The 53,966-nt window shown below is 59.1% G+C and carries 64 protein-coding genes and 1 tRNA gene (2 of these 65 running past the window's edge); 24 read left to right on the top strand and 41 right to left on the bottom strand.

Annotated features, from left to right (window positions below; all coding sequences use genetic code 11):
- Both PYR65_RS06465 and PYR65_RS06460 read right to left on the bottom strand, forming a co-directional pair.
- On the bottom strand, window positions 1–76 hold the 5' portion of the coding sequence (locus PYR65_RS06465) for a helix-turn-helix domain-containing protein (protein WP_276120366.1). 365 nt of this gene lie to the left of the window's left edge; the window shows 76 of its 441 coding nt (coding positions 1–76); it begins with the start codon at window positions 74–76; its stop codon lies off the left edge, out of view.
- Window positions 54–305, bottom strand: a complete 252-nt coding sequence (locus PYR65_RS06460) for a hypothetical protein (protein ID WP_276120365.1) — start codon at window positions 303–305, stop codon at window positions 54–56. The genes PYR65_RS06465 and PYR65_RS06460 overlap by 23 nt, the downstream gene beginning before the upstream one ends.
- 105 nt (window positions 306–410) lie before the next feature.
- On the opposite strand from PYR65_RS06460, the gene PYR65_RS06455 reads away from it, so the two are divergent.
- The 3 genes from PYR65_RS06455 to PYR65_RS06445 all read left to right on the top strand — a co-directional run bounded on the left by PYR65_RS06455 (window position 411) and on the right by PYR65_RS06445 (window position 2,904).
- The gene (locus tag PYR65_RS06455; RefSeq protein ID WP_276120364.1) at window positions 411–1,439 is read left to right on the top strand and encodes a calcium-binding protein; all 1,029 of its coding nucleotides are present in this window, start codon (window positions 411–413) and stop codon (window positions 1,437–1,439) included.
- 660 nt (window positions 1,440–2,099) lie between these two features.
- Window positions 2,100–2,273, top strand: coding sequence for a hypothetical protein (locus PYR65_RS06450; RefSeq protein WP_276120363.1), 174 nt, complete (start codon window positions 2,100–2,102; stop codon window positions 2,271–2,273).
- A 259-nt stretch (window positions 2,274–2,532) separates the two neighbouring features.
- Window positions 2,533–2,904: a DUF6232 family protein gene (locus tag PYR65_RS06445; protein ID WP_276120362.1), complete on the top strand. Its 372-nt coding sequence runs from the start codon at window positions 2,533–2,535 to the stop codon at window positions 2,902–2,904.
- A 39-nt stretch (window positions 2,905–2,943) separates the two neighbouring features.
- Here the strand turns inward: PYR65_RS06445 and PYR65_RS06440 are convergent, their stop codons facing one another.
- The 12 genes from PYR65_RS06440 to PYR65_RS06385 all read right to left on the bottom strand — a co-directional run bounded on the left by PYR65_RS06440 (window position 2,944) and on the right by PYR65_RS06385 (window position 8,577).
- Window positions 2,944–3,774, bottom strand: coding sequence for a hypothetical protein (locus PYR65_RS06440; protein ID WP_276120361.1), 831 nt, complete (start codon window positions 3,772–3,774; stop codon window positions 2,944–2,946).
- On the bottom strand, window positions 3,771–4,202 hold the full coding sequence (locus PYR65_RS06435) for a hypothetical protein (protein ID WP_276120360.1): 432 nt from the start codon (window positions 4,200–4,202) through the stop codon (window positions 3,771–3,773). Before PYR65_RS06435 ends, PYR65_RS06440 begins: the two co-directional genes overlap by 4 nt.
- Window positions 4,199–4,654, bottom strand: coding sequence for a hypothetical protein (locus PYR65_RS06430; RefSeq protein ID WP_276120359.1), 456 nt, complete (start codon window positions 4,652–4,654; stop codon window positions 4,199–4,201). Before PYR65_RS06430 ends, PYR65_RS06435 begins: the two co-directional genes overlap by 4 nt.
- Before the next feature lie 64 nt (window positions 4,655–4,718).
- On the bottom strand, window positions 4,719–5,756 hold the full coding sequence (locus PYR65_RS06425) for a hypothetical protein (protein ID WP_276120358.1): 1,038 nt from the start codon (window positions 5,754–5,756) through the stop codon (window positions 4,719–4,721).
- Entirely contained in the window at window positions 5,753–6,271 is a 519-nt protein-coding gene (locus tag PYR65_RS06420; RefSeq protein ID WP_276120357.1) for a hypothetical protein, read from the bottom strand. The genes PYR65_RS06425 and PYR65_RS06420 overlap by 4 nt, the downstream gene beginning before the upstream one ends.
- On the bottom strand, window positions 6,268–6,453 hold the full coding sequence (locus PYR65_RS06415; protein ID WP_276120356.1) for a hypothetical protein: 186 nt from the start codon (window positions 6,451–6,453) through the stop codon (window positions 6,268–6,270). The genes PYR65_RS06420 and PYR65_RS06415 overlap by 4 nt, the downstream gene beginning before the upstream one ends.
- Entirely contained in the window at window positions 6,450–6,914 is a 465-nt protein-coding gene (locus PYR65_RS06410; RefSeq protein ID WP_276120355.1) for a hypothetical protein, read from the bottom strand. Before PYR65_RS06410 ends, PYR65_RS06415 begins: the two co-directional genes overlap by 4 nt.
- Window positions 6,911–7,297, bottom strand: a complete 387-nt coding sequence (locus PYR65_RS06405) for a hypothetical protein (protein ID WP_276120354.1) — start codon at window positions 7,295–7,297, stop codon at window positions 6,911–6,913. Before PYR65_RS06405 ends, PYR65_RS06410 begins: the two co-directional genes overlap by 4 nt.
- Window positions 7,294–7,452 (bottom strand): hypothetical protein, encoded by a 159-nt coding sequence (locus PYR65_RS06400; RefSeq protein WP_276120353.1) that lies wholly within the window; start codon window positions 7,450–7,452, stop codon window positions 7,294–7,296. Before PYR65_RS06400 ends, PYR65_RS06405 begins: the two co-directional genes overlap by 4 nt.
- The gene (locus PYR65_RS06395; protein ID WP_276120352.1) at window positions 7,449–8,195 is read right to left on the bottom strand and encodes a hypothetical protein; all 747 of its coding nucleotides are present in this window, start codon (window positions 8,193–8,195) and stop codon (window positions 7,449–7,451) included. The genes PYR65_RS06400 and PYR65_RS06395 overlap by 4 nt, the downstream gene beginning before the upstream one ends.
- Entirely contained in the window at window positions 8,192–8,380 is a 189-nt protein-coding gene (locus PYR65_RS06390) for a hypothetical protein (protein ID WP_276120351.1), read from the bottom strand. The genes PYR65_RS06395 and PYR65_RS06390 overlap by 4 nt, the downstream gene beginning before the upstream one ends.
- Window positions 8,377–8,577 carry a hypothetical protein gene (locus tag PYR65_RS06385; RefSeq protein WP_276120350.1) on the bottom strand — a complete coding sequence of 67 codons (201 nt, stop codon included), beginning with the start codon at window positions 8,575–8,577 and terminating at the stop codon, window positions 8,377–8,379. Before PYR65_RS06385 ends, PYR65_RS06390 begins: the two co-directional genes overlap by 4 nt.
- 152 nt (window positions 8,578–8,729) lie before the next feature.
- Here PYR65_RS06385 and PYR65_RS06380 point away from each other — a divergent pair, with 152 nt between their 5' ends.
- The 8 genes from PYR65_RS06380 to PYR65_RS06345 all read left to right on the top strand — a co-directional run bounded on the left by PYR65_RS06380 (window position 8,730) and on the right by PYR65_RS06345 (window position 13,748).
- Entirely contained in the window at window positions 8,730–9,380 is a 651-nt protein-coding gene (locus tag PYR65_RS06380; protein ID WP_276120349.1) for a helix-turn-helix domain-containing protein, read from the top strand.
- Window positions 9,381–9,459: 79 nt separating this feature from the next.
- On the top strand, window positions 9,460–9,912 hold the full coding sequence (locus tag PYR65_RS06375) for a hypothetical protein (protein ID WP_276120348.1): 453 nt from the start codon (window positions 9,460–9,462) through the stop codon (window positions 9,910–9,912).
- Window positions 9,909–10,700, top strand: coding sequence for an antA/AntB antirepressor family protein (locus PYR65_RS06370; RefSeq protein ID WP_276120347.1), 792 nt, complete (start codon window positions 9,909–9,911; stop codon window positions 10,698–10,700). Before PYR65_RS06375 ends, PYR65_RS06370 begins: the two co-directional genes overlap by 4 nt.
- 46 nt (window positions 10,701–10,746) lie before the next feature.
- On the top strand, window positions 10,747–11,016 hold the full coding sequence (locus PYR65_RS06365; RefSeq protein ID WP_276120346.1) for a hypothetical protein: 270 nt from the start codon (window positions 10,747–10,749) through the stop codon (window positions 11,014–11,016).
- Window positions 11,013–11,699, top strand: coding sequence for a hypothetical protein (locus tag PYR65_RS06360; protein WP_276120345.1), 687 nt, complete (start codon window positions 11,013–11,015; stop codon window positions 11,697–11,699). Before PYR65_RS06365 ends, PYR65_RS06360 begins: the two co-directional genes overlap by 4 nt.
- On the top strand, window positions 11,696–12,019 hold the full coding sequence (locus tag PYR65_RS06355) for a hypothetical protein (RefSeq protein ID WP_276120344.1): 324 nt from the start codon (window positions 11,696–11,698) through the stop codon (window positions 12,017–12,019). The genes PYR65_RS06360 and PYR65_RS06355 overlap by 4 nt, the downstream gene beginning before the upstream one ends.
- Window positions 12,019–12,150: a hypothetical protein gene (locus PYR65_RS06350; RefSeq protein WP_276120343.1), complete on the top strand. Its 132-nt coding sequence runs from the start codon at window positions 12,019–12,021 to the stop codon at window positions 12,148–12,150. Before PYR65_RS06355 ends, PYR65_RS06350 begins: the two co-directional genes overlap by 1 nt.
- Window positions 12,147–13,748 carry a recombinase family protein gene (locus PYR65_RS06345; RefSeq protein WP_276120984.1) on the top strand — a complete coding sequence of 534 codons (1,602 nt, stop codon included), beginning with the start codon at window positions 12,147–12,149 and terminating at the stop codon, window positions 13,746–13,748. The genes PYR65_RS06350 and PYR65_RS06345 overlap by 4 nt, the downstream gene beginning before the upstream one ends.
- Here PYR65_RS06345 and PYR65_RS06340 read toward each other — a convergent pair.
- The 3 genes from PYR65_RS06340 to PYR65_RS06330 all read right to left on the bottom strand — a co-directional run bounded on the left by PYR65_RS06340 (window position 13,705) and on the right by PYR65_RS06330 (window position 16,015).
- A tRNA-Met gene (locus PYR65_RS06340) sits at window positions 13,705–13,781 on the bottom strand. The genes PYR65_RS06345 and PYR65_RS06340 overlap by 44 nt on opposite strands.
- Before the next feature lie 170 nt (window positions 13,782–13,951).
- Window positions 13,952–15,175, bottom strand: a complete 1,224-nt coding sequence (mnmA, locus tag PYR65_RS06335) for a tRNA 2-thiouridine(34) synthase MnmA (protein WP_276120342.1) — start codon at window positions 15,173–15,175, stop codon at window positions 13,952–13,954.
- Between the two features lie 153 nt (window positions 15,176–15,328).
- Window positions 15,329–16,015: a helix-turn-helix transcriptional regulator gene (locus PYR65_RS06330; RefSeq protein ID WP_407951312.1), complete on the bottom strand. Its 687-nt coding sequence runs from the start codon at window positions 16,013–16,015 to the stop codon at window positions 15,329–15,331.
- 554 nt (window positions 16,016–16,569) lie between these two features.
- On the opposite strand from PYR65_RS06330, the gene sciP reads away from it, so the two are divergent.
- A complete protein-coding gene (gene sciP, locus PYR65_RS06325; protein WP_004430042.1) occupies window positions 16,570–16,845 on the top strand; it encodes a CtrA inhibitor SciP in 276 nt (91 codons plus the stop codon).
- A gap of 36 nt (window positions 16,846–16,881) precedes the next feature.
- Here the strand turns inward: sciP and PYR65_RS06320 are convergent, their stop codons facing one another.
- A complete protein-coding gene (locus PYR65_RS06320) occupies window positions 16,882–17,331 on the bottom strand; it encodes a paraquat-inducible protein A (protein WP_276120340.1) in 450 nt (149 codons plus the stop codon).
- Between the two features lie 168 nt (window positions 17,332–17,499).
- On the opposite strand from PYR65_RS06320, the gene PYR65_RS06315 reads away from it, so the two are divergent.
- Window positions 17,500–17,781 (top strand): GNAT family N-acetyltransferase, encoded by a 282-nt coding sequence (locus PYR65_RS06315; protein ID WP_276120339.1) that lies wholly within the window; start codon window positions 17,500–17,502, stop codon window positions 17,779–17,781.
- Window positions 17,782–17,884: 103 nt separating this feature from the next.
- Here PYR65_RS06315 and PYR65_RS06310 read toward each other — a convergent pair whose 3' ends face one another.
- On the bottom strand, window positions 17,885–18,235 hold the full coding sequence (locus PYR65_RS06310) for a hypothetical protein (RefSeq protein WP_037099811.1): 351 nt from the start codon (window positions 18,233–18,235) through the stop codon (window positions 17,885–17,887).
- A 441-nt stretch (window positions 18,236–18,676) separates the two neighbouring features.
- On the opposite strand from PYR65_RS06310, the gene ctrA reads away from it, so the two are divergent.
- A complete protein-coding gene (gene ctrA, locus PYR65_RS06305; RefSeq protein ID WP_060639445.1) occupies window positions 18,677–19,375 on the top strand; it encodes a response regulator transcription factor CtrA in 699 nt (232 codons plus the stop codon).
- 226 nt (window positions 19,376–19,601) lie between these two features.
- On the opposite strand, the gene PYR65_RS06300 is transcribed toward ctrA, so the two are convergent.
- Window positions 19,602–19,964 (bottom strand): response regulator, encoded by a 363-nt coding sequence (locus PYR65_RS06300; protein ID WP_060639444.1) that lies wholly within the window; start codon window positions 19,962–19,964, stop codon window positions 19,602–19,604.
- Window positions 19,965–20,076: 112 nt separating this feature from the next.
- A complete protein-coding gene (gene chpT / locus PYR65_RS06295) occupies window positions 20,077–20,724 on the bottom strand; it encodes a histidine phosphotransferase ChpT (RefSeq protein WP_060639443.1) in 648 nt (215 codons plus the stop codon).
- Between the two features lie 320 nt (window positions 20,725–21,044).
- Between chpT and PYR65_RS06290 the strand changes: the two genes are divergently transcribed.
- Window positions 21,045–21,581, top strand: coding sequence for a DUF1134 domain-containing protein (locus PYR65_RS06290; protein ID WP_407951311.1), 537 nt, complete (start codon window positions 21,045–21,047; stop codon window positions 21,579–21,581).
- 173 nt (window positions 21,582–21,754) lie between these two features.
- Window positions 21,755–22,960: a prolipoprotein diacylglyceryl transferase gene (locus tag PYR65_RS06285; RefSeq protein WP_276120337.1), complete on the top strand. Its 1,206-nt coding sequence runs from the start codon at window positions 21,755–21,757 to the stop codon at window positions 22,958–22,960.
- A 3-nt stretch (window positions 22,961–22,963) separates the two neighbouring features.
- Here PYR65_RS06285 and PYR65_RS06280 read toward each other — a convergent pair whose 3' ends face one another.
- Both PYR65_RS06280 and PYR65_RS06275 read right to left on the bottom strand, forming a co-directional pair.
- Window positions 22,964–23,785: a TrmH family RNA methyltransferase gene (locus PYR65_RS06280; protein ID WP_276120336.1), complete on the bottom strand. Its 822-nt coding sequence runs from the start codon at window positions 23,783–23,785 to the stop codon at window positions 22,964–22,966.
- 12 nt (window positions 23,786–23,797) lie between these two features.
- Window positions 23,798–24,181 carry a hypothetical protein gene (locus PYR65_RS06275; protein WP_060639439.1) on the bottom strand — a complete coding sequence of 128 codons (384 nt, stop codon included), beginning with the start codon at window positions 24,179–24,181 and terminating at the stop codon, window positions 23,798–23,800.
- A 30-nt stretch (window positions 24,182–24,211) separates the two neighbouring features.
- Here PYR65_RS06275 and PYR65_RS06270 point away from each other — a divergent pair, with 30 nt between their 5' ends.
- Entirely contained in the window at window positions 24,212–25,234 is a 1,023-nt protein-coding gene (locus PYR65_RS06270; protein ID WP_276120335.1) for an RluA family pseudouridine synthase, read from the top strand.
- Between the two features lie 260 nt (window positions 25,235–25,494).
- On the top strand, window positions 25,495–25,752 hold the full coding sequence (locus PYR65_RS06265; protein WP_060639437.1) for a DUF2171 domain-containing protein: 258 nt from the start codon (window positions 25,495–25,497) through the stop codon (window positions 25,750–25,752).
- A gap of 63 nt (window positions 25,753–25,815) precedes the next feature.
- Here the strand turns inward: PYR65_RS06265 and PYR65_RS06260 are convergent, their stop codons facing one another.
- Complete coding sequence (locus PYR65_RS06260; protein WP_276120334.1) at window positions 25,816–26,172, bottom strand: hypothetical protein; 357 nt, start codon at window positions 26,170–26,172, stop codon at window positions 25,816–25,818.
- Between the two features lie 387 nt (window positions 26,173–26,559).
- On the opposite strand from PYR65_RS06260, the gene rpoH reads away from it, so the two are divergent.
- Window positions 26,560–27,465 (top strand): RNA polymerase sigma factor RpoH, encoded by a 906-nt coding sequence (rpoH, locus tag PYR65_RS06255; protein WP_060639435.1) that lies wholly within the window; start codon window positions 26,560–26,562, stop codon window positions 27,463–27,465.
- Between the two features lie 88 nt (window positions 27,466–27,553).
- On the opposite strand, the gene PYR65_RS06250 is transcribed toward rpoH, so the two are convergent.
- Complete coding sequence (locus PYR65_RS06250) at window positions 27,554–29,872, bottom strand: hypothetical protein (RefSeq protein ID WP_276120333.1); 2,319 nt, start codon at window positions 29,870–29,872, stop codon at window positions 27,554–27,556.
- Between the two features lie 62 nt (window positions 29,873–29,934).
- Window positions 29,935–31,233: an adenylosuccinate synthase gene (locus tag PYR65_RS06245; protein ID WP_060639433.1), complete on the bottom strand. Its 1,299-nt coding sequence runs from the start codon at window positions 31,231–31,233 to the stop codon at window positions 29,935–29,937.
- 401 nt (window positions 31,234–31,634) lie between these two features.
- Between PYR65_RS06245 and PYR65_RS06240 the strand changes: the two genes are divergently transcribed.
- Entirely contained in the window at window positions 31,635–32,567 is a 933-nt protein-coding gene (locus PYR65_RS06240) for a DMT family transporter (protein ID WP_276120983.1), read from the top strand.
- On the opposite strand, the gene PYR65_RS06235 is transcribed toward PYR65_RS06240, so the two are convergent.
- From PYR65_RS06235 to ybgF, 10 genes are all read right to left on the bottom strand, one after another.
- Complete coding sequence (locus PYR65_RS06235; protein WP_276120332.1) at window positions 32,564–32,905, bottom strand: GNAT family N-acetyltransferase; 342 nt, start codon at window positions 32,903–32,905, stop codon at window positions 32,564–32,566. The two genes, PYR65_RS06240 and PYR65_RS06235, sit on opposite strands and share 4 nt — an antisense overlap.
- Window positions 32,850–33,092, bottom strand: a complete 243-nt coding sequence (locus PYR65_RS06230) for a hypothetical protein (RefSeq protein ID WP_276120331.1) — start codon at window positions 33,090–33,092, stop codon at window positions 32,850–32,852. Before PYR65_RS06230 ends, PYR65_RS06235 begins: the two co-directional genes overlap by 56 nt.
- A gap of 89 nt (window positions 33,093–33,181) precedes the next feature.
- Window positions 33,182–34,777, bottom strand: a complete 1,596-nt coding sequence (serA, locus tag PYR65_RS06225; protein WP_060639430.1) for a phosphoglycerate dehydrogenase — start codon at window positions 34,775–34,777, stop codon at window positions 33,182–33,184.
- A 75-nt stretch (window positions 34,778–34,852) separates the two neighbouring features.
- Window positions 34,853–36,031, bottom strand: coding sequence for a phosphoserine transaminase (locus PYR65_RS06220; protein WP_276120330.1), 1,179 nt, complete (start codon window positions 36,029–36,031; stop codon window positions 34,853–34,855).
- 152 nt (window positions 36,032–36,183) lie between these two features.
- Window positions 36,184–36,990 (bottom strand): outer membrane protein, encoded by an 807-nt coding sequence (locus PYR65_RS06215; RefSeq protein ID WP_276120329.1) that lies wholly within the window; start codon window positions 36,988–36,990, stop codon window positions 36,184–36,186.
- A gap of 181 nt (window positions 36,991–37,171) precedes the next feature.
- Window positions 37,172–37,993: an outer membrane protein gene (locus tag PYR65_RS06210; protein ID WP_276120328.1), complete on the bottom strand. Its 822-nt coding sequence runs from the start codon at window positions 37,991–37,993 to the stop codon at window positions 37,172–37,174.
- 231 nt (window positions 37,994–38,224) lie between these two features.
- Window positions 38,225–39,577 carry a phosphoglucosamine mutase gene (gene glmM / locus PYR65_RS06205; protein WP_060639427.1) on the bottom strand — a complete coding sequence of 451 codons (1,353 nt, stop codon included), beginning with the start codon at window positions 39,575–39,577 and terminating at the stop codon, window positions 38,225–38,227.
- 359 nt (window positions 39,578–39,936) lie between these two features.
- The gene (gene ftsH / locus PYR65_RS06200; RefSeq protein ID WP_060639426.1) at window positions 39,937–41,877 is read right to left on the bottom strand and encodes an ATP-dependent zinc metalloprotease FtsH; all 1,941 of its coding nucleotides are present in this window, start codon (window positions 41,875–41,877) and stop codon (window positions 39,937–39,939) included.
- 138 nt (window positions 41,878–42,015) lie between these two features.
- Window positions 42,016–43,296, bottom strand: a complete 1,281-nt coding sequence (tilS, locus tag PYR65_RS06195; RefSeq protein WP_276120982.1) for a tRNA lysidine(34) synthetase TilS — start codon at window positions 43,294–43,296, stop codon at window positions 42,016–42,018.
- 73 nt (window positions 43,297–43,369) lie between these two features.
- A complete protein-coding gene (gene ybgF, locus PYR65_RS06190; protein ID WP_276120327.1) occupies window positions 43,370–44,365 on the bottom strand; it encodes a tol-pal system protein YbgF in 996 nt (331 codons plus the stop codon).
- A 262-nt stretch (window positions 44,366–44,627) separates the two neighbouring features.
- Between ybgF and PYR65_RS06185 the strand changes: the two genes are divergently transcribed.
- Entirely contained in the window at window positions 44,628–45,473 is an 846-nt protein-coding gene (locus PYR65_RS06185) for an alpha/beta fold hydrolase (RefSeq protein WP_276120326.1), read from the top strand.
- Window positions 45,474–45,537: 64 nt separating this feature from the next.
- On the opposite strand, the gene pal is transcribed toward PYR65_RS06185, so the two are convergent.
- From pal to tolQ, 5 genes are all read right to left on the bottom strand, one after another.
- The gene (pal, locus tag PYR65_RS06180) at window positions 45,538–46,065 is read right to left on the bottom strand and encodes a peptidoglycan-associated lipoprotein Pal (RefSeq protein WP_060639423.1); all 528 of its coding nucleotides are present in this window, start codon (window positions 46,063–46,065) and stop codon (window positions 45,538–45,540) included.
- 191 nt (window positions 46,066–46,256) lie between these two features.
- Entirely contained in the window at window positions 46,257–47,561 is a 1,305-nt protein-coding gene (tolB, locus tag PYR65_RS06175; RefSeq protein WP_060639422.1) for a Tol-Pal system beta propeller repeat protein TolB, read from the bottom strand.
- A 38-nt stretch (window positions 47,562–47,599) separates the two neighbouring features.
- Window positions 47,600–48,667: a hypothetical protein gene (locus PYR65_RS06170; protein WP_276120325.1), complete on the bottom strand. Its 1,068-nt coding sequence runs from the start codon at window positions 48,665–48,667 to the stop codon at window positions 47,600–47,602.
- A gap of 10 nt (window positions 48,668–48,677) precedes the next feature.
- Entirely contained in the window at window positions 48,678–49,139 is a 462-nt protein-coding gene (gene tolR, locus PYR65_RS06165) for a protein TolR (RefSeq protein WP_060639420.1), read from the bottom strand.
- Window positions 49,140–49,186: 47 nt separating this feature from the next.
- The gene (gene tolQ / locus PYR65_RS06160; protein ID WP_060639419.1) at window positions 49,187–49,906 is read right to left on the bottom strand and encodes a protein TolQ; all 720 of its coding nucleotides are present in this window, start codon (window positions 49,904–49,906) and stop codon (window positions 49,187–49,189) included.
- Between the two features lie 322 nt (window positions 49,907–50,228).
- On the opposite strand from tolQ, the gene PYR65_RS06155 reads away from it, so the two are divergent.
- The 3 genes in view from PYR65_RS06155 to ligD are tightly spaced (at most 42 nt apart) and all read left to right on the top strand, a layout consistent with a single transcriptional unit that may run on beyond the window.
- On the top strand, window positions 50,229–50,501 hold the full coding sequence (locus PYR65_RS06155; protein WP_060639586.1) for a hypothetical protein: 273 nt from the start codon (window positions 50,229–50,231) through the stop codon (window positions 50,499–50,501).
- Window positions 50,502–50,543: 42 nt separating this feature from the next.
- Window positions 50,544–51,416, top strand: coding sequence for a non-homologous end joining protein Ku (gene ku, locus PYR65_RS06150; RefSeq protein WP_276120324.1), 873 nt, complete (start codon window positions 50,544–50,546; stop codon window positions 51,414–51,416).
- Between the two features lie 9 nt (window positions 51,417–51,425).
- Window positions 51,426–53,966 carry the 5' portion of a DNA ligase D gene (ligD, locus tag PYR65_RS06145; protein WP_276120323.1) on the top strand. 72 nt of this gene lie beyond the right edge of the window, so only the first 2,541 of its 2,613 coding nucleotides appear in the window; its start codon is at window positions 51,426–51,428; its stop codon lies off the right edge, out of view.

Genomic DNA, 53,966 nt, shown 5'->3' with positions numbered 1-53,966 from the left:
TATCCTTAGCGCCAAGTGCGCAGAGCTTTTCCGCCTGTTTGGCGTACTCGGGCTTATATGCGGTCGGCCGTGCCATGCTCTTTGCCTTCTGATTGGGCCAGGTGCCACCGGATTTCGCCCTGATCGTCGGGTCGCTCGGTCCAGCCTTCCACCAAGGCCAACTGCTCATCGTCTTCGTCCACCGAGAAGCGGCCGAAGGTGCAGCCTTGAGCCTTGCCTTGTTCCGCCTGCGCTGCGAACCAGTCGCGATGCAATGACGGATCCTGCCTGATGAAGGCGATGTAGCTGGGCTCGCGCTCAGTCATTTGCACTCCAAAATTGGAAGCAGTTTATCGCCTTGCCTTTGGCGCGCGGCTGAGCGAAATTCTGGTGCTGGACTTTTTGGATGACTGGCATCTGGGAGAAACAACGTGACCGTTCAAATTAAAGCTTACGACCCCGACAATAACGGCATCGGGATTTACTTTGGTCAGTACCTCAATCAAAAATTTGCTGCCTTCGACAACGTGTCGGGCGCTCTCTCGACGGACGCAGCCGCTACCGGTTACGCTTTCGTCGGTGCAGATGGCGGCGGCGTCGTCTTCAACTCCGCTACTGGGTGGAAAGTCGATCCCACCACTGGCCATGTGGTTGGTGAACTGAACAGCATTTCATTTGGCCAGCAGATCACGATCGCCTCAGACGGCTCGTTCATCCAAACAACTGAGATGCAAATGAGCGGGCTTCAAATCTCGGCGGCCGAACTGCAGCAGGTTTTTGATCAGGCCTCGGACGGAGAGTTCGACTACTTGTACGACTCGATACGTGATGAGCAGTTCTTCGTTGAGGGCTCTTCAAGCAAAGACAGTCTTGTCGGAGGCTCAGGCGAAAGCACCATCTACGGCGGCGCCGGTGATGACCGCATCTACGGTAGAGGCACAAACGGAGCGACCGACCGTTTGTTCGGTGGCGACGGCAACGACAAGGTTGTAGGGGGCGATGGTAATGGCGTCATTTATGGAGAAAACGGTGACGACAAGATATACGGAGAAGGCGGCGAGGACATTTTGAAAGGCGGGTCCGGTAAGGACTACGTTTATGGCGGTACCGGCTCGGATAAGTTATATGGCGATAGCGGAGACGACGCGCTTATGGGTGGCCGTCAAGAGGATCGTCTGTATGGCGGCACCGGCAACGATACTTTGCATGGTGGTTCAAGCGCCGACACATTCATTTTTCAAAAGAACGCTGGCCGAGACACTATTTTTGACTTTAAACCAGGCAAGGCAGGCAAGGACCTTATCATATTCCAAGGCACTGACTTGCATTCGTTCGCCGATGTCATTGACCACGCAAAAGATACTCCGCGCGGCGTTGTCATCACTTATGAAGAGGGCAACCTACTATTGGCCGACGTTCGGTTGAAGTACCTCGACAGCCACGATTTTTTCTTTCTTTAAATCGACAAGCAGCCTGCTAGGCCTGACCCTCAAGCAAATCCGGGCAGTTAGCCCGGACCCGCGCAGTTCGTTGAGGCGTTCGCCTCTAATGGTCGCCGAGGACCGTCGCAACGATCGCGCAATAGATGTCATGCTCTCGGCTCAGGAAGGAATGGCTGGGCATCCCCCCGGCCTACTCGGGCAACAACTGCCCGCCTTCCCGATCTGTGCCCTAGTCGGACCCGAAGGCCAGGCGCTCACAAGGACTTTTCGCCACGCTTAACCGACTGTCAGGGTATCGACGGTTTCTCCGTCACGGCATTCTCACTGGTTTCGGAAAATATCCGTGAACCCATGGCGAGATGCGCGCCTGATATGACCCGCCGGGGTGCGCTTCCATGGAGAGGCGTGGCGGGTTCAGTTCTCTATCCTCCGCGATTTTGATCCCGCGAGGTACAAGGAACCTTTGTGTAAAGTCCAAGTTAGCCGGTCGAAGGATTTCACAAATGCGGAACGCCAAAGTCATAGTAGCCATCATTGTCGCCCTGGTCGCCGTCCTTGCGCTCGTGCTGCTTCTGCCTGGTCACGGGGATACGACACCTGGACAGCCGTCGCCTCACGCAATCGATCAATCTCAGTAAAAATTGGGCTCAAGCCGAGGGGCCGCTGAAGGATACCACCATGGATGAAAGTGAGACACCAACCGGACTGGCGCCATCGGCTGATGCACCTGCACAGAAGCGACGCAAGGTTTTTGCCGGCAACGGTCTTGTGATGGTTATCGCCAGCATCGCTGTTGGCGCATTCTTTATCTATGCGTTCATCGCCATGTATGGCGTACTGTCCTCTCAGTAACCAATCATTGGACTTTGGAGCGGACTGTGGGGATCGAACCGACCTTGGCAGCTTGGAAGGCTGTTGCCTCACCCTGAAGAAGCCCGCGAACGCAAAAGACAGGCTTGAAGCCTGCCTCCGTAGTTTTTGCTGTATCCGTCAGCATCCAGCGTGCCATTTTTTGGTATGTCACAAGCCTCACTGCCGTCCCGGTTTTTCGAGCTTGTGAATCGTAAAGATTCCTGCGAGCAATGATCGAAGTACTGGCTGAGGGGCAAGCATGAGCGACGGAACATTTTTTAATCAGAACGATGTTAAAATTGATAAAAATCTGGCGAGATTTGGGACAACATCGTACCCGATTGCTAATATCGGAAGTGTCAGCGTAAAAAAACTTGGTGCAGGAGGGCAAGCTCCAATCGGCGGCCTTATCGCTCTATTCGGAATTTATCTGGCTCTCCTCCAGCACAAAACAGCGCTTGGGGTTGGCATGATCGTCGTGGGTGTCGTCATGTACTATTTAGCTAAGCCGAAGTACGCAATCCTTCTTCGGACTTCCAGTGGCGATCAGCAGGCCTTCGAGAGCAAAAACGAATCCTTGGTGTCAGAGATCAAAAATGCGTTAGAAACCGCGATCGTCACTCGCGGTTAACTGCTGGCGCTGACGCTTCGTCGCTCGTGGAGCCCGGCTCTACATCCGCGAATCAGCGGGCTTTTCATCGGTCGGCATCCACGCATGCAAACCGGATGTTATCGATTTGCCTGTGTGTTGTGCCTCTTCGTGTGCCACCTGTAAACCAGCCGTATCATGCAAGAGAATTGCGCTCTGGACCAATCCGGCGCTAATTTGTTGCAAGGATTTCTCAATCCATCGATATATCGTTCGTTTAACCCACTGCTTTTTTGTCTTCGATCGGCGGTTTCGCTGCTCCAGGTAGCGGCTCCAGTCCCATCCACGGGCCTTAACCTCCGAATATGCCAGCAGCGCGAGGCGCATTTCCTGATCCCAGACGAAGCGCGGCACCCAGGCCAGTGCCTCTTCCATCCTGCCGATGCGATCCTTGCTGCATTTCGCCCGGCGTTCGGTGACGGCGTCGATCGCGCTGTTGCGGTGGCGGATGTGCATGCCGTCGTTCTCGTGGGCATCGACGAACTCCAGCAGGGTATTTTCGGCTTCGCTGGTCAGTCCCTCTGGCATGGAGCTGCCATACATGCGGGGCCCAACCCTCCCCGGCATCGCCATGTCGGTGTCCATCGCCTCTATCAGCCGCTCGAGGATGGCCGCTTGCTGATCGGTCATAGACATCCCAGCGTCGGCCTCGCGGATCAGATGGCCCCCCATGTCGCCATAGAAGTCCCGGCCGTCTGATTTGAAATGGCGCTCCTGCCCCATGCGGGTCTTGCGCCGGTCAATCTGGTATCCAGCAAACACCTTCAGGCCGCCGGCGGTCTTGCGCTCGCCCAGGATTACCACCTTGCGTCCGCTGACATCGATGTACTCGTTTCCAAGCGAAATCTTCATGCTGCATCATCCTCCGGTATCAATGCGTGTGCGATCAGGCTGCTGATCTTTTCTGCCGTCTTTCCCATGCGCCCATATTCGCCTCTGGCGAGGCGCTGAGCGCGATTTCTGATCTGGGCTAGATCGATGCGTCCGAAGTCGGTCAAAACGTCTCTGGGGCGCTTGTCGTCAGCGTGGGCTCCAATAAAAGACCAGACCGCCCAGATCATGACGTCGTCAAAACACTTCGGGTTGCTCTCTTGGATGCAGCGCACCGTCAGCGCCGCCCGATCGGAGTCGATCCGAAGCAGCCGCGCGATGGTCCGGCCGCCGTAAACCACATTGGCCGGGCGGTCTGGTCCATTGCGGCCTTCTCGATAAGGTCGGACGCGGATGCCATAGCTTTCGAGAAAGCGATAGACATTCACGCCGTTCGGGGATCTGGTCAAATCTCACCCCGCGCGGCTTTTTCAGCCAAATAGACCGTTGGGTCGATGTGCTTGACCTCCGAGGCCGCACCGAACGTCCCGAGTTGATGGACGCGATATGAGCGTTCAGCGGCAGGGTCAAACTTGCCCATGGCGCCGGAGCGAATCCAGCCAACGGCCTTGCCGGCATTTACCTTCAGACGATGTTCTTCCTGTGCAGGCGTTAGCTTCCGTTGCTGGCGCTCCTGGCGGCGGGCCTTCTTGGACTTCTTCTTCTCGGGCTTCCCCCACAACACCTTCTTGTTGGGCTTGACCCGCTCGGGCGGCCGGTTGCTGCCGACGTTGTCGATCCGATCAAGCGCCTTCCAAGCGGCGGCGTTGGTATCGAATGGCCCTTCGACCATATTGCCGTGCTGGTCGGTGATCTCGAAATGAAAGTCGTCCTTCCGAGTGATGTTCAAAATGCGGGTCATGGGCGAACCTCCCTCTTGCGACGCCAGAAGCGCAGTTTCAGTTTCAGGATATCGAGCCAGATCATCACGCTGCCTTTCCGACCGCTGGGCGGCTCTTCTTCGTCTTCCGGAACCAGTGGATTGCTAGCGCCCGCCACAGCGGCCACTTGTGCGTGACAGAAAGCTGCTTGGCCTCGTCGAGATCGACCGCCCAAGTGCCCTGTATGGCCGCAGCAAGCGCGTCCGGCGTGATGCTGTCCCGATACTCATCATGCGTGAGCAACAGCTCCACGGCCTTGATCTGGGGTTTGAGGATGGGTGCGAAGCCGCCCTTCGCCAGAACCGTCAGGATGATCCGAGCCGATTCATTACCGCGCTTGTTCAGCAATTCGCTGATGGCGTTGATTGATACCGTTTCGCCAGGCTTCGCCTTTCCACCTGGTCCGGGATGACGAAGAATGCTGACGCCAGCCTGCTTGCAGACGATGTCGATCGTGATGGCGTCGAGATCGTGCGCCACCAAGCCGGACTGGTGGAGCTGCAGAGCCGTGACGCCGAGCCGTTCGGTGTTCTGTCCGACAAAGGCTGCGGCCTGGGACGAGGTCGCGGATGCGTCAACGATCATCACCGGGATGAAGTCGATCTCGGGATGGCTGGCTGCGGCGATAGCCGTGTGCTGCCCGTCCAAGACCTTCAGAACCGTTTGCCCTTCGTGCTCAGCATAGGCGCAGATGGGCGGTTTGAACTTGTTCCAATCGAAAGCCTCTATGATTTTTCGGATCTGGGAAAGCCCGCGCGCGCCGATGTTGCGCTGATAGCTTGGATCGACCATCAACGATTCCGGCCGGACGACCTCGCAGATCGGCTGTCCATTCTCCGGCGTCGCGATGTCGAGCCCTGTCAGGCTCACCGGCTGGATTGGGCGCAGCGCGAAATTCTCATCGACCTTCAGTATCCGGTTGGCGATGTTCATAGCCTCGCGCAACAGCTCACGATCTGTGTCGGGAAATTCCCGAGCGCAGGTTTTGGCCACGGCCTCGATCATATCCGCCGCCGTGCATTTCTTGCCAGTCTGCTTCGCGGCGTCGTCGAGCAGGAATTTCGCTATCTCGATGGCGTTCATGCGACTTCCTTCCACGCGAGAAAGGACAGGGCGAGCTTGTCGCCACGAGCGGCCTTGCGGCTGGCGGCGTCTTCCAGCCGGGCGTCTGGTGGCAGCATGACGAACAAGGGCAAGAAGCGCTCAAGCACCGTGAATGCCTTTGCATCGTCGATCGTCAATTTGCCGTGCACTTCGCGGAAGGCGGCAAGACTACGAGAAATGTCGGCGTCTGCGATACGGGCCTGCCGTCCGCATGCGATGATTTGCTCGTCGGACGCATCCCAGCCATACCCCGCCTGCCACAGCTTTTCAGCGATCAAGCCGCCGCACACTTGCTCAGCAATGATGTTCAGACCTTGGATTGCGGAATGCTTCCTCGCAGCCGGGCTGAGATCATCATAAACCGATTCAGACAGGGCGAGCAGGAATGCGTCGTCGAAGTCGTTCGGGTCGCGGCCTTTCGCAATCTCGGCAGCTACCGCCGCCTCAATTTTCTTTTCATACTCGGCCATGTTCAAGTTGATGACGTTGCTCACGATGGAAACCCTCCGTTTCCCTCTTCGGCTTCGTCGCGTTCCAAGTCGGCAAGCGCTTCGTCAAGCTCCATGATGGTAGTGCCGGGCAAGTCAACAACGATCTTCGCTAGGACTTCCGAGCTGCTCATGCCACGGCAAGACCGGATGAAATTCTTCAGTTCCTCGTTGCGTTCGGGGGTCATGCTGATGTTCCTTCGGTGAGATTGTGACCTTCGAGGATGGCGCAGCTCTCCAAGGCGATATCCAAGGAGGCATTCGCGTTCGTGAGAAGGTCGATGATGTTTATGCGCAAGGCGGCGCGGTCTGGAACTGACATCCAGATGACCGGCTGCCCGACGGCTTCGTTGATGCTCGTTATTTCGCTCTTGACCTGAAGAGCTGCGACGACAAGCCGGCCGTCGGCAATTACCACGCCGCGAAAGTGCATGGCGTAGGTGTTGCCGACGCCGCACCGGTGCCAATGGCCCAGCCAAGTGGCGTAGCGCATGACCATCTCGTCGATCGTTGTGGCCCTACGGACCCCGGAAACCGCAACGAGGGTCATGCTGCGCAGGTATACCAGCGCCGTTTTCAGATCGGCCGCTGCATTCCGGACGCTGGCAATATCGTAGAGCGGCGGCGGTTCAAACGTGACAACGTTCATGCCTCCCTCCCATGATTGGCGAAGAAATCGGGCAGCACCCAATCAGTCCGGCCGCACTCATGCATCCCCTTGATGAACTCTGGGTCTGTCGGCTCGCTGGATCCGCGCGGTACTTTGGTATTGATCTGTCGTTCGACCTCGACCCGCATATCTTCCGGCCAAAGATCAACGACAGACCGTCCCTCCTCAGCGAAGATCACGAATTCCCAGGGTTCTGGCCCATCGGAGATTGCGCGCATCCACCATTCGTCACGGGCTCTTGTCGCCTTGCTGCGATGATGGTGTTTCTTCCGCTCGACAATGTTCCAGCCAAACAGCCGAAACGAGCAAAAGTCATAATAGAGGTAGGCTTGCGCCTCGGTCATTTTCGGAAGGGACATCATGCCACGCTCCTTTTGATTTGGACCAACTCGCCGGCTTTGGGAGTTGGCGGCCAGATAGGCTCAGCTGCAATTTTGCGGATGATGGCCGGCATGATGTCGATCACGTTTGCCGGATACTTCTCCCGGTCGGCTTTGAAAAAATCGAGTTGCGTCATGCTGCACTCCTCGCTTCAGAAAGGATGCCTTCAAGGTCGTAGGGGCTGAGGTTCCCACCAAGCAGGATCGGTAAGCATGAATCGAGCAGTTCTTGAGGAACGCCTTTGCTTAGGAGAAACGTTCTTCCTTCGGCTGCTGATGAAGGGATTGGAAACGGTGTGAACATCGTCTCTCGCGTATACGTACCCTCTGTAGAGTCGCGTTCTTCATCATAAGCAGAATCTTCATCTCTGCTCTCTGCTCTCTGCTTCTCTGCTCTCTGTATAGGGGAACTCTTCGGGTAAGCCTTAGGGGAAGCCTTCGGGAAAGCCTCATGCACCGCACTTTTGAACGCCTTACCCATCCCCTCAGCGTATGCGATAGACCTTTGAATAATCAGGCTTTTCAACTCGCATTCAGGCAACATTCCGGCCGACTTGGCCCATGCCTTTACGACGTTCGGGGACTCAGGTTTGTTGTATTTCAGGAAGTTCGGGAGCGCCAAAAGGTTGGCCTTCGGATCGTAATCTGCCATGCCTTTGTCGATGACATCCTGTAAGGCTTCACGGAAGGCTTCCCGATAGCCTTCGTCACCTCTGGACAGTTCAGCGGCAAGCCCGTCAGGTGTGGCTCGGATGGCACCGAGAGATGTCATCATCGGGTGCGTGAGCAGCATGAACCAAGCGAGTTGGCCATGCAGGGTGAGCGACATGAACCGGGCATCGTTCCAGACGTGCACGTCGATTTTGCGGTAGTGGCTCATGATATCGCCCTCCGCAGGAGCTTCATGTCACCGGCCAGGTTGATGGCCTCGCAGGCCAGACGGGGTTTCAGACCGAAGCGAGTATTCAACTCGACAGCGATCGGATGCGGCGGATTGGATTGATCGGCGAGCCAGCGAGCGGCCTCGACGACGGTGGGATCGTGGGGGAGTTGGCGGGGCGTCATGACGACACCGCTTGTTTGCGAGAGAGATAACTCTGCCGAGCCTGCATCCAGGATGCCGTGGTTACCTGTCCTTCACTGATCATCTCGACTTTCGCAACGATCGAAAGCGGCGGCTGCGAAGCCCCCGTTTCGTAGCGCTGCCAAGTCCTCGAAGGATTTTTCCCCCCAATGCCAAGCATCATGGCGATGCCTGCCATCGAGAGTTTTCGGAGCTGTCGCCAGCGATATGGGGATAAGGTTTGATTTGTCATGGCGCAGTTAATATAGCATTAAGCGCTATGCTGCCGTCAAGCCAAATATAGCATTCGAGGTTATATCCTTATTAACTCGCCTAAGTCATAAATGCTGCATGACAAAAATTAAGCCCGCCCCCACGAACCGCATCGCCGAAGTGCGCAAGCGCCAAGGCCTCACTCAATCGCAGCTCGCCGACAAAGTCGGCGTGCATTGGATCACGATAAGCAAGTTAGAGCGTGGACAAATTACGTTCACCGAAGAGTGGCGCTATCGACTTGGCGCGGCAATGGACGTGGACGCCGACATCTTCCTTCCCACGAACCGGCGCCTCACTACGATAGAAGTGCAGGGCGAAATCATGCCTGGCGGGATCGTCGAAATGTACGGGACCGAGGAGGACCAACACACTTTCACACTATGGAACGGTGCTTTTCACGCTCTCAACAAGCTCTGGCTCTATGTCAACACTGACGCCCTTTATCCACTTTACCACGACGAGGATTTGCTCTGCTTTGCCCGGAATGACAGCATTGATGGCCTGAAGCTTGTCAATCGCTTTTGCATGGTTTTTGGAACCGATGAAAATGGTGCGGACCGCCAAGTATTCGGTTATCCGCATTTGACCGCGAAGGCCGACCACTACACCATTCTCGTCCCAAACGGCCCGCCTGTGACAAATTTAAAGGCCGAAATTTTCTTCCCCTTAGTGTCTGTTTTCTTTCACATTCCGTCGATCGATGACGAGGATGAAGAGCGCGACTAAGCATTTAATGCTATTTTACAGTTGACGATCACATAGCGTTTGATGCTATGTTAACTCCATCTTAACCGATGGAGCGAACATGAACGCGCAAGCGAAGTTTTTGGACACAGCCCAAATTAACGGCAAGCCGGTCTCTTTCTTTTCACCGCCGCATGACGAGCCGGATTTCTTGTGGGTGGACGTCGAGGAATTGGCAAAGGCCTTCCTTCCGTGCACCGCCGCACGCAAGATGATCAAGCTGTCCCACAAGTTTGAAACAGAGAACCGGCTCGCCCGGCATGGCACACGCATATCGACGATCACATGCCATGCGATGGCGCAGGGCATGTGCGGTGCTATCGATCAAGCCCTGCACGGATACGTGAAATCGGGTGACGAATGGGGCGGTGGGCCGTCCGAAACCGCCTACTGCATTGCAGCAGGGCAGATGATGGCAAACCACTCGCCAATGCCGATCTCCGAGCTGGGCCGCGCGTTTCACAATCTGGGCGGTCCCTTCATGCGTGACTTGCGTGGAGAGGGCACACGATGAACGCTCATCATCAATTCCCGGCTATTTCGGACCGCTCCATTCACGGGCAAGCCGTCAAGACCGTTGACGGTCGCGAGGTCCACCGGTTCCTCGGCGCCCGGAAGGACTATTCCAACTGGATTAAGGACCGCATCCGGAAATACGGCTTCGTCGAGGGCGTCGATTTCATCAAACTCGAAGATTTGAGCTCGCCCAATTTGGCGAACGCAAAATCGCGTTCTCAGGCCACCGTCGAGTATTTCCTCACGATCGGCATGGGCAAAGAAATCGGGATGGTGGACCGGTCTGAAAAGGGCCGAGCTATCCGCAAGTACTTCCTGTCGATCGAGGAAGCAGCGGTCGCCCCTCACCGGGTGTTGACCATGGCAGAAATCGCTTTGCAGAATGCGCAGGCCCTCGTGGACTTCGAGCGCCGGCAGAGCGAGCAGCAGGTTGCCATCGACGCAATCGGCATGCGCGTGTCCCTGGTCGAGCAGACGGCCTCCCTCACTGCCAAGCCTCAGCACACTGAAACCAAATCGGAAGTGAAAACCCGTATCGGCAAACAGTATGGATTGCCCGCATGGGTGATCGACCGGGTTTTGACGACATCGCCCTACCGCCCGCCGGTGTTTGCGATGGTGAAGAACGGGCATGAGAACGCCCAGGGCAGCAGCTTCGCCGTCTACCAGATCGTTGAGGTGACAAAACTATTCAAGCGGTTCGTCAGCGAGTGCAAGCTAGCCACCCCCACGACAGCCACCCATCCAGACTTTGATGTCCGCTTCAAGCTAGTTCAACGCGAGTAGCGCCGGGCCGCGATAGCCCGATCCCTTTTCAATTTGGAGAATGAAAATGAAAACTCCGATTCAGTCGGCCGGCGAAGCTATGCCGAGAAAAACCATTGCTGATTTATTTGAGGCTCCAATCGACGACGCGCGACGGATGGCCTCGATCTTGGCCGATCTGCTTGAAGATGCCGTCGGCAAAGATTTGACCAACATGGGTTATCCGGACCGGTATCATCTCACGAGCGATCAGCGCGAAAACCTCTTCTTCTCGATCTACAAAACGCAGGATTACATTCGCGGGATACAGGCCGCATTTGATGAGGTGTTGAAATGAGCTATTCTGATCCTCTTCACGAGCTTGTTGACGACTTTCTCACTGCCGAGGCTGTGTATAATTCCACACCCATGGCCGACGAGAACACGCCGGTTCAAGCAGCCTTCTCCAAGGCTGTTTCCGATATCACGTCAACAACGGCTCTCGCAGTCACGTTCCCTGGCGCTATGGCCGCTCTTCGCCTCGCCAACCGCGATATGATCGACAACACCAGCACCGAAATGGTTGAACCTCTCGTCAAGGGTGCCATGGCCTATCTCGACGGGATCGAGGCCAAGAATGGTAGCGCCCTCGCTGACGCGGTTCGACTTGCTGAAGACCTGTCGGTTTCGGAAGTGTCCGGCTTGGGATGGGTGGCCATCTACGACGCCCTCTCCATGTGCATTCACGGCATGGAAGGGATTGTCTGCCAGCCCCGATGCGAGGGGCAACGGAACACGCTAAACCCCGCCGGCCAGTACATCGAGGCGCTTGTAGGCTTTCTGCTCTTTGAGCGCCGCAGGATCATGGCGGCATGCAAGGCGTCGATACCAACCGACAAGATCGATAAGGAAGTCGTCGATCGACTGATTTTCGTTCACGAGGTCTACGAGGAAGACATGTCGTTTTCCGAAATGTCAGAGTTGGCTCAGAAAATGGGAAAGTACTATGACCGGCCCCCGATTGGAGGGTTTGCGTCATGAGAGCAGTGCTCGAATCCTCGATCGACAACTATCAAGCCAGCTTGGACGCATGGCGCGCGACCGAGACCGACGGGAACCTCGACACTGAGGATCCAGCTTATCAGCTTTTCGCCCAGGCCGAATATGACCTCGTATGCTGCCCCTGCGGTTCGGACGCCGATGTGCGCCGCAAGGTCCGGCACGCCGAGCGCACCCGTGAGATGCGGGAAACATTGGAGCTTGATCGCGATGCCGATGGCAATCCCTACCTCTTGCTTTTCCTCAAATCGCTAAGCGCCGCATGGCCTGTGGATAGTGGGGAAATCGGGGAGAAGCCGTGATGCAAACCGACTCCCCACTGATTGCCTTCGTGAAAGCGCTTGCCCGTCGCCAAGCCCGGCTTGACCTGCAAATGCCACCCCCGGCTAATGACGATGTCAAAAAAGACCAGGACAAGGCCAAGAAGCAATGAAGCGTGCCGTCATCTATGCTCGATACTCGACCGACCTACAGAATGATCAGTCGGTCGAGGACCAGATTAGGCTGTGCATGGGGCATGCCGAGCGGCTTGGCGTCGAGGTGACGGCGCAGTTTTTTGATCGCGCCAGATCAGGGGCGTCCATGTTCGGGCGGCCCGGCCTGTCCAACCTTATGCAGGCGGCAGAAGCTGGCAGCTTCGAGGTGGTGATTTCGGAAGCTCCCGACCGCCTATCCCGTGACATCGCCGACCTTGCGCACATCCACAAGACTTTGAAATTCCGAACCGTCGAAATCAACTGCGTCAACGGCGGTCTGATGGATACGTTGCAGATCGGCATGCATGGCGTCATGGGCCAGATGCAGCGTGAGGAAGGCGCGAAGAAGGTTAAGCGCGGCATGGTGGGGGTGGTGAAGTCTGGGCGGCATGCCGGTGGCAGGGCATACGGCTATAAACCGGTGGTCGGCTCTCCGGGCCAACTGGAGATCGTCGAGCAGGAAGCCGACACGATTCGAAGAATATTTGAGTTGTACGCCGGAGGCGCTTCGCCGCGCGCCATCGCCGGAATGTTGAACGAAGAAAATGTTTCTCCCCCACGCGGCGTGAAGTGGAACGCCTCAACCATTAATGGCAGCGGCAAACGCGGTCATGGCATTTTGCTGAACCCGATTTATGCCGGCCGTTTGGTTTGGAACAGGGTGAGGATGGTGAAAGACCCGGCAACTGGTCGGCGGATTTCTCGCGCCAATGACGCATCCGAACACGAAGCCGTCGCAGCGGAACATCTGCGAATCGTCAACGAAACGCTTTTCCAGGCAGTAGGTTTGCTAAAGGGATCGCGCGCCGGGCCGAACGCCAAGGCGTTGCCGAAAAACAAGCGCATTCTTTCCGGACTGTTGAAGTGCGGGGCATGCGGGGGAGGCTTGTCGATCGTCGGCGCCGACCGTAGCGGCCCGCGTGTGGTTTGCAGCACACACAAAGAATCGCGCAGCTGTGACAACGGCGGCCGATACTACGTCGAGAAGATTGAAAAGCAGGTTATCGACACCTTGAGGATTCAGTTCGCCGACACGGCCATCATTGACGCCTACGTGCGGGAATACGAGGCCGAGAAGAAGCGTGGCGAAGCTGATCGTCGTAAAGGCCGCGCTCACGCCGAGAAGGCGCTGCAGGATACCAAGGACGCGATCACGCGCATCGTCGAAAAGCTTTCGAAGGGATTGATTGAAGATGACGACGCTGCCGCCCTACTGCCCGGCTTGAGGCTGGAGCGTGAAAAATGGAAGATAGAACTGGAAACGGTACCGCCGGTGTCGAACGTGTTTGAGATAAAGCCGAAGGCGGTCGAGCGCTTCCGCCAGAACATCGAAAACCTCGGCGATATCCTTGCCAGGCGCGGCGCTGAACCGTCGCTGGAGCTTGCCCAGGAGTTCCGCCGCGTCGTAGCTGCAATAGTCGTTGCACCTCGGCGGCCGGGTGAAGATTATCGAATTGAAATAAAGGGATATCTGACCAGCCTTGTCAGTGAAGAAATGTCGGCTGTTTTGATGGTAGCGGGAGAGGGACTCGAACCCCCGACACGCGGATTATGATTCCGCTGCTCTAACCACCTGAGCTACCCCGCCATCAGACTGTGACTTGGGCGCTTGGCCGCTGTCGTCGCCGTCAGTGGGCGGCTTATAAGGTGCGGTTCATGCCGGTGTCAAGCCGAGCGGTTTCAAAAAACCGGAAGTTTTTCAACGGATGGGGGACAAGGCGCGGATGACAGACAGGATCGGCCATCCCCTGCCCATAATCAGGCTGCGACCACGCTCTGCAGCAGGTCTTTCAGCGCGGCTTCGGCGGCCGCTTCCCGCTCGGAACGCAGGATGAAGCCGCCGCCATAGACGCGGGCGTCTTCGCCGATGCCGGAATAGAGCGCGCAGGCCTGGCCAGGAGCAACGCCCGCCTCGCCTTCGAGAAGCTCGACCGAGATCCCGCCTGCATCGGCGCGCAGGATGGCGGGTGCGGGCTGACGGGTGGAGCGGACCTTGGCAAAACAGGCGAAACCATCAGCCGCCACATCGAAAATATCGCCGTCGCCCAGCCAGTTGATATCGCGCAGATAAACCCTGCGGGTTTCCAGCGCTTCCTTCGGGCCGACGATGACGCGGCGCGAGCGGGCGTCGAGATGCACCACGTAGAGTGGCTCGCCGGTGGCGACGCCGATGCCGCGGCGCTGGCCGATCGTGTAGTGCAGAATGCCATCATGGCTGCCGAGCACGCGGCCGTCCAGATGAACGATATCGCCCGCCAGCGACGCGTTCGGCTTCAGCTTGTTGATGATATCGGCATATTTGCCCTGCGGCACGAAACAGATGTCCTGGCTGTCGGCCTTCTTGGCGACGACGAGGCCCATGTCCTCGGCGAGCTGCCTCGTTTCCGCCTTGGTGAGATTGCCAAGCGGAAAGCGCAGATAGTCGATCTGTTCCTGCGTGGTGGCAAACAGGAAATAGCTCTGGTCGCGGTCCGCATCCGTCGGGCGAAACAGCGCGCGGCGGCCGGGCGCGTCCGGCTGCGGATTGGCCTTCGAGCGGATATAATGGCCGGTCGCCAGCGCATCGGCGCCGAGATCGCGCGCCGTTGCCAGGAGATCGGCAAATTTGACGGTCTGGTTACAGGCAACGCAAGGGATCGGCGTTTCGCCGGCCACATAGCTCTCGGCGAAAGGATTGATCACCGTTTCGCGAAACCGCTGTTCGTAATCCAGCACATAATGCGGAATGCCCAGAACATCGCAGACGCGGCGGGCGTCATCGATATCCTGGCCGGCACAGCAGGAGCCGGCGCGGTGGACGGCAGCGCCGTGATCGTAGAGCTGCAGCGTGATGCCCAGAACGTCATAGCCTTGCCGTTTCAGGATGCCGGCCACAACGGAACTGTCAACGCCGCCGGACATGGCAACGACGACACGTGTATCTTCGGGCTTGCGATCAAAATCGAGACTGTTCACGGCATCCAATCCGGCATTCCGGTCCATCGGCGGGTTTTCGGCATTTTCGCGCGACCATACCCTGTTTCCTGCACGCGGCCAACGCCGCAGCAATGCGATTGCCGGCAAAGACCGGCCATCGCGCAAGCCGCTATATAGAAAGTCCTAGAGAATTGAACAAGGGCGGCGGCGTGCCGCCGCTCAGATCAGCTTCATGCGCATGGCGCGGGCGATCGCCTGCATGCGGTTGACGGAATCGAGCTTGCGGGTCGCCGTCTTGAAATAGCTGGAGACCGTATAGGCGGAAATGCCAAGGATGATGGCGATCTCGTCACTGCTCTTGCCGGCGGCTGCCCAGCGCAGACATTCGATTTCACGCATTGACAGCTTGTCACGCGCCGACGCGCCGACTTCGAAGGTGCGCTCGAGGGTCTCGAACAGTTGCAGCAATGTGAGATAGAGATCGGCGGTCTCGGCTCTGTCCGGCTCGCCGCGCGCGCCGCTGAGAAGAGCGGCAAAGGCCTCGCCATGGGTCGTGTGCAGCGTCACGGCAAAGGTATTGCCCATCGCCTGCGCGCAAAACAGCGCATCGACCGTGTCGCGCGCCGCCGTCCCCGGAGCGCTGAGCAAAGATCGTGTTGCGCCAAAGACCGGCAATTTCGTCTGCCGCAGCCGCTCGATCAGCACGCTGACCTGGAAAACGGCAGCACTGTCATAGTTGCGCACCAGTTCCGACGGCCAGTTGCTCAAGACGAGACGTTCGGCAAAGCGCTGCTGCTCGCCAAAGGGAACACGCGCGATCATGAAATGGCTGAAACCGAATTGCACCGTGCACTGGCGCATCAGCTGGAGCACTTCATACTCCGTCTGGACTGCAGAACTGTTCATGCCCGAAAGGAAATCAGCATAAGCCTCGCTTCGCAAGGTCAGCTTGTCAGGGTCTCTCATATTTTTAATCACCAACCTGCCGGCCACCGGTGCCGGCTCTCCAAATCCCACTCCGGAATTTTTCAAGCAGCAGCACGATTAGTCGAAACACCGACAAAAGCCCCGAGAGGCCCTGAGGGACACAATCGAAGCGAAAAGACCAGCATTTTGAAATAAGTGGCGTATCGCGAGCATTCGAAAGCAATAATATATTGTTTATGCTCAATTACTGGCCCCAACTAGCAAAAATTTTAGGCAAATTGAACAGTTATATTTGCATAGCTCCTATGCGGACTTTGGAAATTCGATCAAAATATTTGAAAGAGGGCACTAAAGAAGCAGAGGCAAGTAGAGCCAACAGGATCAGGCGTTTGCTTTTACGATCCGCAATTGGTCGAAGAGCGCTCTGGAAGTCTCTAAAATTATTAGCAAATTGTTACCACCCGCTTAGGCAAATGTTAAATGTGGCAGGGTAAGTTGAGCCTATATGGTCTTGAGTATGTGTAGAGAGTCCAATGACCGAAATGATACGACCCCGCGTGAAATATGTCATCGGACCCGATGGCAGCCCCTTGACGATTGCTGATCTTCCTCCGGCCAATACGCGCCGTTGGGTTATCCGCAGAAAGGCAGAAGTCGTCGCCGCCGTGCGTGGCGGACTGCTGAGCCTGGAAGAAGCCTGTGAACGCTATACCTTGACCGTTGAAGAATTCCTGTCCTGGCAGTCCTCGATCAGCGACCATGGCCTTGCCGGCCTGCGAACGACCCGCATCCAGCAATATCGCCACTAGCCAGACCCTTCATTTGAAAACGTTAAGCGGCCGCATTCAGTGCGGCCGCAGCCATATTTGCAGCAGCCCGGTCATGACAGCAGATCCGGCATAGAACCACAGGCCCGGCTGGGTGAACGCCTCGGCCATTCCGCTGGTCTTGGCCGCAAAGATCACGATAGCCACGAGCATCACATCCATCATCGACCATTTGCCGAGGATCGGCAAAAGCCGGGCAACCAGTCCGCCCGCAGCCTTGCCGTCTGCAGCCGCCGTTGCCTCGAACGCGATCCCGACAAGCTTTGCCAGCGGGAAAACGACGGAAAACAGCGTCACGACAATGGCCAGCATGACATTGCCATCGTCGAAGAGCGAAGACACGATGCCAAGAAGCGACGGCGTTTCGTTGAAAAAGACCAGCTTTTCGAACCGGACAAGCGGCAGGACGAGCCCCAGCGCGAGAAAAAACGCCGATAGAACAAGCAAAAGCGGTGTGATCAGGCGCATGTTTCCTATCTTCTGTTGAACCGGCAGGATTACATAACACCTTTAGGGATGCTGAACAGCGCGGCCGGCGGGCATGGAATGCTGGAATACCCGGCCTGTGCATGTGCAGCAATGAACCAGGCTTGAAACAAAATCATTCCGTGCGCGGCCAAAAACAGGAGAGATGTGATGGATATCGTCAACGAAGAAACCGGCTCGCATGGCCGTTACAGCACGCAGCTCGATGGTCATACGGCTGAAATGACCTATTCCCGGTCATCGCCGCATCTGATCATCATCGATCATACCGGCGTTCCCGATGCGTTGCGCGGCAAAGGTGTCGGCCAGGCGCTCGCAGCCCATGCCATCGGTGAGGCGCGAAATGGCGGATGGAAGATCATTCCGCTCTGCCCCTTCATGCGCGCCCAGGCGCAACGCCACGCCGATTGGCAAGATGTGATCCAGGCATAGGGGCCGGGATCCATGTGCCAAAATGCACAAGGCCCTTCTCACGGACTTAAGATAAGTCCGTGAGAAGGGCCTTTAGGCCTTAAGCAAAAATCTCAAGCGCGCCTTAGGCGCGCATGCGAGCGCCGCTGTCGCGTTCTTCAAGCGCCGCGGCCTTGGCGAACTCCGCCTGAACCTCTTCCAGCGCCAGCTCGGCCGCATCCTGCTGCACCTTCAGTTCCCGAACGGAGACCTGGAGGTTGTCTGCCCGCTGTCTGGCAGCCTTGGCAAACGTCGGATAGGCGAAGTGGGTGGGATCGGTGATCCCGGACTTCTTTTCCTCGAACGTGATCTGGTTTTCCAATTCCTTGGTCATCCGCTCAAATTCGGACATCATCAGCTGCAACTGGCTCAACTGACGCTGCTTCTCCTTCACCTGAAATTCCTTCAGGCGAACAAGGCTCTCACGTGACTTCATACGCAATACTCCCGTGATGCGAGACCCCGGTTACTGGATTTGACCCGTTCAACCGACCTTACGGTGTCGGAAACAAAAAAAATTACAGCGATCTTAACAAAATCCTACCGCTGGTAACCTTTCGTTTACGGGCATCGTTAATCATAGGGACGATCATTTAAGGGTCAGTAAATGCCGGACACGAAATTTTAGGTTCGGCATAGATTGAGTCAGATGAGTCAGATAGCCGATTTCCTTAATGTTGTGCGTTAAGGATATTATTCTAGATTCACATGCAAAATCAGAGGACTGCAAAAAATATTTAACATTTTCGATACACCTTGCCAGAGTGAATCAGAATTTGTTAACCATTTACTGGCAGCCTCCAAATCAGGCAACGACTGGATCCGTATCGCGTAAGGGGGCCACAACGACCTTTCGGCGGCGGAAAAGGGGACAATTATGCGGGTTCTACTCATCGAAGACGACAGCGCGACAGCGCAGAGCATCGAACTGATGCTCAAGTCGGAAAGTTTTAACGTTTACACCACCGATCTTGGTGAAGAGGGTGTTGATCTCGGCAAGCTGTATGATTACGACATCATTCTGCTTGATCTGAACCTGCCGGACATGTCCGGTTACGAGGTTTTGAGAACATTGCGTCTGTCCAAGGTTAAGACACCTATTCTGATCCTTTCCGGCATGGCCGGCATCGAGGACAAGGTCCGGGGCCTCGGCTTCGGTGCAGACGACTACATGACCAAGCCTTTCCACAAGGATGAACTGGTCGCTCGCATCCATGCGATCGTGCGCCGTTCCAAGGGTCATGCACAGTCGGTCATCTCGACCGGCGAACTGATCGTCAACCTGGATGCAAAGACTGTCGAAGTCGGCGGCCAGCGCGTTCACCTGACGGGCAAGGAATACCAGATGCTGGAGCTGCTTTCGCTCCGAAAGGGCACCACCCTCACCAAGGAAATGTTCCTCAACCACCTTTATGGCGGTATGGACGAGCCTGAACTGAAGATCATCGACGTCTTCATCTGCAAGCTGCGCAAGAAGCTCGCAAATGCCGCCGGTGGAGCAAACTATATCGAAACCGTCTGGGGCCGTGGCTATGTGCTGCGCGAGCCGGAAGGCGAATTCGCAGAAAGCGCCTGATATCACCGGCCATTTTCGCCGGCGGTGTTTTGCATCCCGCATAATGCAGGGACGCCACGGCTGATAGTGCCGGAATTTTCGAAAAAGCCCGCCGATGATGGCGGGCTTTTTCGTTTAAGGGGTTTCCATCCCACAGCAGCCCGTCTTTACGGCAGCCGCATGAAAAAGCCGCTGCCTGGGAGGGCAACGGCTCATGTGAAACCAAACGGGGTGAAGGGATCGACGATCAGGCGGCGACCGACAGGCTGCCGAACACGCTGGTCAGGATCTTGCGGTCGAAGGGCTTGAGCAGAAAATCGTCGGCACCGGCGCGCTTGCCCGCCATCATCTTCTTCAGATCCGCCTCGACCACGCAATAATAGATGCGCACGGTCTTGCCTTCGGGCAGAGTGCGGATATTGGCGATCAGTTCCAGCGCGCCATCGAGACCCGCATCGACGATGATGATGTTGGGCAGTTCCGCTTCGCAGCGCACCAGCGCTTCCAGACCGTTGGCGGCTTCGGAAACGAGGAAGTTGAGGCCAGAGAGGATGCGCTTCCCGACCTTGCGTACGACGTCCGAATCATCGGCAATCATCAAGCGTTGCATCTCAAGCTCCCCTTTGCGCTACGGCGGGATTTTAACCCCTATCAACAACCGTATGCCGCTTTGGCAAAGAATCAGTTACCGCGGGAACGAAAAGGCCAATTATCTTTCAGCTTCAGGCTGCAGCCATCTTTGCTGAGAACACGATTTCTTCAGGCGTCGAATTGACCTCGATCTCCATTCCGGCCTCGTCGGCGAGCAGCACCGTGTAATAGGGCTGGATCGTATGGGCATCGACGGCTTCCTCAAGCGTTCCCGAAAGAAGCTCGACCAGCTTCGGCGGCACCCGCATCATCCGGCCCTTGCAGATCAGCTTGAAGGCCGCGTCATATTCCGGATTGTCCAGGATGACATCGATCGAACCGCCGCGCGGAATGGCGCCGTAAGCGATCAGAAAGAGATTGAGCAGCAGCTTGACCCGGTTCTTGGCGATGATGACGCGCGGGCCCGTCCAGGTGACCTCCGTCTTCTTCTCAACCGAGGCAAAATCCTTGGCAGCCTTTTCCGCTTCACCCGTATCGATGGAGGCGCCGACCGAGCCGGACGCGCCAAAGGCCAGCCGGGCGAATTTCAGCCGGACCGAAGCATTCAGCGCGCTGGTGCGGATCAGGTCCATGGCATCGGCATCCGCCCCGCCCTCGTCGAGCAGTTCCAGGCCGTTGTTGATGGCGCCGACTGGCGAGATGATGTCGTGGCAGACACGGCTGCACAGAAGCGCTGCGAGATCGGGACCGGTCAAGGTCAGGTTCGGGTTCTTTCCCATGGTCGTATCCTCACTAGCCTTCGAGCGGCTGACAACGGGATCAGGCGGCCCTCCGCGATCCCTTTACCCCCTATCTAACCCGCGAAGATTGCGCGGGCATAGTCTGAAGGCGAAGATCATAAAGACACCACATTTGGTAAACCGATTGTTAAGATCATCGGTTCAAATTGCTGACAATCAGCCCGATCCCCATGACAGACCCGTCCTGGGCGGGACAGCAGCCCGCGCATGACGCCGCGGGTCCTCCTGAGCTTACGGAGAAAGCCATGCAGCGGATCGTCAATGCCGTGAAATTCCCACTCTTGCACTTGTTGGCCGCAATGATGGCTGTCCTCAGCCTGACGCCGGCGGCGCTTGCGCAGCAAAGCAATGGCGAGCAATACACGATGCAGGAAATCGTCGATGCCGGCCATGGCTTCTTCGGCTCCACCTCCGGCGGGCTTGCCAAGGTGGTCGAGAACGCATTTTCCAAATACGGCCTGCCGAACGGCTATATTCTCGGCCAGGAAGGCTCCGGCGCATTCGTGGCTGGCCTGACCTATGGCGAAGGCGACCTCTATACCAAGAATGCCGGCCAGCATAACGTCTTCTGGCAGGGCCCGTCGCTTGGTCTCGACTGGGGTGGCCAGGGCAGCCGCACGATGATGCTGGTCTACAATCTGCCGGCCGTTCCCTCACTCTACAAGCGCTTCGGCGGTGTTTCCGGCTCGGCCTATGTGGTCGCCGGCGTCGGCATGACGGTGCTTACCGACGAGAATATCGTCCTGGTTCCGATCCGCACCGGCCTCGGCGCCCGCCTCGGCATCAATGTCGGCTATCTGAAGCTCACCTCGCAACCGACCTGGAACCCTTTCTAAGGTCAAAAAAGCCATAATTTTTCAAACCCCCTTACCAGTCACTGCGGTGACTGGGGAAAAATGCGCGTTCGCGAACACTTGAAGTGATATCCTCCTTCGTCTTTAGTGCGAATGAAACGAACACCATGGATGATAGGGTGTCGCCGCGTGTTCTGAACTGAAATGGCCAGCCCGTGATTGAATTCGCACTCCTGTTTGCCCTGGGTTTTCTCACCGCAGCCATTCTTGGCCTTTTGGCGGCACCGGTCGTTCACCGGCGCATCGTCCGCTTTGCCGAGGAACGGCTGACGGCAACTATGCCGCTGTCACCCCAGGAGGTGCGCGCCCAAAAGGACGCGGCCCGTGCCGGCTATGCCGCCGAAAATGCCAGGACCAGCCAGATGCTGAAACGCGAGCGCGACAAGAATGTCGTGCTTCTGCTGCAAAACGGCTCTACACTGAAGGAAACCCAGCGCCTCGCCGGTGAAAACGCCGACCTGCATGCACAACTGGCCGACATGAACGTGGAGGCAGCCGACCTGCGCTCTGCGGCCCGCCAGCTCGAGCAGAACATCGAGCGGCTGAAGGGCACGCTTGCCGACGTCGAGCGCGACAATGTCAAAAAGAACATCGACATTACGACCCTCACCCGGCAAGTGGAACACCTCACCGGCGATATGGACAGCCTGAAGATCGATGTTGCCGCCCATGATGCAGAGGCCGAAAACCTGAAAAGCCGCATTGCCGGCCTAAAGGACGAGCGCGAGATCATGCGCAATGACCTGAAAGCGGAAAGCACAAAGGCGCGGGAACTGGAAGTCCGGCTGGCGCGCGACGAAACCCGCCTGAAGCAGTTCGAGGCAAAACTCACCCGCGAGATGGCCGCCAATGCCGACAAGGACAGTTTTCTGGAACGCCGCGGCAGCGAAATCGAACGCCTGAAGTTGAAGGTCAAGGACGCCGGCACCGATCTGCGCGAAGCCTCAAAGGCGCTGCGCGCTGCAGGCCTGACCATGCCCGTGCGCCGGGACAAGAAACCGGCAGACATCAATGCGGCACCAGAGGGCAGTCCGACTGCCGCAACACAGGACACCGCCGATGAACCAACAGTTCTGTCTCAGACAGCCCCGATCGATCTGACCGTGCCGGCCGAATATGCCCGCAACCGCGCCGCAGCCCTCGCCGAACAGCTGATCAGCTCGACGTCGGCTGCCCATGACGACGCCCTGCGCGAAGACATCGCCGATATCGCTGCCACCATGGTGGCTTTGACGGCGGCCAAGGAAGGCGAGGACTCGCCGATACCAGGCCTCTTGTCTACAGCTGCCACCGGGCCTGACGGTCCGGATAAAAGCCTTGCTGCCCGCGCCCGTGGCATGCTGCCGCCGGGGCAGCCATAAACGTCAGATTAAACCGTTGATCATCGCCACCTGATGCAGCGCGATGCCTGTGGCGGTGGCCACGTTGAGGCTATCGAGGCCTGGGCGCTGGCGGATACGGGCGGTCCGGATCGACGCCATGACACTTTCGGGCAGCCCCTCGCCTTCTGTACCCACCAGCAGCACGGTGCGCGGCGATGGTGGAATGTCGTGCAGATCGGTTTTTCCACGCGGCGACAGGCCCCAGATCGCAAAGCCTTGCGCCTGCAGGCGCCCGATCAGCGCACTCACCGGCCCCTCTCGGACAAAGGGAATGCTCAAGACCGAGCCGACCGAGACCCGGATCGCCTTGCGGTACATCGGATCGCAGCTGGTTTCATCCATCAGGATGGCATCGGCACCGAAAGCGGCGGCGTTGCGGAACATCGAACCCATATTGTCATGATTGGAAATTCCGCAGGCCGCAAGAACGAGGCTCCTGGGCGCAAGGTCAGCGACGAGCGCATCGAGGCCAGGGGCCAGTTGACGCCTGCCGAGCGCCAGCACGCCCCTATGCATGTTGAACCCGGCAATCGCATCGAATACCGCAGCATTGGCGACATAGATCGGAATATCCGCCGGGAATTCAGCAAGGATGTCACCGAGGCCGGCGATACGGTTTTCCAGGAGCAGGATCGCTTCAGCCTCGATGCCGCGCCGGGCGCGATGTGCGGCCGCCAGCATGCGCAGGACAACCGTGCCCTCGGCGATGAAACGGCCATGCCTGCCTGTCAGGTCGCGCTCCTTGATCGAGACGAAGCCTGCAATGCGGGGATCGGCCGGATCATCGATACGCAGCGGGATCAAGATTAGGCCTTCTCAATTGGTCTTGACGGATACATCTGCAACGATGCGGCCGGCGGCGATATCAAAGACGATTGCCTTGCGTTCTCCCCCGGCAACAGCGCCGTAGAACAGGATCTGGCCACCCGACAGGGCGACATCGGACACTTCGAACCCGGCAGGCAGCGCGGCGATTGCGGTGACCGGCGCCTCGCCCGGCACGGAGACGGCGGCACTTTGCGTCACATCGGCCTTGCCCGGACGCGTAAGCTTATAGACAATCGCTGCCAGCACGACCATAAGCATCACCAACATGATACCACCCGAGACCAGCTGCAGCTTGACCATCTTGCGGCGCACGTTCTCCATCACCGGATCGAGCGGCTTGTCTTCCTGTTCGACGGGTTTCTGATTGGACATGGGTGGCCTACCTTGCGGAATGGAACGAGAATGAACGACCCCTTTAAACAAGCCCCGGCCATTAGGAAAGTCCTCACGGCAAATGAGGACGCGGCCGGCCGCATGGATGCCTATCTGACCGAAGCGCTCGGCGGCGAGTTTTCGCGCAACCGTATCAAGAGCCTGATCGAACAGGGCGAAGTCTCCGTCAACGGCAAGACGGTGAAGGAAGCCAAAAAGAAGGTCACGCCCGGCGACGTCTTCGAGATCGGATTGCCCGAAGCGGAAGACCCGGAACCGAAGGGCGAGGATATCCCGCTGGATGTGCTCTATGAGGACGACGATCTGATCGTGCTCGTCAAGCCGCCGGGCCTCGTCGTTCATCCAGGCGCTGGCAATTGGACCGGCACGCTGGTCAACGCGCTGATCCATCATTGCGGCGCCAGCCTGTCGGGCATCGGCGGCGTCAAGCGCCCCGGCATCGTCCACCGGCTGGACAAGGACACAAGCGGCGTCATGGTCGTCGCCAAGAACGATATCGCCCATCGCCACCTTTCCGACCAGTTTGCCGACCATGGCCGCACCGGACCGCTGGAGCGCGCCTATATGGCCATCGTCTGGGGCCGCCCGCGCGGCCTGAAGGGCACAATCGACGCACCGCTCGGCCGCGCCGGCGACCGCGTCAAGCGTGCGGTCAAGCAGGAAGGCTCAGACGACGCCCGCGAGGCGATCACCCATTACGAGGTGATGGAGCGCTACCACGAAAAACCCGACGCGACAGCGCTTGCGGCGATGATCAAGTGCAATCTCGAGACCGGCCGCACCCACCAGATCCGCGTGCACATGGCCCATATCGGCCATCCGCTGATCGGCGATCCCGATTATGGCGCGGCCTTCAAGACCAAGGCCAATCTGTTGCCGGATGAGGCAAAGGCGGTCGTCAACCGTTTCCCGCGCCAGGCGCTGCATGCTTTCATGCTGGCCTTTGAACATCCGACGACCGGTGAAACCATGCATTTCGAATCGCCGGTGCCGGACGACATGAAGGAACTGGTGGACGCGCTGCGCGGCTGAGAAGCTGACTGAACATCTTGGCGGCACACCCCTTCGAGGCATGAGCTCTCTGGAAACCGGTGCGCCCATGAGCCGTTTGCGGCCACGACGATTGGCGATACCGTGATGGTCTGCCGCCGCGACGAACCGAAACCGGCAATGATGGAGTGAAGGTTTTATAGCCATCCTGCCCGGATTTGGTGACGGACGGTTTTCTCACACCGGCATGCATCCTTTCCGGCTCTCACGCGTTTTGGCAGGACCATAAAAGGAGAGCCCCGATGGTTGATGTCACACAGATCAGAGAGCATGCCGAAGTAATCAGCGCCGACGGTCTTCATGTCGGAACGGTCGATCGCGTCGAAGGCGATCGCATCAAGCTGACCAAGAAAGACAGCGGCTCCGGCCATGAAGGCCACCACCATTTCATCGCGCTGGAACTCGTCGCAAGCGTCGATGAAAACCGCGTCCGCCTCAGTGCCAATGGCGATGTGGCCGTCATGTTCGAGGAAGAACAGGACAACTCCCCCATCCATTGAGTGCCCCCAGCCATTGAGTGAAGGGTATCAGAGCCCCGTTCCCGGCGGGGCTCTCGTCTTGCTTCAGGACCGTTCGCAGGACGAAAGCAGATGTCCGGTCATGGCCTTTTTCCGGGCCAGCAGTTTCCCCATGGAATTGACCGCTTCCTGCATTTTCAAATGAGCATCGTCACTATCGCCCCCAGCGTTCCGGATGTTGGCTTTCGCACGCTCGAAAGACAGATTGAACTTTGCTGAATAGTGATCAAAAACCTGCCTGTCCTTATCCTCCGCATGCGCATCGCTCAGCAGTTGGAACAGCGCACCACACAGGAAAGGCCGTTGATCATGAATGTAGACGGCTTTTACGGTCTGGTCCTGCGCTGACGCTGTTGCCGCAGATAAAACGGCTATACCAGCAACCGCTAGGATCTTGAGCATTGTCCATCCCCTCTTTGCCGATCCTCGCCGTGACGATCGTCAGGGGCATTTCAGCACAAATTAGATCAAATGCAATCTAAAATTGATCATGTACAAAATACACGCAAAATCTGGGACCACGCCGCCGCGTTCGGCCTGTCAGCAGATGTCGCGGCATGGAGGATTTTTGCAGGAAAAGTGCCAGTTCCAGCCTTGATATTTCAGGGACGGACACAATTTACGTGTCGTAACCCGACTGGAGCATGCGCTTCTCTGGCTTCACATCTCTGTGAAACCGGAGTTCTTGAATCATGCTTTCGCCGCGCTTATCTATGAGGATGTGGGGTCGGATAGACCCACATGCCCGGCCTGCCAAGAGGAGGCCGGAACGCGAAAGGGGGGTGCATCATGGCCCGCAGTACGTTACCGTCGATTACCGCCGGAGAAGGCGGTCTCAACCGTTATCTCGATGAAATCCGCAAATTTCCCATGCTTGAACCGCAGGAAGAGTACATGCTCGCCAAGCGGTATCAGGAGCATGACGACCGTAAGGCCGCCCATCAGCTCGTAACCAGCCATCTGCGCCTCGTAGCGAAGATCGCCATGGGTTACCGTGGCTATGGCCTGCCAATTGGTGAAGTCGTTTCCGAAGGCAACGTCGGCCTCATGCAGGCGGTCAAGAAATTCGATCCGGAACGCGGCTTCCGTCTGGCCACCTACGCGATGTGGTGGATCAAGGCTTCGATCCAGGAATATATCCTGCGCTCGTGGTCGCTGGTGAAGATGGGCACGACCGCCAACCAGAAGCGGCTGTTCTTCAACTTGCGCCGCCTCAAGGGCAAGATCCAGGCTCTCGACGAGGGTGATCTGAAACCCGACCAGGTCGCGCATATCGCCACGACCCTGAAGGTCTCGGAAGCCGAGGTCATTTCGATGAACCAGCGGCTTTCAGGCGACGCATCGCTGAACGCGCCGATCAAGGCGGGCGAAGGCGAATCCGGCCAGTGGCAGGATTGGCTGGTCGATGACCACGACAATCAGGAAGACATCCTGATCGAACAGGACGAACTGGAAAACCGCCGCAGCCTTCTGTCGAGCGCCATGAACGTTCTGAACGACCGCGAACGCCGCATCTTCGAGGCCCGCCGCCTGACTGAAGATCCGGTCACGCTTGAGGACCTGTCGACCGAGTTCGACATCAGCCGCGAGCGTGTCCGCCAGATCGAGGTCCGCGCCTTCGAAAAGGTCCAGGACGCCGTCCGCAAGGCGGCGCAGGATCGTCAGAATGCGCTTCGGGTCGTCGAAGACGCCTGATCGCGGCATTACCTGAACCAATAAAAAACCCGGCTGGATCGCTCCAGCCGGGTTTCTTTTTGTGCTTTTGAGAGAGCTATACCAAAGATTACTGACCGGCCGGGTTAGGCGTTGCAGCCAGGCTCCAGGCCTGCATCGCCTTCGTAAACGCCTCCGTGCCGGCGGCTCCCTTTTCCAGGGTCAGCAGCGCGCGTCGGCCGTTGCGGTAGGTCAGCGGAATATCCATCCAGCCGCGTGTGCGCAAAAGCTCAGTATTCGTCGCAACGGCTTCCGGGAAGTCGTTGAGCGCGATCATGTGGAAATCCTCGGTGATCTTGGCCGGAACCGCAATCAGCGCATCGCCACGATCCTGCTCGTTGCGCTTCATCGAAACACGCTGCACGCTATCGATGCTGCCGCCTTCGAAATTTTCCGGCAGCGAGAAGACAAATTCAATCACATGGCTGGCCGGCAGCGACGAGTCGGCATTGCGCTTGATCGTCATCAGGGCCGTCAGGCCGCGCTCGGGCACATTGATCTGTGCCTGAACGACCGGCTCCGGCTTGGCATCGCCCCCCGGAGACTCTTCCTTGACCGACCAGGCAACATTGCCCTCGATGGCGGTCGGGGCCGACTGGCCGAGCCGCTCCTCATAGAGAAACATTTTCTGGGCACCGGCCGGGACCTGCTGCGTCGCAGGATTGGCGGCCGGCTGCTGGCCCGGCACCGGCTGGGCAGGCTGCGTCCCATCCGTCGGCTGGGCGGCAGGGGTCGTTTGCGCCGCCTGCGCGGTATCGACGGGCTTGCCCGCCTCCGTCTGCGCCGCGACCGATTTACCTTCCTCGGTGGCGCTGGCGCCAGTGGCAACCACAGCCGGGCCCGGATCGATCTCGCTGCCATCCTGCTGCAGGCGCTGTGTGAACTTGCCGCTGCCTTCGACAGCTGCGACCTCGGTATTGGCCGGCGTCTGCGTCTGGTTGTTGGTTTCCGGCGTGCTCAGATCCCTGGCGCCCTCTTCGGGTGCTGTGGTTTCCGGCGTGCTCTGGCCCGGAATATTGGCGGTGATCGATGCCAGCGTGCTCGAGACCCAGGAATTCACCGTGGTCTGGTTTTGCCAATAGGCATAACCGCCACCGCCCAGGATCAAAAGGAGCACTGCAGCAAGCCCGATGGCCTTGCCGTTCAAACGCGAGCGTTTCGGCTCGACGCGGTAGGAAACGGGCCGTGACAGTACTTCGACATTTTCGTCTGTGGCAGCCGGCGCCCTGCCCGTCTGCGACGAAGCTGCCGCACCAGCCGCTGCCGCCGTGCCGCCATGGGCCAGGAGCTCGTCAATATCGTTCCAGCTGTCATTGGCAGCGGCGCGCTGTTCAGGCTCAGCGGCAGGCGTTTTTTCGACCGGCCAGGACCAATCGGCAATGGCCGGTTCCGACGCTTCGGCAGGGGCCGCTGCGGGCGCTTGCGTGAAGGGATCCTTGTCGTCCCAGGCCCAAGCATCAGGCTCGCCCGGAGCCTGCTCTTTGGCGCCGATTTCCTCGTTCAGCAGCGTTACGGTTTCAACCGGCTCGTATGTTGTAAGATCGGGAATGTCATCGGCAGCAGGGGCAGCTTCGGCAGCCTCCGTCCAGACCGGTTCGCTATGGGCGGTCGCCGGGACAGGATCGTTCCATTCCGGCAATTCCCACTCGGTGGACGCCGCAGGCATGGGTTTTTCTTCGACCGGCTCTGCAGGCGGTTCGACCGCTGGCTCGGCAACCTCCTGCGGTTCCGGTTCTGCCGCAGTATCAGGAACGTAAACCGTTTCCTCGACCGCGCCATCGCGCTCCTCCGGCGCATATTCGGCCGCAACCGGATGATCCGGATCATACGGCGTGACCGGCCGTGGCTCTTCGGCCTCAACCGCATGCTCGGGCTCGGGCTCGGGAATATGGTCTTCTACGGGAGCCGGGTCATAAGCGGGTTCCACAACCGGTTCAGGCGCCACATAAGCATCTTCCACCGGCGGCTCGACGGCATCCACAGGCTCAGCGGCCGCAACAGGCTCTTCGACGGGTTCAATGGCCAGCGGCGGCTCGGCGGCGAAGGCCGGGCGTTCGTCCTCGACGGGCGGGGCTTCCTGCTCATATGGCTCCGCCGCAGGTGCGGCGGCATGATCCCCGGCCTCGGCAGCTTCTTCAACGACCGAATCATCGTACGCCTCTTCAAGGGGCGCAAGCGCTTCGGCGTGATCGTCCTCGACCTCGGTGATCGCCGCCTCGAGCTTGACCATCTGGCGTTCGATCATCTCGTCGGAAGGACGAGGCTTCATGCTTTCGAGCTGACGGCGGACGGCGCCACGGGCCTTGTCATAGACCTTGGCCCGCATTTCGGGAACATTGTCCGACAGACCATCGACGGTCCTTCGAATAACTGCAACAAAATCCGCCATCAGAACTTTCTCATACCATCGGCGTGTTTACGCCAAATTCTTCCCTGGTCGTCAACGTCAGACTAGTCCTCAAACGGGTCCGTCACAAGTATGGTGTCGTCACGCTCCGGACTGGTGGACAGAAGAGCGACCGGCGCACCGATCAACTCCTCGACCTGACGCACATATTTGATGGCCTGGGCGGGAAGCTGGGCCCAGCTGCGGGCACCGACGGTCGATTCTTTCCAGCCTTCCAGCGTGATGTAAACGGGCTTCGCCTGAGCCTGCTGCGCCTGGCTTGCCGGCAGGTGATCGATCTCGGCACCATCCAGCGTGTAACCGACGCAGATCTTCAATTCATCAAGGCCATCGAGCACATCGAGCTTGGTGAGCGCGATGCCGGTAATGCCGTTGGTGGCAACCGACTGGCGCACCAGGGCCGCATCGAACCAGCCGCAACGGCGCTTGCGCCCCGTGACCGTGCCGAACTCATGGCCCTTTTCGCCGAGGAACTGGCCGATTTCGTCATGCAGCTCCGTCGGGAACGGACCTTCGCCGACGCGGGTCGTGTAGGCCTTGGTGATGCCGAGGATGTAGCCGAGCGCACCGGGGCCCATGCCCGAGCCTGCAGCGGCCTGACCGGCGACTGTGTTGGACGAGGTGACGAACGGATAGGTGCCGTGATCGATATCGAGCAGCGTGCCCTGCGCGCCTTCGAACAGGATGCGCGCACCCTTGCGGCGCTGGCGGTCGAGCAAGAGCCAGACGGTTTCCATGAACGGCAGCACGCGGGCAGCGATCGAGGAAAGCTCGCTCATGATGGCCTCATGGCTCACTTCGGCTTCGCCAAGACCACGGCGCAGCGCATTGTGGTGGGTGAGCAAGCGGTCGACCTTGGCCGGCAGCGTATCGAGATCAGCGAGATCCATGACGCGGATGGCACGGCGGCCGACCTTGTCTTCATAGGCCGGGCCGATGCCGCGGCGCGTCGTGCCGATCTTGGTGCCGCTGTTGGACGCGGCATCTTCGCGGATGCCGTCGAGCTCGCGGTGCAGCGACAGGATCAGCGTGGCATTATCGGCGATGCGCAGGTTTTCAGGCGTGATGGAAACGCCCTGCTTGTCGAGCTTTTCGATTTCGGCCAAGAGCGCATGCGGGTCGATGACCACGCCATTGCCAATCACGGCGAGCTTGCCCGGACGCACGACGCCAGAGGGCAAGAGCGACAGCTTGTAGCTGGTGCCATCGATCACAAGGGTATGGCCAGCATTGTGCCCGCCCTGAAAGCGCACAACGATGTCGGCACGCTCGGAGAGCCAATCGACAATCTTGCCCTTGCCTTCATCACCCCATTGCGATCCGACCACCACGACATTCGTCATTTCAGATTTCCTGTTTCCTTGGCGCCAGTCATGCGCTGTCTTCAAACCCGCGCATCTATACTGTTTTGTTTTTTGGAAAGCGACCCTGTTTAACCGGGGATTCGGGGTTTTTGCATGGTAAAGACCGCATTTGACCCTGAGATTCTGCGTCTGAGCACTGTTTCACAAAACAGGATTGTCCCTGCATAGGGGTAAAACGCACCGGACCTGTCCGGTCATCACAGGGCTTGCGCACCCCATTGCCTGCCCGCAACGCCACGCGCAATGGCCGCCCGCGCGCCCATGGTCCATAATGTGGACTTGCCTTCCTCGCCCGTATGGATTCAATGCAAAGGGAAACTCTGCGCCGGCAAAGGCCGGTCCTGCAGCACCGGACGTCTACCGTCATCACGACCGCCATCATGCTTTGCTTAGGGAATACCGTGCCCGTCAATCTGCAAGCCTATATCATTTTGTGCATCACCACCCTGATCTGGGGCGGGAATACGGTGGCAGGGAAAATGGCCGTCGGCCACGTCAGCCCGATGATGCTCACAGGCCTGCGCTGGGTCATCGCCTGCACCGTGCTCCTGATTTTCGCAGCCCCGCAGGTGCGCCGCGATTTCCCGGTCATCCGCAGGAACTGGCTGCTCCTGCTGGGGTACGGCACCGTCGGCTTCACCGCCTTCAATGCCTTTCTCTATTCCGCCCTGCAATATACCAGCGCCATCAATGCCGTTATCGAACAGGCCGGCATCCCGATGGTGATTTTCGTGATGAACTATGTGCTGTTTCGCACCGCGTTTTCTCTGGCACAGATCGCCGGTTTCACGCTGACACTGGGCGGCGTGGCCCTGACCGCATCGCATGGCGACCTGACCACGCTGCTCTCGCTCGATCTCAACCAGGGCGACGCCATGATGATGGCGGCCGTGCTCGTCTATGCCGGCTATACCGTGGCGCTGCGCTTCAAGCCGGAAATCCACTGGAAAAGCCTGATTGCGATTTCCGCCCTGGGGGCGCTGATCAGCTCCATTCCGCTGGTGATCTGGGAGTTTTCCACCGGCCGGATGATCTGGCCGGATATGCAGGGCTGGGTCATCGTCGCCTATGCGGGCCTCCTGCCCTCGCTCGTCTCGCAAATTCTTTATGTGCGCGGCGTCGAACTGATCGGCCCCAACCGGGCCGGCCTGTTCATCAACACCATCCCGATCTTCGGCACGCTTCTGTCGATCACCCTGATCGGCGAGGCGCTGCAGACATTTCATATTGCTGCCATGGGGCTTGTTCTCGTCGGGATCGCCGTGGCCGAGCGCGGCCGTCCGCGGCCTGCGCAAACCGCGAAGACACCCTAGCGAAAATTCTCACCGGCAAGCGTTCGCTCCATATAGACCGCCTCGCCACCATAGCTGGAAAGTTTTGCGCCGAGCGCCTCTTCCATCCGCACGCCAAAACCCTGCCGCTCCCAGAAACCTTGTGATCCATTGACGGAGACAAGTGCCATGGTTCCATAGCCATCCCGGCGCGCCGCCACCGCCAGCAATTTTGCCACCCTTGCGCCCGCACCTGAGCCACGCGTTCCCGGCAATAAAGCCAGATCGTGAAGATACCAGATATCCGCATCTGCCGGGATCGCCTCAAGCCTTGTATCGATCGGCGGTGGCGAGAGGCGGCGCCAAGGGTGGCTGAGCACATATCCGCAAATCTCGCCGCGTTTTTCCAGGACGAAACATCCGGCCGGGCACAAGTCCCAGGCGCTCGAACAGAACCGCGCGGGCCTCGGGGAAATCGGCATGCACGATGCGCTGGATCGCGTCGATCGCCTCGATATCGGAAGGGCTGGCCGGGCGCCAATGGGCGGAGCGGTCTGTTGCGTTCATGGCATTCAATTTCATCAAACGGCAAACGCGCCGGAGGGTATCCGGCGCGTTCAAATGTCGGCCCTTAAAGGCCATTCCGCATAAGCGGCTTAATCGACGTTGAAGACCAGCGGCTTGGCGGCCCGGATGGCCGGGTTGGCGCGCAGCTTGTCGAGCACGTCTTCCGACACGGCACCATCGACATAAAGCAGCGCGATGGCATCGGCGCCGGCATTGTGGCGGCCGAGCTGGAAGTTGGCGATGTTGACGCCGGCATCGCCGAGCGTCATGCCGATGAAGCCGATCATGCCGGGAACGTCGGTATTGGTGATGTAAACCATGTGGTTGCCGACATCGGCGTCCAGGTTGATATCCTTGATCTGGATGAAGCGCGGCTTGCCATCCGAAAACACCGTACCGGCGACCGAGCGCGTCTGGTTGTCGGTCGTGACCGTCAGCTTGATATAACCGTCGAAGACCCCCGACTTGTCGCGCTTGACCTCGGACAGGATGATGCCCTTTTCCTTAATCATGACCGGCGCCGAAACCATGTTGACGTCGGACACCTGACTGCGGATGAGACCGGCAAGCGCCGCACTCGTCAGCGCCTTGGTGTTCATTCCGGCGGTCGATCCATCATAAAGGATCTCGATTTCCTTGATGGCGCTTTCCGTCACCTGGCCGACAAAGGCGCCGAGCACGTCTGCGAGCCGGATGAAGGGCTTCAGAAGCGGCGCTTCCTCAGCCGTGATCGAGGGCATGTTGATGGCGTTGGAGACCGCACCCTTGACCAGGTAATCCGACATCTGCTCGGCCACCTGCAGCGCGACATTCTCCTGGGCTTCCGTGGTCGAGGCGCCCAGATGCGGCGTGCAGACGACGTTCGGCAGGCCAAACAGCGGGCTTTCCGTTGCGGGCTCGACTTCGAACACGTCAAAACCGGCGCCGGCGACATGACCGGACTTGATGGCGTCGGCAAGCGCCTGCTCATCGACTAGACCGCCGCGTGCGCAGTTGATGATGCGAACGCCGGGCTTGGTCTTTGCCAAGGCTTCACGGTTGAGGATGCCGCGCGTCTTGTCGGTCATCGGCACATGCAAAGTGATGAAATCGGCCTGGGCGAGCAGCTCGTCCAGCTCGACCTTGGTGACGCCCATTTCCTCGGCGCGTTCCTTCGACAGGAAGGGGTCATAGGCCAGAACATGCATCTTCAGGCCGATGGCGCGGGCGCAGACGATGCCGCCGATATTGCCGGCACCGATGACGCCGAGCGTCTTGCCGGTGATTTCGACGCCCATGAACTTGGACTTTTCCCACTTGCCGGCCTGGGTCGATGTATCGGCCTGCGGCAGCTGGCGGGCCACGGCAAACATCAGCGCGATCGCATGTTCGGCCGTGGTGATCGAGTTGCCGAACGGCGTGTTCATGACGATAATACCGCGGCGCGAGGCGGCCGGGATATCGACATTGTCGACGCCGATACCGGCGCGGCCGATGACCTTGAGATTGGTCGCGGCAGCGATCAGCTTTTCCGTCGCCTTGGTGGCGGAGCGGATGGCAAGGCCATCATAATTGCCGATAATCGCGGCAAGCTTTTCCTTGTCCTTGCCGAGCTGCGGCTGGAAATCGACATCGACGCCGCGATCACGGAAGATCTGGACGGCAGTTTCCGACAGTTCATCGGATACGAGTACGCGAGGTGCCATGGGAGGCCTCCATTGGTTTCGTCAAAAGGGAATGGGGATGGACAGCCGCGCCCTGTTGGCGCGGCCTAAAGCCGGTTAGGCCGCTGCCTGAGACAGCGTCGCCTTCTGGGTCGCAAACGCCCAGTCGAACCAGGGCATCAGCGCCTTGATATCCGAGGTTTCGATCGTCGCACCGGCCCAGATCCGGAAACCGGAGGGCGCATCGCGATAGGCGCCGATATCATGGGCGACACCCTGCTTTTCGAGCAGCGCGACCATGCCCTTGGCAAAGGCATCCTGGCCGGCAGCGTCAAGGGCCGCAATGTCCTTGTCGATGATCTTCAGGCAGACCGATGTGTTGGACTGCGTTGCAGGATCGACCGCCAGATTGGCGATCCAGTCCGTCTTCTCGACAAAGTCATGAATGGCCTGCGCGTTGGCATCGGCACGCGCGATCAGGGCGTTCAGGCCACCGAGCGACTTTGCCCAGGTGAGCGCATCGATATAATCCTCGACGCAGAGCATCGACGGCGTGTTGATCGTCTCGCCCTGGAAAATGCCTTCGATGATCTTGCCGCCCTTGGTCATGCGGAAGATCTTCGGCAGCGGCCAGGAAGGCTCATAGCTTTCCAGCCGTTCGACGGCACGCGGCGACAGGATGAGGATGCCATGCGCGCCCTCGCCACCCAGAACCTTCTGCCAGGAGAAGGTGACGACATCGAGCTTGGCGAAATCGAGGTCCTGTGCGAATGCAGCAGAGGTCGCATCGCAGATGGTCAGGCCCTTGCGGTCAGCCGGAATGAAATCGGCATTGGCAACCCGCACGCCCGATGTGGTGCCGTTCCAGGTGAAGACGACATCGCGGTCGAAATCGACCTGAGAGAAATCGACAAGCTTGCCGTAATCGGCAACGAACTTGCGGGTGTCGGGGAGCTTCAGCTCCTTGACGACATCCGAGACCCAACCGGAGCCGAAGCTTTCCCAGGCGACCATATCGACGCCACGCGGGCCGAGCAGCGACCAGAGCGCCATTTCGACGGCGCCGGTGTCGGAGGCAGGCACGATACCGATACGGTAATCCGCCGGAACCTGCAGAATTTCACGGGTGAGATCGATCGCCTGCTTCAGCTTGCTCTTGCCAACCTTGGCACGGTGCGAGCGCCCGAGGGCCGCATCAGAGAGCGCATCAAGCGACCAACCGGGGCGCTTGGAGCAGGGACCAGAAGAAAAATGGGTGTTTGCCGGACGCAATTCCGGTGTCGCAGGGGTCGTCATCAAAGCTATCCTTCCAGATAGAAAGCCTCTCGTTAGGGAGAGGTGGCCTGCCGCCGTGGATATTGCGGACAGGCCCGGAAGTCAAGAATGATGTGTCGTTTCCGGAAAGATTTTTGACGCTGCAAGCATTGCCGGAGCAAAGGTTATTGTGGCTACCAAAGAGACATGCGCAGACCGGCGCGGATTTCGTGGCGGCCGAGGCCGTCGTCGAGGCCGTCAATATCGCTGCCGTTGAACAGGTCGCCATCGGTGATCTGCGAGTAGCGGTAGCCGACATCGAGTTTCAGCCGCTCGGTCATGTTGTAGGATACGCCGGCCATCAACGCGTAGGTCAGGCGCCAGCTGCTTTCGCCGTCGAAGGTCTGGTTGACGGCGGCGGCACCGGAGCAGGCTGCAGCTCCCGGAACGCAGCTGGTGCGCAGGGCAACGTCGTTCCAGCGCAGTTGCGTGACGCCGAGACCGGCGCCGACATAGGGCGTCAGGCCAGCGACGGTCGCCAGATCGACATAGCCATTGGCCATCAGACCAATCGCCTTGTAATCGGCATTGAGGCCGCCGCCGCAGGATGTGCCGAGCGCCTCGCCGGCGCAAGGGATGTTTGCCCGGCCATGTCCACTGACATCGCCCTCGAAATATTCTCCAGTCAAATCGGCCCGGAACATGTCGTTGAACTGATAGCCGACGCCGACAGTGCCGGAAAAGGGCTGGTCGAAATCATTGTCGAAAGATGCGGTATTGGTCGTGCCGGTTCCGGCATCGAACAGTCGCAGCGATGGGTCGCCGCCGCGCGTCCATCCGGCGTAACCGAGATCGCCGCGCAGGTAAAAACCATGGCCGACTGTGTCTGTGGTCGAAATGCTAACCTCGGGCGCCTCGAGGAAATCGGCAGCAATCACCTGCCCGCCGGCAAACAGCAGGATCAGTGCAGATGCATTGAGGAGAGTGTGCCGCAACTTCATTGGACCGTCCTTGGAAATTGGTAACAGCGGCAGAACCCGCCGCCCGCGTTCATATGCTCTGATCATCGCATCCAGCGGTTAACCTCAGGTTAAGCATGCTTCTTAACCAAACGGATCCATCAAAAACCGAAAAGGCCGCCCGGAAACCGGACGGCCTTTGGTGACGGATCGCGCGATGCGCTTACTTGTAGACGATCGGCTCGGCCGGCGGCACATAGGCCTCCGCGCAACCGCCGAAGGAATAGCGCAGACCGGCGCGGGCTTCATGCAGATAGATGCCCTCGTCGCGACCTGGACCGCTATTGGCGTTATAGCCGAACATATCGCCGGCGAGGACATGGCGGAAACGGTAGCCGACATCGGCCTTCAGGTTGCAGGTCAGATCGATCGCCGTACCGGCCATCAGGCCGTAGGTGAAGCGCCACTTGCTGCGGCCGTCATGTTCGAAGCTCGGATCGCAATTGCCCGGGTTGCCGGTTTCGCAGCTGGTGTTGCGCAGCTTGTCCCACCTGACCTGCGTACCGCCGATGCCGGCGCCGACGTAAGGCGTGAATGAGCCATATGTGCCGATATCGACATAGGCGTTGGCCATCAGGCTCCAGGCAGCGATTGCCGAAACATCGCGCGAGGTGCAGGACACGGCAACACCGCAGCTGCCGGACGTCGAGCCATCGAAATCGGCCTTGCCGAGATAGTCGAGCGTGAGGTCGGTACGCAGATAATGGTTGATCTGGTAACCGACACCGACGCCTGCGGTCCAGCTGTCATCGAGATCGGCATCGTCGAAATCGCGAACGAAGCGGCCGGGACCCTGATAGAAATTGGCGCCGCGAAGCTTGGTGAAGGCATAACCGACATCACCGCGCAGATACCATCCGCTGGCTTCCGCCAGCTGAACCGGCTCAGAAACGGGCTGCTCGATCGGCGGCTCATAAAAATCCGCGGCGAAGGTTGCGTTGCTGCCGAGCATAGCTGCAACAACGCCAATCAAAATAGTCTTCATGGCCACACTCCAATACTTCTTGCTGCCTGGTCAGCCGAAAGACCGGCTTCCAACAAATTGTGTTGATGTGGATCATGAATAGGAAAGGTTAAGGTCTGATTAACTACAAAAATTTACCGTAACTGTTAAGAGATTGGGCGCATCCGTAAGCAACATCCGCCGCTTCGTAAACAACGCACAAAAAAGACCGGGCAAAACCCGGTCTCTTCAAGTCTTTTTAGAGACGTGCGCTTAGGCGACGTCGCGCGCGCCGCCGATGACGCTGACCAGTTCATCGACAATGCGCTCGACCTGCGCCCGGTCATCGCCCTCGGCCATGACGCGGATCAGCGGTTCGGTGCCGGACGGACGGATCAGCAGGCGGCCGTTCTTGGCGAGTTCTGATTCCGCATCGGCAATGGCCTTGCGAACGGTGGCGTTTTCAAGCGGCATGCCGGCCGATACGCGCACATTCTTCAAGACCTGCGGCACGGGATCGAAGCGGTTGCAGACCTCGCTGACCGTCTTGCCCTGGCGCTTGACGCAGGCCAGGATTTGCAGTGCGGCAACAAGGCCATCACCGGTCGTGCCGAAATCGGAAAGCACCAGATGCCCGGACTGCTCGCCGCCGACATTGAAGCCGTGCTGGCGCATATGTTCGACCACATAGCGGTCGCCAACCTTGGTGCGGTGCAGATCCAGCCCACGGCCGTTGAGATAACGCTCGAGCCCGAGATTGGACATGACGGTCGCAACGATACCGTTGCCCTTGAGCACGCCGTCATCGGCCCAGCTATTGGCGATCACCGCCATCAGCTGATCGCCATCGATCACCGTGCCGTTTTCATCGACGATCAGCACCCGGTCGGCATCGCCATCCAGCGCAATGCCGATATCGGCCCGGACCTCATGCACTTTGCGCGACAGAGCAGCCGGATGGGTGGAGCCGCAGTCGAGGTTGATATTCATGCCGTTCGGCTCGTTACCGATGGTCACGACATCGGCGCCGAGTTCCCAAAGAGCGAGAGGGGCGACCTTGTAGGCGGCACCATTGGCGCAGTCGATGGCAACCCGCAAGCCCTGCAGCGTCACATCGCGCGGCAAGGTGCGCTTGGCATGTTCGATATAGCGGTAGATGTCGCCCTCGACGCGCTTTGCCCGGCCGATTTCCTGCGACTTGGCAAGCTGTGCCGTCATATCCTTGTCGAGCAGATCTTCGATCTGCCCCTCGATCTCGTCGGAGAGCTTGTAGCCATCCGGGCCGAACAGCTTGATGCCATTGTCCTCAAACGGATTGTGCGAAGCCGAGATCATCACGCCGACATCGGCGCGCAGCGACCGCGTCAGCATCGCAACGCCGGGGGTCGGGATCGGTCCGAGCAGGAAGACATCGAGCCCGGCCGCAGTAAAGCCGGCCACCATCGCATTTTCCAGCATATAGCCGGACAGGCGCGTGTCCTTGCCGATCACCACCCGGTGACGATGGGCGCCATTGCGGAATATGGTGCCGACGGCGATGCCGACCCGCATGGCGAGATCAGGCGTCATCGGAAAGACATTGGACTGCCCGCGGATGCCATCCGTGCCAAAATATCTGCGCTTCATAAGAACTCCAATTTTCATCAGGGTGCCGGCGCCCACCCAGAGCGCGCTTCCGGCGACATCGCCTTTGATTTAACCTCAAGCCCAAAAGGTCATTGCAACAAAACCGTCGCCGGGGGCCTCGCAAGAGACCGCTTTCCCACAGCGCCCAGATTTTCAGTTATGCCTGTAGTTGCGCCAGAATCCGACGCATCCTTTTGGGCGACCTTGCTACGTCATGCCATAAATCTTCCGCGGCATCATCCCGTTCTATCATCAGAATTCATTACAGCGCGTTACCAACACGGAGCCATCAGGGACAAAGAAAAACCGCCGCGCATGACGGCGCGGCGGTCCAATTTCGTTTTTTGGCTAGGTGCCGATTATTGCGGCTGCGGTTCAAACCCGCCTTCGGCCTCGTCACCCTTGCCGACAGAACCGTCTTTCTTGGTTCCGGCAGACGGGACAGCCGAGCCGCGATGCGGTGTCGAATCGTCACCGAGATCACGCGCTGGCTTTTCGCCGCGGATCAACGCCTTGATCTCGTCGCCGGTCAGCGTTTCATATTCGAGCAGGCCTTCAGCGATCGCAACAAACTCGCTGTGCATGTCAGTGATTATGCGCTTGGCTTCGAGATAGGCTTCGTCGATCAGGCGGCGGATCTCGTTGTCGATCTTCTGGGACGTTGCCTCGGACACGTTCTTCGACTGCGACACGGAATGACCGAGGAAGACTTCCTGCTGGTTTTCGCCATAGGCAACCTGGCCGAGCTGGTCGGAAAAGCCCCACTGGGTCACCATTGCCCGGGCAAGCTTGGTTGCCTGCTCGATATCGGAGGACGCGCCGGACGTGATGTTTTCCTTGCCGAAGGTAATTTCCTCGGCAACGCGGCCGCCCATCATGATGGCGAGGCGCGATACCATCCACTTGTAGCTCATCGAATAGCGGTCGCCTTCGGGAAGCTGCATGACCATGCCGAGAGCACGGCCGCGCGGAATGATCGTCGCCTTGTGCAGCGGATCGGCAACAGGGACCTTCAGCGCCATGATCGCATGGCCGGCCTCGTGATAGGCGGTCAGCTTCTTTTCAGCTTCGGTCATGGCGGACGAGCGGCGTTCCGCGCCCATCATGATCTTGTCCTTGGCGTCTTCGAATTCCTGCATGGTGACGACGCGCTTGTTGCGGCGCGCGGCCATCAGGGCGCTTTCGTTGACGAGGTTCATCAGGTCAGCACCGGAGAAACCAGGGGTACCACGGGCCAGAACCTTGAGGTCGACATTCGGAGCCAGCGGAACGTTGCGGACATGCACCTTGAGGATGCGCTCGCGGCCGTTGATATCCGGGTTCGGCACCACGACCTGGCGGTCAAAACGGCCCGGACGCAGAAGAGCGGGGTCAAGAACGTCGGGACGGTTGGTCGCAGCGATCAGGATGATGCCTTCATTGGCCTCAAAGCCGTCCATCTCGACCAGCAGCTGGTTGAGCGTCTGCTCGCGCTCGTCGTTACCGCCGCCAAGACCGGCGCCACGATGGCGGCCGACGGCGTCGATTTCGTCGATGAAGATAATGCAAGGGGCATTCTTCTTGGCCTGTTCGAACATGTCGCGGACACGGCTTGCGCCGACGCCGACGAACATTTCAACGAAGTCCGAACCGGAAATCGTGAAGAACGGCACGTTGGCTTCGCCGGCAACCGAGCGGGCAAGCAGGGTCTTACCGGTACCTGGAGGGCCGACGAGCAGCACGCCGCGCGGAATACGGCCGCCAAGGCGCTGGAACTTCTGCGGGTCGCGCAGGAATTCAACGATTTCTTCCAGATCTTGCTTGGCCTCATCGACGCCCGCAACGTCATCAAACGTCACGCGGCCGTGCGCTTCAGTCAAAAGCTTGGCCTTGGACTTGCCAAAACCCATCGCACCGCGAGAGCCGCCCTGCATCTGGCGCATGAAGAACAGCCAGACACCGAGGATGAGCAGCATGGGCAGCAAGGTGCCGACATAGCTGAGGAAGCCGGAAGAGCCGTCAGTTTCGGGGCGAACCGTCACGGTGACATTCTTGGCTTCCATGCGCTCGGTCAAAGCCGTATCGATCGCAGGCGCATAGGTCTGGAAGGTGGCGCCGCTCTCGGCATAGGAGCCGATAACCTTGTTGCCGGTGATCACCACTTCCTTGACGCGACTTCCGTCAACATCCTTCAGGAACTGGGAAAAAGGCACATCCTTCGAACCCGTCCGCTCTGTCGGCTGCTGGAACATGCTGAACAGCGCGATCAAAAGCAGGGCAATGATTGCCCACAATGCAAAATTTCTGAAATTAGGGTTCATCGAACTCCCCGGAACCTCTGTCGCAACCCGCAATGATTTGTGGCTGCATTCTTGCGCCTAACATAGGGTTGCGTAACCGCCTTGCCAAGGCAAACTCAAGACGAACCTGACTTTTCCGTCAAAACCCCAACTTTTCCGTCAAACATTATGAACGGGAGGAGCAGGATAGCCATCACGGCCAAAGAGAGCGGCGATACGATTGGCCATCATCAGGTCGAAACACGGCAAAAAGGTGTCGTAGAGGCCGAGATGGGCTTGCACCAAGGGCGTTGGCGGCACTGCGGCCTGCGCATCGGTGAGAGCGGCGAACGCCGCAACCGCACCGAAGCTGATAGCGGATTTGACGGCGCGCTTGGCCACCGGTTCGGGCAGGCCTGCGGCAATCAGTCTCGCGCAAAACGCGGCCGTTTCGCCGCCCGCATGGACGGCAATCCGGTCACGACCGGTATTTTCGACGAAAAAGCGGCCATCCCACAGCGCGCATTCGCCGGGGTGAAGCTCGAGATGCGGCAGCCCCCTTGCCTCGCGATAGAGATAGAGCCCCGATTTGCGGTTATCGAAGACCACCCGCCCCGCCGTCATCCGTCCGCCGCCGGGCGATTTCAAAAACGCAGCCAGCCGCGCAGCCGTTTCCCGGCCTGGAAGATGCGCACGGCCACCGGCCACGGACGCGAGCGACAGAAGCGTACGCGCGCAGTCGGGGTCGTCCACCTTGGCCGAGAGTGCCGGATCCACGCGTGCCACCAGCCCCTCGAACCCCTGGACCTGCCGGGACAGCAGCAGCGCCGCACGCTCGCTTGAGGCAAGCCGGGCTCTACCGGCCGCAAGGATATCCGCAGGCGGCGAGCCGCTCCCGGTTAATGCATGGCGCATGCGCACACGCTCGAAGTGCCGGTTGTCGTTGCTCGGGTCATCGAACCACCCCTCGCCTTTCGCGGTTAGAAAGGCGCGGATCTCCGTCCGGTGCAGAGGAAGAAAAGGCCGCAGAACCCAGGCCCGTCGCTCGACAAGAACACCGGCCGCCATTCCGGCGAGACCGTGCGCGCCGGGCTTCGAACGTGTCTGCCGCATGGCAATCGTTTCGGCCTGATCGTCAGCGGTGTGGCCTGTGACGATGCAAAGCGCGCCAATCTCCTGCGCGGCATCGGCAAGCAGGCGATAGCGCGCTGCCCGCGCTGCCGCCTGAATACCGGTCACAGGCTTGTCGCCGTGCCAGCGGCGGATGCTGTGCGCGATGCCTCTTTGCGCGCAAAATGCTGCCACCGCGTTCGCTTCCGCAGCGGATTCGGGCCGCAGAGCATGATCGACAGTGCAGGCCGACAGGGAAAAGGCGGAGAAGCCACCGAGCGTGATTGCTTCATGCAGCGCAAGCAGCAAGCCTTTTGAATCGCTGCCGCCGGAAACGGCGGCGAGGATCATGCCGGGGGTCTTGAAGGTGGAGAGAAATTGTTGTGCCGCCTTAAAAGCGGCGTGCGGCGCGGCGCGGTCCGCCTCAGCAGGCAAGACGGCCCTGTTCGCTGGTCACCTTGGCCTTCACGGCCTGTGACGCCTTCGGGTAGCGTTTGTTGACCTCGCGCAGCGTGGCGCAGGCCGTGTCCTTGTTGTCGAGGGCTGCCAGCGACATGCCGAGCTTCAAGAGCATTTCCGGAGCCTTGGGCGATTTGCTGTAGGCCTGGTGCGCATTCAGAAATGTCTTGGCGGAATCGTTGAACTTGCCTTGGGAATATTGTGCTTCGCCCATCCAGAAGCTCGCATCCGCGGCTTTTTCGCCCTTCGGGAACGCTTCGAGATAGCTGCGGAATTCGTTTTCGGCCTGGCTGTAATCGCCTGTCAGCACATGGCCATAGGCCGACTGGTAGAGATCGCCGGGATTGTCGAGTGCTGCCGTCTGCTGCTGGGTGTCCGGCGTCTGGTTGAGCCCCTGATCCGTGCCGGGAAGCGAGGATTCAAGGCTCGACGTATCCTGGTTTGCCGCAACGGGATTGCCGTTTTCGTCAAAGATGATCTGGCCAAGCGTCGCCGACGGCGCGCCCGTATTGCCACCGGCAACGGTACCCGATCCCAAACCTGTGTTGGGATCGGTTGCCGTTGCCTGATCGGTGGCTGACGGCGCAGTCGCGGCAGCCTGATCGGTGGTGCGTGGTGTTTCCAGCTGGCTCTTCTTGGTGGAGCCCGACTTGCCGCCTTCCAGTTCCTGGAAACGAAACTCGTTATCCTCCTGGAACTTGCGGATCTGCTCCTGCATCTGCAGAAGCTGGTAACTCATCTCTTCGATACGCCCGTTGAGCGAGCGGATCTGTTCCTCGAGCTGCCCGATGCGTCCAACCTCACTCGACTGGACCTTGAGCAGCGGCGCGTTCCCCGGCGACTGGGTTTCGCCGTGAATTGCGCGGTTAAACAGCGCGGAAAGCGGCATGGCGGTGACTGTCTGTCCAAAGCCCGCAAAGGCAGTCAGGCCGATCAATCCCGCCACGACAAAATGTTTCATGTCATGTGTCCTGTTTATCTATCCACTCTCACCCGAACCGGTTCAAATCGGTCGATGGATGATTTCCGCACAGTTTTCCAATTGGCCTCAAAAAGCAACGGAGTTCGGTCAAAGTGTGACAAAAAAGAAAGAGCAGCCCGAATGTCCAAGCTTTCTGCCGCGCGTCGATTGAAACCACCACACTGACCAAAGTCCTCTTGCCAAAACCAAAAACTGAATTCAATATGCAACTAGTTTCATTTCGCAATCTGGAGGGCGGGATATGGCAGTTTTGACGATCAGGCGCGGCGAGGTGGAGATTGCCACTGAAACATTCGGCCATCCCATCGACCCCGCCCTGCTTTTGATCATGGGGGCGATGGCCTCGATGCTGTGGTGGCCGGAGGAGTTCTGCGAGCAACTTGCCGCGCGCGGACATTTCGTCATCCGCTATGACAATCGCGATACGGGCCTGTCCACGATCGACCCGCTTGGAAAGCCCGGTTATACGCTTTCAGACATGGCGCAGGATGCCGTCGCAATTCTCGACGGTTACGGGATCAAAACCGCAGATATCATCGGCATGTCGATGGGCGGCTTCGTCGCCCAGCGCGTTGCACTGTCCCATCGGGCCCGCGTCCGGACGCTCACAATCATAAGTTCGAGCCCGCTTGGAATTGACGGCCTGCCAGGTTTTACCGATGCGTATAACGCACATGCGGCCACAGCCGAGACGCTTGACTGGACCGACCGCGAAAGCGTCACCGGTTTCATGATGCGCGACGTTCGCATGATAGCAAGCACCGCCCATCCGCATGACGAAGCCGCTGCACTTCAACTAATCGAGCACGACATGGACCGTGCCCGCTCGTTTGCAAACGCCACCAACCACTTCCTGGTGGAAGGCGGCGACGATAAAAAGCAACTGGCCGCAGCAGACCTGCATGTCCCCCTCCTCGTCATTCATGGAACCTCGGACCCGATCTTTCCGCTCGCCCATGGCGAGGCTTTGGCAAACGCCGTCGCGGGCGCGAAACTGGAGCGGATCGAGGGTGGTGGCCATGAGCTGCACAGGAACGACTGGCCGCAGATCATCGGCGCCATCGCGGCGCATGGCGCAGCCGCATAACGAAAAAAGGGCCGCGTGAAAAACACGCGGCCCTTTGCAATTGAGATCGTCCGGCTGTCGGCAATTACATGCCGGCGCCACCGAGAACCGTGACGGCGCGGCGGTTCTGCGACCAGCAGGAAATGTCGTCGCAGACAGCGACCGGCTTTTCCTTGCCGTAGGAGATCGTGCGGATCTTCGAGGCCGAGATACCACGCGAGGAGAGGTATTCCTTGGTCGAAGCCGCACGGCGTGCGCCGAGCGCCAGGTTGTATTCGCGGGTGCCGCGTTCGTCGGCATGACCTTCGACCGTGATGGCGTAGTTCGGGTACTTGGCCAGCCACTGAGCCTGGCGATCAAGCGTTGCCTGAGCGTCTGCACGGATCGAGGTGGAGTCCGTATCGAAGAAGATGCGGTCGCCGACATTGACGGTGAAGTCCTGGGCCGAGCCCGGGGTCGCTGCGGAGTTGGCACCAAGGCCAAGATCGCCGGCGCTGTTCATCGGCTTCTTGGCGCAGGCGGCGAGAGCCAGGCTGGCAAAGAGAGCGATCATGATCGGGTTGCGGGCGAGGGATTGCATGCGGCCTGCGGCCTGGGCGTGAATGCGGCTCATGGGCCGGTCTCCTTGGATGGTCGGAATTCAGGGTTGCCAGACTGTAACCGGAAGCGGTTAATCCCATTTCAACGAATATGGTTAACAGTTTGTCAAAATAGGCTTGTGGGCTTGCTAGATCAGTCCTTTGCGGCGAGAAAGCGGCAAATTTGCCATATTCCCCGCCGCACCGTCACAATGCTTTGAGAAGGCTATTCCAGAAGCGGCGACCAGGCCGGGTCGGAGGCGAAGCCCTTGGTCTGAACCAGCTGCTCGTTATAGCCGGTCAGATCGATCGAATAGAGCTGCGGGCCGCCGGCACCGGCATTCTGGCGGAAGAACATCAGGACGCGGCCATTCGGGGCCCAGGTCGGACCTTCATTGTGGAAGCCGGTCGTCAGGATGCGTTCGCCCGAACCATCCGGCTTCATCACGCCGATCGAGAACTTGCCGCCCGACTGCTTGGTGAAAGCGATCAGATCCCCGCGTGGCGACCAGACCGGTGTGGAATAGGAGCCGTCGCCAAACGAGATGCGGTTCTGTCCGCCGCCACCGGCGCTCATGACATAAAGCTGCTGACGGCCGCCCCGGTCGCTTTCGAACACGATCTGGCTGCCATCCGGCGAATAGGACGGCGAGGTATCGATCGCTGCCGTCGAGGTCAGCCGCGTCGTGGTGCGCGAGCGCAGGTCCATCGTGTAAATGTTGGCGTTGCCGTCCTGCTGCAGGCTCATGATGACCCGCTGGCCATCCGGCGAGAAGCGCGGTGCAAAGGTCATGCCGGGGAAATTGCCGACCACTTCGCGCTGTCCGGTTTCAAGCTGCAGCAGATAGACGCGCGGCTCGTTGCCTTCAAACGACATATAGGTGATTTCCTGCTTGTTCGGCGAAAAACGCGGCGTCAGCACGATATCGTTGGAATTGGTGATGCCGCGCGCATTTGCGCCATCCTGGTCCATGATGGCCAGCTGCCGCTTGCGTGCCGTCTTCGGGCCGCTTTCGGCGACATAGACGATACGTGTATCGAAATAGCCCTTTTCACCGGTGATCTGCTCATAGATCGCATCGGCGATGATATGAGCGACACGGCGCCAGTTTTCCGGCTGGGTGAAGAACTGCTGGCCTGCCATCTGCTGGCCGGCAAAGCTGTCCCACAGACGGAACTCGGCCTTCAGGCGGCCGTCGCCTTCCTGGGTGACGCGGCCGGTGACCAGCGCCTGCGCGTTGATGACCTTCCAGTCCTCAAAACGCGGAGCCGCATCCGGATTGGTGATTTTTTCGATGAAGGCCGTCTTGGCGATCGGCGCAAACAGGCCGGAGCGCTTCAGGTCGGCGGCCACCACGTCGGAAATCTTCTGGCCCAGTTCACCCTGCAGAAAGTCAGTGACGGCGATTGGCAAAGGCTCGACATTGCCCTTGTTGATATTGATTTCCACGCGCGCATGAGCGGGTGCGACCACAAGGGTGACCATCGTCGCCAGCGCGATTAGAAAACGGAAGGGGTTGCGTTTCAACATTGTAACGGAGCCTTTCAGCCATTCATTCGTGTGATGTTCTAAAGCATGGCGCTAGGATCGAAATTAACGACCACTTCGCTCCAAGAATCGTATTTGTCGGCAGGCAGGTTATCGAACGGCGCAGACTTCATGATCGCCCGCCGCACGCTGCCCTCGAAGGTGCGCCGCGCCGCATCCGTGCCGCCGGATGCAACCACTTCAGGCCGCCCGACGATGCCGCCATTCTTGTCGAGCTGCATCGTCACCGTGATCGTCAGACCTTCGGCGCCGGAAATACCCGCAACGACGGACCAGTTGTTTTCGATCCGGCCCCGCAGCGCGTCCATTTCGCTGGCGGACAGCGTATTGCCGGTGGTTTTTTTCGCGCCGAGCGAAGCCGTTTCGGTGGAACGCTTCTTGCCGCCGCCGGACGAATCCTGCTTGTTGAGAAGCGCTGCCACCTGATCGGCGTCGAAGTCCGACTTCATGGCCGTCGATGTCTTCTTCTTTTCGGTCTTGTTTTCTTCGTTCTTGCGATCGGGCGTCTTGGCCGTCTGCGCCGGCTGTTCGACCTTCGGCTTGGTCATCGGCGTCGGAACCTTGTCCGGCAGCGCTTCCGCATCCGGATTTTCCGCAGGCTTTTCCTCAGCTGGCGTCTCTGCCGGCTTCGGGTCCGGCTGAACCTCCTGCTTGGGCTCCGGCAAGGCGGCCACTTCGGTCGCAGGCTCGGATGCCGGCTTTTCTTCCGTCACCTCCGGCGTGTCTTCCTTCACCGGTTCCGGTGTCGGCAGCGGCTTTTCCTCAGCCTTGATCGCGCCGGTCGATTCCTTCTCGATCGGCTTGGATTCCGGTTTGGGCGGTGTTTTCAGATCGACGCTGTTATCGCCGACATTTTCACCATCGTTGATTTCGGCAGGCTTTTTCGTCGGAATGGGAGAAGGCTTTTCGGATTTCGGAGCCTTTTCGTCTCCCATCTGCAGCTGGGTCAGCTCTTCGACAGACACCATATCGACCGGAATGGACTCCATGCTGGAGACCTCGAACGATTTGGGGCTGCCAAGCGACACCAGCGCCCAGGTCAGAACCAGGCCATGCAGCACAGCGGATGTGATGAGACTGCTCTTCATCGTAAGCGCTCTACTGGCCCTTCTGCGGCTGGGTGACGAGACCGATATTCTTGAAACCGGCTTCCTGGATACGCGCCATCACATCAGCAATCACGCCGTAAGGTGCTGTCGCATCGCCACGCACGAAGATGCGCTCGCTATAGCCCGTCGTGGCAATCGCCTCGAGCTTGGCCGCGACCTCTTCGACGGGGATCGGCGTTTCCTGCAGGAAGACCTGGCCGTCGGTCTTCACCGAAATCGTGATCGGCTGGGTTTCGGCATTCAGGGCCTTTGCCTGCGTTTCCGGCAGGTCGATCGGCACGCCGACCGTCATCATCGGGGCGGCAACCATGAAGATGATCAGGAGAACCAGCATGACGTCGACGAACGGCGTCACGTTGATCTCGCTCATGACGCCCTTGCCGCCGCGGCCACTCCGGCCGCCACGGCGCCGGCCGCCACCCTTCGATCCACCTGCTGCTGACATACCCATGGTCTATCTCCGTCTTCGTGCCGCTCAGGCTTTTGACACTGCGGCCGTCACTGCGCCGCTTGGCGCGGCTGCAGCTTTTCATCGATCTGGCGCGAAAGAATGGCCGAGAATTCGTCGGCGAACCCTTCCATGCGAGCGGTCAGCTTGCCGGCATCGGCGGAGAACTTGTTGTAGGCGATAACCGCCGGGATAGCGGCGAGAAGTCCGATTGCGGTGGCCAGAAGTGCCTCGGCAATACCGGGAGCCACGACCGCAAGGTTGGTCGATTTCGAACCCGCGATCGCCTGAAACGACGTCATGATACCGACAACGGTCCCGAACAGGCCAACGAACGGGCCGGCCGAACCGATCGTTGCGAGCGACCCGAGCCGCGATTCCAGCGCTTCTGCCTCACGCGACAGCGTCACGTCCATGGCGCGGTCGATACGCATCTGCAGGCCGATCGGCGAGCGGGCGCCGCGCTCAAACGACTTCTTCCATTCGCGCATGGCCGAGACGAAGATCGCTCCCATGCCCGAGGTCGTGCGGTCGGACAATGTCCGGTAAAGCTCTTCCAGCGACTGACCGGACCAGAACACCTGTTCAAAGGCATCCAGCTGGCGGCGCACCTTGCCGAATTTCAGCGACTTGTCGACAACGATCGCCCAGGTCCAGATCGAGGCGCCAATCAGTCCCAGCATGACGAGCTTCACCACGAAGCCCGCCTCCATGAATAGCGACCACAGCGTTACGTCTGTCGTTGCCGCAGCCAATCCAACCTGTTCCATAGTCTCAAATCCCCGAATCCAAACGCCCGGCAAGAGCAGTCTCATGCTCACAGCCAGGGTGCTCAAACGTCATTGTTGCAAAATTGACCCGGCAGCCGCCGATAACCAGCGTCATGCCGATCTTTAAGCTTCCTGTCTGCCTTCTTGCGTTCAATCTTGGTGAAAGGATGACGTGCACTGCACAAAACCCTAATATCGGCATTAAGACATCATTATGGTTAAGAGAGTCTTACTATACTGCACTGCAGTGACATCTTGGCGAAGACTTGCCTCCAGGACACGCGCATCCGGAACATTCCCTACCCCACCGCGTTAGATGGCCATGAGCACCATCACGCCCAAAAAACCGTCCAAGCGCTCCCCGCCGGCGCATTTCGATCATCGCGATCGTCTCATCCTTGCGTTGTATGCGCAGCTGAAGGCGGAGCGCGAGACGCGCGAGGCTTTGGAATGGGCGATCGAGAACAGTGCGATCTCGCCGGAAGTCTTGCAGGCCATGGTCTCCGACCCCGTTCCCGTGATTACCAGCGAAGATGTGGCGGCCCTTGAACGCCTTTTGGCACGCGACACGGATGCAAAGAATATTCCGCACTGAACAGAGTACGGACTGACCCCGTTTAAGGGAAAAGGTGGACACATGGTATCGCGTGCATTGTGGAAAGGGCAGCTTCGCCTTTCCCTGGTTTCCATCCCCGTCGAAGTCTTCAGCGCCACCAAGACCGGCGCACGCTTTGCCTTCCGTCAAATCCATGAGCCCTCCGGCAAGCCTGTTCACTATGACAAGGTTGTCGATGGCATCGGACCGGTCGATACCGACGAGATCGTAAAGGGCTACGAATATGAAAGCGGCAAATATGTGCTGCTTGAGCCCGAGGAAATCGACGCCGTCAAACTTGAGACCAAGAAGACGCTGGAACTCGTACAGTTCGTCGATGCCTCCGAAATTTCGCCGATCTACTATGACAAGCCCTATTACGTCGTTCCCTCCGACGATCTGGCCGAGGATGCCTATCGGATGGTGCGCGATGCGCTGCGCAAATCCGGCAAGGTGGGGCTTGGACAACTGACGCTGCGCGGGCGCGAATATATCGCCGCCATCAAGCCCTGCGGTGACGGTCTTCTCCTGGAGACGCTTCACTATGCCGACGAACTGCGCAAGGCCGATCCGATGTTTCACGGCCTGTCCGGCAAGACCTCCGACGACGACCTGCTTGAGGTCGCAACAGCATTGATCAACAAGAAGACGGCTCCCTTCGATGCCACCACCTTCAAGGACAATTATTCGACCGCGCTGAAGGATCTTGTTCAACGGAAGCTCAAGGGCAAGAAGGCGAAGATCGAAGTCGATGACGAGGAAGACACCGGCAAACGCGGCGATAACGTCGTCGATCTGATGTCGGCATTGAAGAAGAGCCTTGAGGGCGGCGGCGAGAAGGCTTCGGGCACCAAGGCCGCACCCAAGAAAGCGCCCCCGAAGAAAGCCGCCACCCCTAAGAAAAAATCCGCCTGAGGCACCGCCATGGCCGAGCATCACGATCAGCTGTCCGAATATAACCGCAAGCGCGACTTCTCAAAAACTGCGGAGCCGAAGGGCGCGGCGAAAACCGCCAAGGCTGGCAAGCTTTTCCTGGTGCAGAAGCACGATGCCACCCGGTTGCACTATGATTTCCGGCTGGAATGGAAAGGTGTTTTGAAAAGCTGGGCGGTGACGCGGGGGCCAAGCATCAATCCGGAAGACAAGCGGCTTGCCGTGCGCACCGAAGATCATCCCATGGCTTATGGCGATTTCGAGGGGACGATCCCGAAGAAGCAATATGGCGGCGGAACGGTGATGCTGTGGGATACCGGCTGGTGGGAGCCGGACAATGACCCCGACGAGGGCCTGAAGGAAGGCAAACTGAAATTCCACATCCACGGTCAGCGCATGCATGGCGGCTGGACGCTGGTGCGGATGAAACCGCGCAATGGCGAAAAGCGCGAAAACTGGCTGCTGATCAAGGAGCATGACGAGGACACCGGCGAGGACGGCGAAAGCATTCTGACCGAAAACCTGACCAGTGTGAAAACCGGACGTTCGATGGAAGAGATCGCCTCCGGCGAGGGCGAAAAGAAGGCCCACATCTGGGAATCGGACAAAAGTGCCGCCGCAAACGTCAAGGCAGGCGCGATTGCCGAAGAAAAACCCGACCCTCAGGGCGAGCGAAAACGCTCCGGCAAAGCGCCCGCCTTCGTTAAGCCGCAACTTGCAACCCTCACCGCCGACGCACCGGCCGGCGGCGACTGGCTGAATGAAGCCAAGTTCGACGGCTACCGTTTGCTGGTCTCCATCGGCAAACAGGGCGTCACCTGCTTCACGCGCACGGGTCTCGACTGGACCGAAAAATTTCCAGACATTGCCAACGGTTTTGCGCAACTGGATTGCGACACGGCCTTGATCGATGGAGAAGCGGTCGCCGCCTCGCAGGAAGGCTCGAAATTCTCCGCCCTGCAGAAGGCGATCAAGACGGGAGGCGAAACCCGGTTTTATGGTTTTGACCTGCTGCACCTGAATGGCAAGGATTTGCGCAAGGCGCCGCTGATCGAGCGCAAGGAGGCGCTGAGAACTCTTTTGGACACGCTGGGAACAAGCCGGGCGATCCAGTATAGCGAGCACGTGCGCGGCAATGGCGAAAAGGTGTTTCAGGCCATGTGCAAGGCGGGCCAGGAAGGCATCATCGCCAAGAAGGCCGATGCCCCCTACCGCGAAGGACGCGTGGGCAGCTGGCTGAAGATCAAATGCACGAGACGGCAGGAATTCGTCATCGGCGGCTATTCGCCGTCCGACAAACGCGGCCGCGCCTTCGCCTCGCTCCTGGTTGGCGCCTATGAAGGCGACAAGTTCGTCTATCAGGGCCGCGTCGGCACCGGCTTCGATGAGGACACCATGGCGGATTTCGCCAGCCGCTTCTCCAAGCTCAAGCGCAAGACGTCGCCCTTTGATACAGTGCCGAACGAAATCGCCCGTGATGCGGTCTGGCTGACGCCGGAGCTTGTCGCCGAAGTAGATTTCGCCGAATTTACCGATGACGGTCATATCCGTCATGGGGCCTTTCAGGGCCTGCGCGAGGACAAGGAGGCTTCTGCCGTGACGCCAGAGACGAAGAAACCAGCACCCAAGCCTGCGCAGACCAAAACCGAGGCGAAGACCGAGCCGGCAGCGGAGAAGAAGCGCCCCACACGCAGGCAAAAGGATGCCGACGGCGATGTGCTCGGCATCCGTATCACCCATGCCGACCGGCTGCTGTTTTCCGATCCGGATATCACCAAGATCGACCTTGCGCGGTACTACGGCGTGATTGCCGATCGCATGTTGCCCTTCGCCGCCAATCATCCCGCATCGATCCTGCGCTGCCCGCAGGGGCCGGATCATCAGTGTTTCTACCAGAAACATGCCGGCGACGGCTTTCCCGACGAGATCCATCAGGTCCCGATCGAGGAGTCCGACGGGGATATGGCCAATTATCTCTACGTCAATGATGCCAAAGGCCTGGTCGCCGCCGTGCAGATGGGCACGATCGAGCTGCATATCTGGGGATCGACCATCGACAAGCTCGACGCCGCCGACCGGCTTGTCTTCGACCTCGACCCGGATCCGAGCGTCACGTTCGAAACCGTCAAGCAGGCGGCGGTGTCGCTTAAAAGCGCGCTGGAAGAGATTGGCTTGAAGTCGGTGGCCATGGTCTCCGGCGGCAAGGGCATCCATGTCATCGTGCCGCTATCCCGCCGCGCACCATGGGCTGATGCCAAGGCCTTCGCCAAGGGCCTTTCAGCGAGGATCGCCGATAATGATCCCGATCATTACATCGCCACCATGTCGAAGGCCAAGCGCAAGGGCCGCATCTTCATCGACTGGCTGCGCAACGAGCGCGGCTCCACTGCGGTTGCCCCCTATTCGGTGCGCGCCCGCGCCAACGGCCCGGTCGCCACGCCCGTAAGCTGGGACGAACTGGACGAACTTGAGGCTGCGAACGGCTTTCATATCCCCGATATTCTGGAGCGCCTGGAAAGCGGCAAAGACCCC

The sequence above is a fragment of the Pararhizobium qamdonense genome (assembly GCF_029277445.1).
Taxonomy (GTDB): domain Bacteria; phylum Pseudomonadota; class Alphaproteobacteria; order Rhizobiales; family Rhizobiaceae; genus Pararhizobium; species Pararhizobium qamdonense.
The sequence above is the reverse complement of the archived record's forward strand: the minus strand, read 5'-3'. Positions and strand labels throughout refer to the sequence as shown.

Bases quoted from the DNA above. Each gene is read 5' to 3' on its own strand.
- PYR65_RS06460 (WP_276120365.1), bottom strand. From the start codon at position 305: ATGACTGAGCGCGAGCCCAGCTACATCGCCTTCATCAGGCAGGATCCG.
- PYR65_RS06450 (WP_276120363.1), top strand. From the start codon at position 2,100: ATGGATGAAAGTGAGACACCAACCGGACTGGCGCCATCGGCTGATGCA.
- PYR65_RS06445 (WP_276120362.1), top strand. From the start codon at position 2,533: ATGAGCGACGGAACATTTTTTAATCAGAACGATGTTAAAATTGATAAA.
- PYR65_RS06440 (WP_276120361.1), bottom strand. From the start codon at position 3,774: ATGAAGATTTCGCTTGGAAACGAGTACATCGATGTCAGCGGACGCAAG.
- PYR65_RS06430 (WP_276120359.1), bottom strand. From the start codon at position 4,654: ATGACCCGCATTTTGAACATCACTCGGAAGGACGACTTTCATTTCGAG.
- PYR65_RS06425 (WP_276120358.1), bottom strand. From the start codon at position 5,756: ATGAACGCCATCGAGATAGCGAAATTCCTGCTCGACGACGCCGCGAAG.
- PYR65_RS06415 (WP_276120356.1), bottom strand. From the start codon at position 6,453: ATGACCCCCGAACGCAACGAGGAACTGAAGAATTTCATCCGGTCTTGC.
- PYR65_RS06410 (WP_276120355.1), bottom strand. From the start codon at position 6,914: ATGAACGTTGTCACGTTTGAACCGCCGCCGCTCTACGATATTGCCAGC.
- PYR65_RS06405 (WP_276120354.1), bottom strand. From the start codon at position 7,297: ATGATGTCCCTTCCGAAAATGACCGAGGCGCAAGCCTACCTCTATTAT.
- PYR65_RS06400 (WP_276120353.1), bottom strand. From the start codon at position 7,452: ATGACGCAACTCGATTTTTTCAAAGCCGACCGGGAGAAGTATCCGGCA.
- PYR65_RS06395 (WP_276120352.1), bottom strand. From the start codon at position 8,195: ATGAGCCACTACCGCAAAATCGACGTGCACGTCTGGAACGATGCCCGG.
- PYR65_RS06390 (WP_276120351.1), bottom strand. From the start codon at position 8,380: ATGACGCCCCGCCAACTCCCCCACGATCCCACCGTCGTCGAGGCCGCT.
- PYR65_RS06385 (WP_276120350.1), bottom strand. From the start codon at position 8,577: ATGGCAGGCATCGCCATGATGCTTGGCATTGGGGGGAAAAATCCTTCG.
- PYR65_RS06380 (WP_276120349.1), top strand. From the start codon at position 8,730: ATGACAAAAATTAAGCCCGCCCCCACGAACCGCATCGCCGAAGTGCGC.
- PYR65_RS06375 (WP_276120348.1), top strand. From the start codon at position 9,460: ATGAACGCGCAAGCGAAGTTTTTGGACACAGCCCAAATTAACGGCAAG.
- PYR65_RS06370 (WP_276120347.1), top strand. From the start codon at position 9,909: ATGAACGCTCATCATCAATTCCCGGCTATTTCGGACCGCTCCATTCAC.
- PYR65_RS06365 (WP_276120346.1), top strand. From the start codon at position 10,747: ATGAAAACTCCGATTCAGTCGGCCGGCGAAGCTATGCCGAGAAAAACC.
- PYR65_RS06360 (WP_276120345.1), top strand. From the start codon at position 11,013: ATGAGCTATTCTGATCCTCTTCACGAGCTTGTTGACGACTTTCTCACT.
- PYR65_RS06355 (WP_276120344.1), top strand. From the start codon at position 11,696: ATGAGAGCAGTGCTCGAATCCTCGATCGACAACTATCAAGCCAGCTTG.
- PYR65_RS06350 (WP_276120343.1), top strand. From the start codon at position 12,019: ATGCAAACCGACTCCCCACTGATTGCCTTCGTGAAAGCGCTTGCCCGT.
- PYR65_RS06345 (WP_276120984.1), top strand. From the start codon at position 12,147: ATGAAGCGTGCCGTCATCTATGCTCGATACTCGACCGACCTACAGAAT.
- mnmA (WP_276120342.1), bottom strand. From the start codon at position 15,175: ATGGACCGGAATGCCGGATTGGATGCCGTGAACAGTCTCGATTTTGAT.
- PYR65_RS06330 (WP_407951312.1), bottom strand. From the start codon at position 16,015: ATGAACAGTTCTGCAGTCCAGACGGAGTATGAAGTGCTCCAGCTGATG.
- sciP (WP_004430042.1), top strand. From the start codon at position 16,570: ATGACCGAAATGATACGACCCCGCGTGAAATATGTCATCGGACCCGAT.
- PYR65_RS06320 (WP_276120340.1), bottom strand. From the start codon at position 17,331: ATGCGCCTGATCACACCGCTTTTGCTTGTTCTATCGGCGTTTTTTCTC.
- PYR65_RS06315 (WP_276120339.1), top strand. From the start codon at position 17,500: ATGGATATCGTCAACGAAGAAACCGGCTCGCATGGCCGTTACAGCACG.
- PYR65_RS06310 (WP_037099811.1), bottom strand. From the start codon at position 18,235: ATGAAGTCACGTGAGAGCCTTGTTCGCCTGAAGGAATTTCAGGTGAAG.
- ctrA (WP_060639445.1), top strand. From the start codon at position 18,677: ATGCGGGTTCTACTCATCGAAGACGACAGCGCGACAGCGCAGAGCATC.
- PYR65_RS06300 (WP_060639444.1), bottom strand. From the start codon at position 19,964: ATGCAACGCTTGATGATTGCCGATGATTCGGACGTCGTACGCAAGGTC.
- chpT (WP_060639443.1), bottom strand. From the start codon at position 20,724: ATGGGAAAGAACCCGAACCTGACCTTGACCGGTCCCGATCTCGCAGCG.
- PYR65_RS06290 (WP_407951311.1), top strand. From the start codon at position 21,045: ATGATGGCTGTCCTCAGCCTGACGCCGGCGGCGCTTGCGCAGCAAAGC.
- PYR65_RS06275 (WP_060639439.1), bottom strand. From the start codon at position 24,181: ATGTCCAATCAGAAACCCGTCGAACAGGAAGACAAGCCGCTCGATCCG.
- PYR65_RS06270 (WP_276120335.1), top strand. From the start codon at position 24,212: ATGAACGACCCCTTTAAACAAGCCCCGGCCATTAGGAAAGTCCTCACG.
- PYR65_RS06265 (WP_060639437.1), top strand. From the start codon at position 25,495: ATGGTTGATGTCACACAGATCAGAGAGCATGCCGAAGTAATCAGCGCC.
- PYR65_RS06260 (WP_276120334.1), bottom strand. From the start codon at position 26,172: ATGCTCAAGATCCTAGCGGTTGCTGGTATAGCCGTTTTATCTGCGGCA.
- rpoH (WP_060639435.1), top strand. From the start codon at position 26,560: ATGGCCCGCAGTACGTTACCGTCGATTACCGCCGGAGAAGGCGGTCTC.
- PYR65_RS06250 (WP_276120333.1), bottom strand. From the start codon at position 29,872: ATGGCGGATTTTGTTGCAGTTATTCGAAGGACCGTCGATGGTCTGTCG.
- PYR65_RS06245 (WP_060639433.1), bottom strand. From the start codon at position 31,233: ATGACGAATGTCGTGGTGGTCGGATCGCAATGGGGTGATGAAGGCAAG.
- PYR65_RS06240 (WP_276120983.1), top strand. From the start codon at position 31,635: ATGCTTTGCTTAGGGAATACCGTGCCCGTCAATCTGCAAGCCTATATC.
- PYR65_RS06230 (WP_276120331.1), bottom strand. From the start codon at position 33,092: ATGAACGCAACAGACCGCTCCGCCCATTGGCGCCCGGCCAGCCCTTCC.
- serA (WP_060639430.1), bottom strand. From the start codon at position 34,777: ATGGCACCTCGCGTACTCGTATCCGATGAACTGTCGGAAACTGCCGTC.
- PYR65_RS06220 (WP_276120330.1), bottom strand. From the start codon at position 36,031: ATGACGACCCCTGCGACACCGGAATTGCGTCCGGCAAACACCCATTTT.
- PYR65_RS06215 (WP_276120329.1), bottom strand. From the start codon at position 36,990: ATGAAGTTGCGGCACACTCTCCTCAATGCATCTGCACTGATCCTGCTG.
- PYR65_RS06210 (WP_276120328.1), bottom strand. From the start codon at position 37,993: ATGAAGACTATTTTGATTGGCGTTGTTGCAGCTATGCTCGGCAGCAAC.
- glmM (WP_060639427.1), bottom strand. From the start codon at position 39,577: ATGAAGCGCAGATATTTTGGCACGGATGGCATCCGCGGGCAGTCCAAT.
- ftsH (WP_060639426.1), bottom strand. From the start codon at position 41,877: ATGAACCCTAATTTCAGAAATTTTGCATTGTGGGCAATCATTGCCCTG.
- tilS (WP_276120982.1), bottom strand. From the start codon at position 43,296: ATGATCCTCGCCGCCGTTTCCGGCGGCAGCGATTCAAAAGGCTTGCTG.
- ybgF (WP_276120327.1), bottom strand. From the start codon at position 44,365: ATGAAACATTTTGTCGTGGCGGGATTGATCGGCCTGACTGCCTTTGCG.
- PYR65_RS06185 (WP_276120326.1), top strand. From the start codon at position 44,628: ATGGCAGTTTTGACGATCAGGCGCGGCGAGGTGGAGATTGCCACTGAA.
- pal (WP_060639423.1), bottom strand. From the start codon at position 46,065: ATGAGCCGCATTCACGCCCAGGCCGCAGGCCGCATGCAATCCCTCGCC.
- tolB (WP_060639422.1), bottom strand. From the start codon at position 47,561: ATGTTGAAACGCAACCCCTTCCGTTTTCTAATCGCGCTGGCGACGATG.
- PYR65_RS06170 (WP_276120325.1), bottom strand. From the start codon at position 48,667: ATGAAGAGCAGTCTCATCACATCCGCTGTGCTGCATGGCCTGGTTCTG.
- tolR (WP_060639420.1), bottom strand. From the start codon at position 49,139: ATGGGTATGTCAGCAGCAGGTGGATCGAAGGGTGGCGGCCGGCGCCGT.
- tolQ (WP_060639419.1), bottom strand. From the start codon at position 49,906: ATGGAACAGGTTGGATTGGCTGCGGCAACGACAGACGTAACGCTGTGG.
- PYR65_RS06155 (WP_060639586.1), top strand. From the start codon at position 50,229: ATGAGCACCATCACGCCCAAAAAACCGTCCAAGCGCTCCCCGCCGGCG.
- ku (WP_276120324.1), top strand. From the start codon at position 50,544: ATGGTATCGCGTGCATTGTGGAAAGGGCAGCTTCGCCTTTCCCTGGTT.